This is a genomic window from Pseudoclavibacter chungangensis (assembly GCF_013410545.1).
GTDB classification, from domain to species: Bacteria; Actinomycetota; Actinomycetes; order Actinomycetales; family Microbacteriaceae; genus Pseudoclavibacter; species Pseudoclavibacter chungangensis.
Window position 1 is genome coordinate 802,997 of sequence record NZ_JACCFV010000001.1, and the last position, 55,639, is coordinate 858,635.

Here is a 55,639-nt window from a genome sequence, read left to right on the forward strand (position 1 = left end):
GTCAGGAGTGCACGCGCGACTGCAGGAGGCGCGTGACGCGGTCGACGATCTCCTCGGGGGACTCCGCCACGTCGACCACCGTGCCCGCCTCCCAGTCCGCGAGGGGTTCGAGCGTCTCGAACTGGCTGTCGAGGAGCGTCGTCGGCATGTAGTCGTGATTGCGGTGCTGGATGCGATCGGCGATGAGATCGCGATCACCGGCGAGGTGCACGAACAGCAGGTCGGGGGCACTCGACCGCAGGAGTTCGCGGTACCAGCGCTTGAGCGCCGAGCACGCCACGATCGTGATGCGTCCGGCCGTGCGGTTCTCGGCGATCGTCTCGCCGATGCGCTTGAGCCACGGCACCCGGTCCTCGTCGGTGAGCGGTTGCCCGGCGGCCATCTTGGCCTTGTTGGTGGCGGGGTGCAGATCGTCACCGTCGACGAAGACGATGTTGAGACGCGCCGCGAGGGCTGCGCCGATCGTGGATTTGCCCGTCCCCTGGACGCCCATCACGACGATCGGCGGGTAGCGCGTCTCGGACATGTTCAGGCCTCCTCGTCGAAGCGCAACAGGACCTTCGATGATACCGACGCGTCCCGTGCCACACGGAAGGCCTCGAGCGCCTCGGCGACGGGGTACTCGTGGGTGACGACCGGGTCGATCCGCAGCGAGCCGTCGGCGAGCGCGGCGATGACCTCGTCGATCTCGTCGTTGAAGCGGAACGAACCCGTGAGCGTGAGTTCGCGCGTGATCGCGAGCGACATGAGCACGGGGATCTCACCGGTGCGCTGGAGGCCGAGCATGACGACCCGACCGCCGCGACCGGCACCGCGGATCGCGCTCGCGAGGCCCGGGACCGTGCCGGACGACTCGATGACGACGTCCGCGTGCACGTTCGCGATCGCGTCCGCGTTCCGCGCGTCGATCGTCGCGGTCGCACCGAGCGTGCGGGCCGTCTCGAGCGGCAGCTCGTGCAGGTCGCTCGCGATGATCTCGGCGGCACCGTGGTGCCGGAGCACGGCGACGGCGAGCGCGCCGATCGGGCCGGCACCGATGACGAGGACACGTGCACCGCGAACGTCCCCGGCGCGGCCGACACCGTGCCACGCGACGGCGGCGGGCTCCGCGAGTGCGGCCGTCCGGAGCGGGAGCCCCTCGGGCAGCGCGCGCAGCATGCGCGTCGGCAGCGCGACGCGTCGAGCGAACGCGCCGTCCGTGTGGGGCACCCGGGCGGCGGAGCCGAGATAGGTGCCGGCGGGGGAGAGATTGGGGCGATCGGCGGGGAACGGTGCCGAGCCGTCGTCGACGGGCGTCGCCGGGTGCACCGCGACGGGCGTCCCCGCCGCGGGCCCGGAGCCGTCCGCAGCGGCCGTGACGACCCGTCCGACGACCTCGTGGCCGAGTACGAGCGGGGCGCGCAGGATCGATTCGCCCGCCGCGCCGTGCAGCCAGTAGTGCAGGTCGCTCCCGCAGACGCCGCCGTAGGCGACCTCGATGACGGCCTGGTCGGGGCCCGCTGTGGGCTCGGGCAGTTCGTCGAGCCGGAGGTCGTCCTTGGCGTGCGCGACGACGGCGAGGTTCGGTGATGACACGGTGCGTCTCCTGTGAGCGGTGTGCGGTTACGAGCAGGTGGTGACGAGCGGGATGCCGGCGACGGTGATCTCGACGTGGGCGCCCGGTTCGACGGCGAAGGCGGAGTGCGGGGCACCCGTCATGATCACGTCACCGGGACCGAGCTCGATCCACGACGCGACGTACGCGAGGCAGTCGGCGATCGACGCGGGGAGTTCGGCGCTCGAGGTGCGGGCGCGGGCCACGCCGTCGATGTCGACGTGCAGCGGCACGTCGTCGAGGTCGGCCTCGGTCTCGATCCACGGGCCGAGCGGCGTATAGGCGATGCCGCCCTTGCCCTCGAAGTTGCGCGGGTCGCTGCTCGCGCGCGCCGGGTTCGAGACGTCGTTGACGGCCGTCACCCCCAGGACGTACTCGTGTGCGTTCGCCGCGGTGAGTCCGTCGCTCGGGCGTCCGACGACGACCGCGACCTCGCCCTCGATGTCGTTGCGACCGACGCCACGGCGGAGCGGCACCGTGGTGCCGCTCGCGACGACCGTGCGCGGGCTCTTGAGCCACGCCTGCACGGGGGAGGGGGCGTCCTGGCCGTTCTGGGCGATCCCCACGACGACCGTCGGTGCGCACGGCGCGAGCGGCACGGCGTCGGTCACCGGTTCGCCGGTGGGTTCGGGGTGGCGACCCTCGGCGAACGCGAGGTACGGGTCCTCGCAGGGCACCCACGCGCCCTCGATCTCGATCGCGTGGACGGGCCCGGCGGGCCCGGCGATGCGGGTGAGTCGCACGTCAGACCACCGCCGTCATGCCACCGTCGACGAAGATCGTCTGGCCGTTCACGAAGGACGAGGCATCGCTCGAGAGGTACACGAGCGTGCCGACGAGGTCCTCGACGCGACCCCAGCGGCCCGCGGGCGTGCGGCCCTTGACCCACGCCGAGAACGCCTCGTCCTCGACGAGGGCCTGCGTGAGCTCCGTCGCGAAGTAGCCGGGTGCGAGCGCGTTGACCGTGATCCCGCTGCCCGCCAGATCGGCGCACAGGCCCTTCGTGAGCATGACGATCGCACCCTTCGTCGCGCTGTACGGCGCGATGCCCGGGCGTGCGAGCTGCGATTGCACGCTGCCGATGTTGACGATCTTCCCGCTGCCGCGTTCGACCATGCCGCGTGCGACGCGTCGGGACAGCAGGAAGGCGCTCGTGAGGTTCGTCGCGAGCAGGTCGTCCCAGTCGGCGTCGGTGAACTCGGTGATCGGGGCGCGGCGCTGGATGCCGGCGTTGTTCACGAGGACGTCGACCGTCCCGATCTTGGCGTCGAGTGCCGTGAGCCCGTCGTCGACCGCCCGTGCGTCGGTGACGTCGAACGTGCTCACGAGGGGCGTCGTGCCGGTCGTGTCGGCGATCTCGGCCGCGGTGCGCTCCGCCTTCGCCCGGTCGCGTCCGTGGACGACGACCCGGGCGCCCGCCTCGGCGAGGCCCTGTGCGAGGGTGCGGCCGATGCCCTGGCTCGAGCCGGTCACGAGGGCGGTGCGCCCGTTGAGGTCGAAGAGATTCATGGTCAGCGAGGTCCCGTTTCGTCGGTGGAGAGTCGCACCGCGTCCTCGGTGCGGAAGAGGTCGCGTCCACGTGTCTCGGGGACGAGGAAGGTGGAGGCCGTGGTGATCGCGGCGAGCGTCGCCATGTAGACGGCCATGAGGATCCAGTTGCCGCCGGAGACGGCGAGCATGTAGGCGCCGATGACACCCGCGAGTCCGCCCGCGAGCACCGCGGAGATCTCGCGTGCCATGGCGACGCCGAGGTAGCGGTGCCGGTTGCCGAACAGTTCGGGGAGCATCGCGCACTGCGGTCCGAGCATCGTGTTGACGGCGACGCCGATGCCGATCGCGACGACCGCGATCACGAGCCACGGGATGCCGAGCGACAGGGCCCACCAGGCGGGGAACGCGTAGAGCAGCATGAACACGGCACCCGCGCGGTAGACGGGCTTGCGACCGACGCGGTCGGAGAGCCACCCCGTGAGGGGGATCGAGAAGCAGCCGATGAGCGAGCCGATCGTCACACCCCAGGTCGCGAGGGAACGGTCGACCGTCACGGCGGCCGACGACGTGACGAACGCGAGCGCGACGGTCTGGAACATGTAGGACCCGCCGTTCTCCGCCATGCGGAGGCCGGCGCCGACGACGATGCCCGGCAGGCCTTTCGTGAACACGTTGCGGATCGGCCGGTCGGTGACCTGCTCGTGCTTCTCGAGCTCGACGAACGTCGGCGTCTCCTTGAGCTTCATGCGGATGAAGATCGCGACGAGGATGAGCAGGAACGACATCAGGAACGGCACACGCCACGCCCACGTGAGGAAGATCTCGTCGGGCAGCGAGGCGAGGAACGAGAAGACGAGCGCGGCGAGCAGCGTGCCGAGCTGGATCCCGATGAACGGGAGCGACGAGAAGAAGCCGCGCTTCTTGACGGGGGAGTACTCGGCCATGAGGACGGTCGCGCCGGCTTGCTCGGCGCCGGCACCGAAGCCCTGCAGCAGGCGGAGCACGGTGAGCATGATCGGTGCCCAGATGCCGATGGCCTCGTAGGTCGGGAGCGCCCCGATGAGGGTCGTCGCACCGCCCATGAGGAGGATCGTGACGACGAGCACCCACTTGCGGCCGATGCGGTCGCCGATCGTGCCGAAGAAGAGCCCACCGAGGGGCCGTGCGAGGAACCCGACACCGAACGACGCGAGCGATGCGACGATGCCGATGTTCGGGTCGAGGTCGGTGAAGAACAGGCGGTTGAAGATGAGTGCCGACGACAGCCCGTAGAGGGCGAAGTCGAAGTACTCGAGCGCCGACCCCACGGTCGAGGCGAGCGTGGCGCGGCGCAGGTTCGCTGCGTACTCCGGATCCTCGGTGTCGAGTTCCGGCTTGTCGACGGTGTCTGTCACGGTGACATCTCCCTTGATGTGCGGGTCGAGCGGCACTCGGGAGCCCCGAGGCTGGAGGTCAGCGTAACAGCACCGTGAACCCTGTTCAACCGTCTGAACAGAACTCGATCACTCCGTCGTCGCTGGGGCTCCCTGGATCGACATCGGGTTCGTCAGCTCGGCGGCCGCCGCGATGAGTGCCGCCCCGATCTCCGCGATGCGGGCCTCGTCGGCGAGCTCGGTCGGGATCGCGACACCGAGGGCGAAGGCGGGGTCGCTCGGCAGCCACGGGTCGAGCGGGACGGCGATGCCCGAGACGCCACCGACCGACTCGTTCGCGTCGACCGCGTAGCCCCGCTCGCGCGCGAGGCGCACCTTCGCGAGCAGCCCGTCGAGGTCGACGACGCTGTTCTCGGTGAGCCTCGGGAACGGCACCGAATCGCGCAGGAGCTCGGCGATCTCGTCGTCGTCGAGCCGCATGAGCAGGGCGTTCCCGCTCGCCGAGAGGGCCGCCGGCAACCTCGAGCCGAGCGGTGTGCCCAGGCGGTGTCGGAGGCGACCCTCGTGCCGCGCGAGGTACAGCGTGTCCGTGCCGTCGAGCATCGTGATCTGCACGACCTCCGTCCGCAGCACCTCGCTCGCGTCGCACACGCCGAAGAACTCTCGCACCTGATTGAACTGCACGGCGAACGCGCCACCGAGTTCGGCCGTCCGGCGACCGAGTCGGTAGCCCTGGGGCACGCGCTGGAGCATGCCACCGTCCTCGAGGACACCCACGAGGTTGAGTGTCGACGACTTCGCGATGTCGAGTGCGCGTGCGATGTCGCTCAGGGTCATCGGCGCGCCCTGCGCATCGGCCAGCAGGTTCAGGATGCGCAGGGCGCGCGTGACGGCGGGCGCCGGGTCTCGATCGGACTTCTCGGGCATCTCGCCTCCATGGTGTCGGGTCAGTAGAACTCGACCGTATCGACCCGGTTCTTCAGCGGCTCGCCATCGAGGAGGTGTCGCGCGTTCTCGGCGAACAACCGGGCGATGCGGATCTCTTCGGCACTGTTGAGCGCGGCGGTGTGCGGGCTCACGAGCACGTTCGGCTCCGACCAGAGCGGGCTGTCGGCGGGGAGCGGCTCGACCGCGAACACGTCGAGCGCGGCGAACGAGACGCGGCCGTCGCGCAGGGCGGCGAGCAGGGCGTCCTCGTCGATGACCGTGCCGCGTCCGACGTTCGAGACGATGGCGCCCGGCTTGACGTTCGCGAAGAACGACTCGCCGAGGAGGCCCTCGGTGGCGGTCGTCCCCGGCAGCGTCACGACGACGGCATCCGCCTCGGCGGCGGCCGCGTCGAGCTCCTCGATCGGCACGAGGCGGTCGACGCCCTCGACGGGCTCGCCGCTCCGCGTCGTGCCGAGCACCGTCGCGCCGAGCGCGTGGAACTTGCGCGCGGCTGCCGCGCCGATGCCGCCGAGGCCCACGACGAGCACCGTCATCTCGTCGAGCTGGCGCATCTCCCAGCGGTCGCTCCACTCGCGGCGGGACTGCTGCGCCTGGAGCCGCGGCAGGTCCTTCGCACCCGCGAGCACACCGAACAGGGCGAACTCGGCGAGCGTCTCACCGTGGACGCCCGCGCTCGTCGTGAACGCGACGCGCTCGAGCTCCTCGTTCGTGAGGCTCGCGGCCTTCACCTGGCCGCCACCGCCCGCGGCGGTCGCGTGCACCCAGCGCAGACGCGGGTTCGCGCGGACCGTCCGCGTGAGGGCGGCGGGGTCGACGTCGGGGATCCCGAACAGGGCGTCCGCGGAGTCGACGAGCTCGTCGAACGCGCGCTGCTGCTCGGCCGTGCGCGTGAACGCCGGGTCGCCCGACCAGTCGGCGGGGCCGCGCATGGGGTGGTAGAGCGTGTGGTCGCGCACGAGCTCGACGCGCGGCTCGAGCCGCTCGACGAGTTCGCAGAGCGACTCCTTCAGGTCGACGCCGACGGCGACGCGAAGTCGTGGGGTGGTCTCGGTCATGGCTCATCCTCGCTGATCAGTGGTGCCGGAACCGAACCGTCGGATGCGTGCGGTTTCCGTGGATCGGAGGCTCGCATGGGACGGACGGTCAGTCCAGTCTACTGAACTCTGTTCACGATGTTGATCAATTGCTAGACTGCATGCGTGATCAATGCAGCTCATCAGGACACGCGCATCGGCGTCATCGGCCTCGGGGCCATGGGGCGACCGATGGCCGGACACCTTCTCGACGCGCACGGCGCCCTCAGCGTCACGGGACGCACGAAACGCGACGACGACCCGTTGCTCGCCGCGGGTGCCACATGGGTCGACACGCCGCGGGACCTCGCCGCACGAAGCGACGCGGTCCTCCTCATGCTCCCCGATCTGCCGCAGGTCGAGGACGTGCTCCAGGGCGAGTCCGGACTCCTCGCCGGCGTCACGGACCCGCTCCTGTTGCTCATCGGCAGCACCTCGTCGCCGACCGGCGTGCGCGAGCTCGCCGCGAGGCTGGCAGACGAGACGGACGGTCGCGTGCACGTCGTCGACTGCCCCGTCTCGGGCGGCGAGGACGGCGCGAAGGCCGGCACGCTCTCGATCATGCTCGGTGGTGACGCGGACGACGCGGCCGAGGCGGCGCGCCTCCTCGCCCCGTGCGGTCGTCCCGTGCACCTCGGGCCGCTCGGTGCGGGCGAGGTCGCGAAGGCATGCAACCAGATGGTCGTCTCCGCCACGATCCTCGCGCTCGGCGAGGCGAGCGTGCTCGCCGATCGGAGCGGGATCGACCTCGACACGCTGTGGGGCCTGCTCTCCGGCGGCTACGCGGGCGGTGTGCTCCTCGACAGCCGACGCGAGAAGCTCGTCACGGGCGACGACTCGCCCTCGGGCGTCGCGAAGTACATGGTCAAGGACCTGCGCTTCGCGAACGACGTCGCGATCGCGACGGGAACCGATGCCGTGCTGCTGCCCACGCTCCGCGCCGCGTTCGACGAGCTCGTCGAGCGTGGCTACGGAGACCGCGACATCGCCGTGACCCGGCGATTCGTCGCCGAGCGCGGGGCCGCGGACGTCACCCCCGGCGCTTCCGACGAAGCCGGCGAACCGGGCCACCCGGACGCGACGGCGGAACGCGCATGAGCGCGACGGAGGCGACCGCGAACGTCGGCGTCGTCGGACTCGCCGTCATGGGGTCCAACCTCGCCCGCAACCTCGCGAGCCGCGACGGCAACACGGTCGCGATCTACAACCGCAGCCGTGGCCGCACCGACGCGCTCGTCGCCGAGCACCCCGAAGCCGGGTTCGTGCCCGCCACGACCGTCGCCGAGTTCGCGGCATCGCTGCAGCGACCGCGCACCGCGATCATCATGGTCAAGGCCGGTGCCCCCACCGACGCCGTCATCGACGAGCTCGTCGCGGTGTTCGAGCCGGGCGACATCATCGTCGACGGCGGGAACGCGCAGTTTGCGGACACGATCCGGCGCGAACGGGCCGTCCGCGAAACGGGCATCGACTTCGTCGGCTGCGGGATCTCGGGCAGCGAGGAGGGCGCGCTCAACGGGCCGTCGCTCATGCCCGGCGGCTCGGTGCAGTCGTACGAGACGCTCGGCCCCCTGCTCACCTCGATCGCGGCCGTCGCCGAGGGGGAGCCGTGCGTGACGCACGTCGGGACCGACGGCGCCGGGCACTTCGTCAAGATGGTGCACAACGGCATCGAGTACGCCGACATGCAGCTCATCGCCGAGGCCTACGACCTCATCCGCCACGGCACCGGCAGGACGCCCGCCGAGATCGCCGAGGTCTTCGCCGAGTGGAACCGCGGCGAACTCGAGTCGTACCTCATCGAGATCACCGCGGAGGTGCTGCGTCAGGTCGACACCGATACGGGGCTCCCGCTCGTCGACGTCGTCCTCGACCGGGCGGGTGCGAAGGGGACCGGCGCGTGGACGGTCCAGACCGCGCTCGATCTCGGCGTCCCCGTCTCGGGCATCGCCGAGGCCGTGTTCGCCCGCTCCGTCTCGTCGCGGCCGGAGCAGCGGGCCGCGGCCCGCACGCTCCCGGGCCCCGACGGCTTCACGGTCGACGACCCCGAGGCGTTCGTCGAGGACGTGCGCCGCTCGCTCTACGCGTCGAAGATCATCGCCTACTCGCAGGGCTTCGACGCGATCGTCGCCGGGGCCGAGCACTACGGCTGGGACATCCGCAAGGGCGACATCGCGGCGATCTGGCGCGGAGGCTGCATCATCCGCGCGCAGTTCCTGGGTCGCATCACGGAGGCGTACGCCGACGACCCGGCGCTCGTCTCGCTCCTCACGGCGCCGTACTTCGCGACGGCCGTCGCGGACGCGCAGGACTCCTGGCGCCGCGTCGTCGTGGCGGCGACGACGGGTGGCGTGCCCGCGCCCGCGTTCTCCTCGTCGCTCGCGTACTACGACTCGCTCCGCGCGGAGCGACTGCCGGCAGCGCTCGTGCAGGGGCAGCGCGACTTCTTCGGCGCCCACACGTACGGCCGCATCGACCGCCCGGGCACGTTCCACACGCGCTGGTCGGGCGACCGGAGCGAGGAGCGCGTCGACGGCGCCTGACGGCCGGTCGCCGCGTCACACGACGGGGCCCGGTGCGCGAGCCGTCCGCTCGAGCACCGGGCCCCGTCGTGTGATGACCGCCTACAGGTTGGGCGAGGTCATCTTGAGCACGTCGAGCTTCGCGTCGAGCTCCTCCTCGGAGATCTCGCCACGCTCGACGTAACCGAGGTCGATAACCGCCTGACGCACCGTGATCTTCTCGGCGACCGCGTGCTTCGCGATCTTCGCCGCGGCCTCGTAGCCGATGACGCGGTTGAGGGGCGTCACGATCGAGGGCGAGGACTCCGCGAGGGCACGCGCGTGCTCCTCGTTCGCGACGAGGCCGTCGACGGCCTTGTCCGCGAGCACGCGCACCGAGTTCGACAGCAGACGGATCGATTCGAGCAGGGCCGTGCCCATGACCGGGATCTGCACGTTGAGCTCGAACGAGCCCGACGCGCCCGCGATGGTGATCGCCGCGTCGTTGCCGATGACGCGCGACGCGACCATGAGCGTCGCCTCGGGGATCACGGGGTTGACCTTGCCGGGCATGATCGACGAACCGGGCTGCAGGTCGGGGATGTGGAGCTCACCGAGGCCGGCGTTCGGGCCCGAGCCCATCCAGCGCAGATCGTTGTTGATCTTGATGAGCGACACGGCGATCGTGCGGAGTGCGCCCGAGGCCTCGACGAGCGCGTCGCGCGCGCCCTGCGCCTCGAAGTGGTCCTCCGCCTCGGTGAGGGGGAGCGCCGCGTTCGACGCGAGCTCCGCGATGACCTTCTGCGAGAAGCCCGCGGGGGTGTTGATGCCCGTACCGGTTGCGGTGCCGCCGAGGGGCACCTCGGCGACGCGCGGGATCGTCGCGTTCACGCGGTCGATGCCGAGGCGGATCTGACGTGCGTAGCCCGCGAACTCCTGGCCGAGCGTGACGGGCGTCGCGTCCATGAGGTGTGTGCGGCCGGCCTTGACGGTCTGCGCCCACAGCGCCGCCTTCGCCTCGAGCGCGACCGCGAGGTGGTCGAGGCTCGGGACGAGCGAGTTGAGCAGGGCGTCGGTGACGGCGACGTGCACCGAGGTCGGGAAGACGTCGTTCGACGACTGCGACGCGTTGACGTGGTCGTTGGGGTGCACGTTCTCACCGAGCGAGGCCGTGGCGAGCGCCGCGAGCACCTCGTTCGTGTTCATGTTCGACGACGTGCCCGAGCCGGTCTGGTACACGTCGACCGGGAACTGGTCGAGGTGCGCACCGCCGATGATCTCCTCGGCCGCGGCGACGATCGCCTTCGCGCGCGCCTCGTCGATGATCCCGAGCTCGGCGTTCACGAGCGCCGCGGCACGCTTGATGCGTGCGAGGGCGATGATCTGGCCGTCCTCGAGGCGCGAGCCGGAGATCGGGAAGTTCTCGACTGCGCGCTGTGTCTGCGCGCCGTAGAGCGCGGACTTCGGAACGCGCACCTCGCCCATCGTGTCGTGTTCGATGCGGTACTCGGTCTCGTCAACCACGTGGTCACCTTTCGAAGGAGCAGACGGCCGTCGGGCCTTGCCGCCGACGGCGTTCGCGGTATGCGCGCCTCGGCGCGCGCGTGCACCGACGCATCGGTGCACGAGCCCAAGCGTACCCAGTCGGCGCGACCGCCGGGAGGCCGCTCCCGGCACCGTCCGGCGGACGAGCAGGTCAGTCCGTGAAGCCCGCCGTGATCGCCCTCGCGACCGTCTGCACCGCTTCGGCCGAGTGGCTGCCGTAGACGACGTACGTCGAGCCGTCGTGTTCGAGCACGAGCGCATAGGCGGTGTTCCCGCGTTCCTCGTCGGGCAGATCGAGGTGGTCGTATGCGGTCCAGACGTGTCCGTCGAGGTTCACCTCGCCCGTGACCGTGCGATCGGTGAGTTTCTGCGCGACCCACGTCGGGTTCGCGTCGAGGCCCTGGCTGAGGCCGACGTACTCGGCGGGCTCGCCGGACGGGCCGGGCACGAGGAAGCCGACGTACCACTCGGTGACCCCGTCGGCGCCGGTGCGGATCTCGGCACCGTTGGCGACCCAGCCGTCGGGCAGGACGGGCGCAGCGAGCGGCTGCGCGTGGTCGGGCTGGGCCTGCGCGGCCGCCGCGATGTAGTCGATCTCGGGCAGCCGCGAGGTGTCGTCGCGGGGGACGAGGACGACGAGCAGGAACATGCCGATCGCGCACACGACGAGTGACGCGACGAGGTTGCGGAACGTCTGGCGGACGCGGTGCAGGCGACTCGCCTCGGCCTTGCGGGCGGCGGTCTCCTCGGGCGTCTCGGGGCGGCCGAGTTCGGCGACGACCCGCGGCTCGGTGGTCTTCGCCATGCTCAGGCCCGGTCGTCCGACGCGTCGTCGGCGTCGGTGTCCGAGGTTCGGCGGGCCGCCTCCAGGCGCTGGCGCGCGCCGACGAGCCACTGCTCGCAGCGGTCGGCGAGCGCTTCGCCGCGCTCCCAGAGCGCGAGCGACGCCTCGAGCGTCTGCGATCCCTGTTCGAGCTCGGTCACGACGCGGACGAGCTCGTCGCGCGCGTCCTCGTAGCTCAGCTCGGCGACATCGGCGTTCGCCGCCGCGTCGGGGGAGGGGACAGGGGTACGAGCAGCCATACCCCCAGTCTAAAGCCCGCCCACCCCCACCCCTCCCACACTCCCAACCCTCTCCACTCGCCAGAGTTCCGGGCGGTTCTCGGGGTTCCGGGGCACCCGGAACCCCGAGAACCACCCGGAACTCGGCGGTCGTGTCCGTTCGTGATCGAGTCGCAGGGGGGTGGGCAGGGGGCGTGTCAGGGGGTGAGGGGGGTGGCGTCCGTGGTCGTCGCCGCGATCCGGCCGTCGGACACGCGGATGCGCAGCTTCGAGTCGACCGGCGCGTCGGCGTAGGAGCGGACGACGTGTCGCGCGTCGTCGTCGGCGGCGGGGCCGTCGACGCGTTCGACGATCGAGTAGCCGCGGTCGAGCGTCTTCTGCGGCGAGAGCGCCGAGAGATGACGCGCGAGCGATCGCACCTGCTCGTGCTCGCGCTCCACGAACCGGTCCACGAGCTCCTCACCGCGCGCCGCGAGCCGCATGACCTCGTCGCCGCGCTGCTCGACGATCCACTCCGGGCGAGCGAGCGCCGGGCGGGACCGGATCTGGTCGAGCCCCCGCGTCTCGTTCGCGATGAGATTCGCGATGCGCTGCACGAGCCGCGAGCGCCCCTGCTGCACGATCGCGAGTTCCTCCGCGACATCGGGCACGATGCGCTTCGCGGCATCGGTCGGGGTCGATGCGCGAAGATCGGCGACCTCGTCCAGGATCGGCCGATCGGCCTCGTGACCGATCGCGCTCACGACGGGCGTCGAGAGCTCGGCCACGCGCCGCACGAGTCGCTCGTCCGAGAACGGCAGCAGGTGCTGGAAGTCGCCGCCGCCACGGGCGACGACGATGACGTCGACCTCGGGATCGGCGTCGAGCTCGCGCAACGCCGCCGACACCTCGTCGACCGTCCGCTCGCCCTGCACCGAGGTGTAGATCGTGCGGAACCGGACTGCGGGCCAGCGCAACTCCGCGTTGCGCTTCACGTCCTTCTCCGCATCGGAGTCGCGCCCCGTGACGAGACCGATCGTGTTCGGCAGGAACGGCAGGCGGCGCTTGCGGTCCGCATCGAAGAGCCCCTCGGCCCGCAGCTCCCGCCGGAGTCGTTCGATGCGTTCGAGCAGATCGCCGAGGCCGACGTGGCGCAGGTCGTAGACCTGCATCGAGAGCGTGCCGCCCTTCTTCCAGAAGTCGGGCTTGACGTGTGCGACCACCCGGTCGCCCTGCTTGAACTCGCCGTCGAGGCGCTGCACGACCGAGCGCCACGCCGTGATGCTCAGGGTCGAGTCGCCCTCGAGGTCCTTGAGCTTGCCGTAGGCGTGGCCGCCGCGGATGTTCCAGCCGGTGAGTTCGCCCTCGATCCACACCGCGCCGAGTCGCGAGATCCATTCGTGCAGCAGTTCGGAGACCGTGCCGACCGACCAGGGCTCCTCGGCCGAGGACGGGGGTGGGGTCATGCTCACCATCTGCGCTCCGATTCGCTGCGGGCTCGGCGCCGGGTCGGCGGTCGGCCCTCCGAGGATACTGCGACGGTCGGGCACGGTCGCCTCGCCTCGTCGAGGTGCCGAACGCCGCCCCGGGCGTGGCGCGTCGTCGGCGACGACGAGCGGGGGCTCGGGGCGGCCCGGCCGTCGCGGATTCGGCGAACTCGCGGGCCGGTCAGGCTGCGGACACCGTGTGGATCGGTGAGTCGAACGAGGCTCCGTTGAGTTCGAGGTACACGTGCCCCTCCGTGACCGACACCGTGAGCTCGTTCCGGCGTTCGATCGCCGCGGCGGCGCGCTCCACGAAGCCGGGATCGAAGCTGTGCACGGGGATGTCCGCGCCCCGGTGCATCGGCTTGCCCGCCCACCCCGCGACGAGCTTCGCCGGGTCGCGGAACGTGTACACGGCCGTGCGCTCGGCGAGCTTGCTGCCCGTGTGGAGCCGCTTGGCGTCGGGAGCACCGATCTCGATCCACGCGAGCACCGACCCGGTCGGATCCTTCACGAGGATCGCGGGTTCGTCGGTGGCGGAGATGCCGGCGGTGAAGTCGATGCCGTTCTCGTACTCGAGGCAGTACGCGAGCACGCGCGTGAGCATGTACGTGTCGGTCTCGGACGGGTGTCGGGCGACGCGCAGCACGGGGTCGGCGTACACACCACGATCGAGGTCGGCGAGTTGCACGGTGAAGGTGTGGATCGTCGCGCCTGCGGCCATGGTGCACGAGCCTAGCCGCCTCGGGGCCGCGTCTCGCGCACCCCAAGCGGGGCGGCGAGCGGGCGCGGTGGCTGCGGAGCGACGCCCGTCCTCGCATCCGCCCGAACGGGACCGGGCACGCGGATCCACCCGGACGGGCGCGAGCTCACCGCCGAGCGACCGGCGCCGACGCGAGAGCCGGTCGGGTGGCTCAGGGCGTCGGCGTCGGCGCCGGGGTCTGCTGCGCGGCCGCGGTGAGTGCCTGCACGAGTTCCGGGTGCATCATGATGCCGAGCATGATGAGTGCGAACGAGAACAGGGTCGCGAGCACGGCGCCCAGCACGGGGATCCACGCGGCGCGTTTGCCCGCGCGCCACCGGATGAGCGTCAGGTAGAGGGCGATCGCGTAGATCGCCGGATGTCCGAGGATGCCCACGAGCGAGAGCGCCGTGAGGCCGTCGGGCCGCGTGTAGGCACCGACCCCGTACTGCTCGTAGAACGACGCGAACGTCATGGCGAGCGAGTTCTCGGTGAACATCACCATGTTCGTGATCGTCGCGAGGATCCCGACCGCGAGGAGCATGATGCCGACCATGCGGTCGCTGCGGCGCCGATTCTCCTTCAGCTTCTCCGTGTCGACGACACCCATGGGCGTCGCGGTGAAGTTGGAGAGGTTCGGATTGCGGCTGGTTCCGCTCGCGTTCTTCGGCGACTCGTTCGTCGTCGGGCCGTCAGGTTTCGCTTTGACGCCGGTGCGCGATCGCCCGATCGTCGTCGACGGTGACCCGGTCGGTCGTGTGCGGCCGGGCTCACCCGTGCGGCCGGTCTCGACCGGCGTGCTCTCGGGGTGGGCGGCGGGCCGGCCGCCGCCGGACGACGGGGCCGCGGGGGCCCCGTCGTCCGGGCGGTCGGCCTGGTCGGACGGGTGACTCACGAGCGCTGCGACTGCCCGAACGATCCGAGCTGCTTCGCGGCCTCGGCGACGCGCGCGGCGGTCGCGGTCTCGGCCTTCTTGCCCCACGAGCGCGGGTCGTAGATCTTCTTGTTGCCCACCTCGCCGTCGATCTTGAGGAAGCCGTCGTAGTTCTTGAGGACCGAGTCGGCAACGGAGCGCGAGTACGCGTACTGCGTGTCGGTGTCGATGTTCATCTTGACGACGCCGTTCGCCACGGCCGTGGCGATCTCCTCCTCCGTCGAGCCGGAACCGCCGTGGAAGACGAGGTCGAGCGGCTTCGGGCCCGTGCCGAACTTCTCCTGCAGGCCCTCCTGGATCTCGGCGAGCAGCTCGGGGCGGAGCTTCACGTTGCCGGGCTTGTAGACGCCGTGCACGTTGCCGAAGGTGAGGGCGGCCATGTAGCGGCCCTTCTCGCCGAGGCCGAGCGCCTCGACGGTCGCGACAGCGTCGTCGAGGGTCGTGTAGAGGTGCTCGTTGATCTCGTTCGCGACGCCGTCCTCCTCACCGCCGACGACACCGATCTCGACCTCGAGCACCTGGTTGTTGGCCTTGGTGCGCTTGATGATCTCCTGCGCGATCTCGAGGTTCTCGCCGAGCGGCACGGCCGAGCCGTCCCACATGTGCGACTGGAACAGGGGCGCCTCGCCGTTGCGGATGCGCTCCTCGGCGTCGTCGAGCAGGGGAAGCAGGAAGTCGTCGAGCGCGCTCTTGGGGCAGTGGTCCGTGTGGAGCGCGACGGTGATGTCGTAGCTCTTGGCGACCTCGGTCGCGAAGGTGGCCATCGCGATGGCACCGCGGGCGCGGGCCTTGACGGTCTGCCCCGCGAAGTAGTCGGCGCCACCGGTCGTCACCTGGATGATGCCGTCGGAGCCGGCTTCGGCGAACCCCTGCAGGATCGCGTTGATGGTGCTGGAGGACGAGGCGTTCACAGCGGGATACGCGAAGCCGTTCTGCTTCGCGCGATCGAGCATCTCGGCGTACTGTTCCGGCGTGGCGATGGGCATTCGGAGCTCCTTCGGCGGTTTGGTGTGGTCGCGGGACGGCGGCGGCCCCGCGACCCTCCCACTCTACTGAGCGGCGGTGGGCGTTCGCGGCGTGGCCGGGCACCCGGGCGCACACGCCTCGGCGCTACGCTGGGAGTCGACGACGCCGTCGGGCCGGTCGCGACCGCGACCCGCACCGGCTTGTGTGAAAGGGAACCACGTGAACGACAGCACCGCGCCCACCGACGAAGCCGACGAGAAGCTCTTCTACAAGCCGGACCGCAACCTCGCGATGGAGCTCGTCCGGGCGACCGAAGCGGCCGCGATCCGGGCGGCACCCTGGATCGGCCGTGGCGACAAGAACGCCGCCGACGGTGCCGCGGTCGACGCGATGCGCAAGTTCCTGCACACCGTCGAGTTCCAGGGCCGCGTCGTGATCGGCGAGGGCGAGAAGGACGAAGCCCCGATGCTGTTCAACGGTGAGGTCGTCGGCAACGGCGAGGGGCCGGAGTGCGATATCGCGGTCGACCCGATCGACGGGACCTCGCTCACCGCCGCGGGCCGTCAGAACGCGCTGAGCGTCATCGCCGTCGCGGACCGCGGCTCGATGTACGACCCGAAGGATCTGTTCTACATGGACAAGATCGTCACGGGCCCCGAGGGCATCGGCGTGATCGACCTCGCGAAGCCGATCGGTGAGAACATCCGGGCGCTCGCGAAGGCGAAGGGCAAGGCCGTCGAGGACATGGTGATCGCCGTGCTCGACCGTCCCCGGCACGAGAAGCTCATCGCCGAGATCCGCGAGGCGGGCGCGGGGACGCGCCTCATGCTCGACGGCGACGTCGCGGGCGGTATCAACGCCGCACGGAGCGCGACGCGCATCGACATGTGCACGGGCATCGGCGGGACGCCGGAGGGCATCATCACGGCGTGCGCCATCAAGGCCCTCGGTGGCGTGATGCAGGGACGCATGTACCCGCGCAACGACGAGGAGCGCGAGAAGGCCATCGCGGCGGGGCACGACCTCGACCGCGTGCTCACGCAGGACGACCTCGTCCGCACCGACAACACGTACTTCGTCGCGACGGGCGTCACCGACGGCGGCCTGTGCGCGGGCGTTCGCCGCGAGGGGAAGCGCATCGTGACGGACTCGGTCGTGCTGCGCTCGCACTCAGGAACGGTGCGTCGTGTGCAGGCCGAGCACCTCGAGGCGAAGTGGCTCTGAGCGCCGAGCGTTCGTGAGCGGTGCGGGTCGCGTCCCGTCGCCCGTCCGGTGACGGCGGGCGGCGGGCGCTGACGCGCGCCCTCCCGACGCGGTGACGGCGTCGCGCTCACGCCCGGAGGTGTGCGGGCATCGCGCTCCCGCTCGGCGTTGCGCCGTCGTCCCACCGGACGATGCAGTCCGGATGGTGCGACGACGCTGAGCGGGGACACCTCGCGGACGTCTCCCGGCAGGCGGGGCAGTGCCCGGTGCCCGGTGTCGGGTGTCGGGTGTCAGCCGAACGTCGCCCCGCTGACGAGCCGCTCGGCTCCCGAGCGGTCGGAGTGAATCGCGAGTTCGCCGATGCGGACGCCCACCGCGTTCGCGAGCGCGTCGAGGTCCGCGGCACCCGTTCGGCGGGCCGCGTCGATGACGATCGCCGCCGCGGCTTCCGCGTCGCTGCGCGGATCGTGGTGGACGAGATCGGTGAATCCCGCGGCCGCGGCGGCGAGCGGCAGCCGGTAGGACGCGAGGTCGTACACGCGTCGGGCCGTCCGCAGGCTGCAGAAGTGGCGCAGCACGGGCAGCGCCGCGTCGGTCGCGAGGCTCGCCGCGGCCATGACGCCGAGGTCGAACGGCGCGTTGTGGGCGACGAGGACGTCGCCGTCCGCGAACTCGAGGAGGCGAGGGAGCTGCGCCGTCCACGTCGGGGCCTCGCTCACGTCGGCCTCCGCGATGCCGTGCAGGCGCACGTTGAACGGCGTGAACGAGTCGTGCCCCGCGGGCGGTCGGATGAGCCACGAGTCGGATTCGACGACCGCGCCGTCGACGACCTTGACGAGGCCGACCGCACACGCCGAGGCGGGGGAGCGGTTCGCGGTCTCGAAGTCGATCGCGGTGAAGGAGACGGGCACGACTCCATGCTCCCACGGCGCCCGGACGCTCGGCGGGGACGGGCGGCGTGGTGCCGGGCGCGCTCGTGCGGCACATTCGGCCGAAAGTCTTGGCGACCGCCGCGGGGCCCGGGCCGCCCGGCCGGCGAAGCGGCCGGCGAGTCCGATTCGGGCAGCGGGTCACGACACGGCGTGTCGGTTCTCGGCGGGTTCCGTGGCTGGCGTGGCAGCATGCCCGGGCGTGTGCGACCGTGGCGGGGTCGATGGTGCTTCCGCCGGGGCGGTCGCGTGGTCGGAAAGGAACCCCCAGTGTCACGAGTCGTCCACTTCGAGATCCATGCGAGCGAGCCCGATGCGCTCATCGACTTCTACACGGCCGTGTTCGGCTGGACCTTCACGAGGTTCGGCGACATGGACTACTGGTCGATCAGTACGGCCGACGCCGACGGCGACGACGGCGTCGGGATCAACGGTGGCCTGACGAGGCGTGAGGGTTCGCCGCCCGGCCCGTCGGCACCCGTCAACGGTGCGAACATCGTGGTCGCGGTCGACGACGTCGACGCGACGTTCTCGCTCGCGATCGATCAGGGGGCGAGCAGCGCTGCCGTTCCCGAGGACCTCGCGGGTGTGGGGCGGGTCGCCAACATCCGCGACCCGGACGGGAACCTGCTCGGGCTCATCACGCCGGACCTCTCGGCGATGTCCGGCGCCTGAGTCGTTCGCGACGTCGACCGGGTGCCCGGTGATGCGCCCGTGCCCAGGCACGCCGCATCACTCGACCGTGCACGGCCCGGGCGTCGCCGATCGGACGAACGGTGCGAGCAGACCGATCAAGCGGCACCGTTCGGGCGTGGGCGCTCCTTGATGCGGTCGCGCGAGAATCGACGCCATGAATGCCGCGATTCGTGAGTCCCACGGCGCATGTCTCCCCGTCATCGCCGCCGGTCGGCGGCATTCGGTGGGCGTGCAGCCCGACGGGACGGTCGTCGCCGTCGGGGACGGCCGCGCGGGGGAGTGCGGTGTCGGAGCGTGGCGGGACATCGTGGCGGTCGCCGCGGGCAACGTGCACACCGCGCGGAACACGGGCCGCTCGCACACCGTCGGCCTCCGTCGTGACGGGCTGGCCGTGGCCACCGGGTGGAACGCGGACGGACAGTGCGACCTCGCCGGATGGCGCGACGTCGTGTCCGTCGCGGCCGGATGGCGGCGCACGCTGGGCGTCGTGGCCGATGGCTCCGTCCGTGCGGCGGGGCGGCGTGACGAGGGCGCGTGCGACGTCGACGCGTGGCGCGAGATCGTCGCGGTCGCGGCGGGCGATTGGCACTCGATCGGGTTGCGGGCGGACGGCACCGCGGTCGCCGCGGGTCTCGACCGCCGGGGGCAGTGCCGGGTCTCGGAGTGGCGCGGCCTCGTCTCTGTCGCCGCGGGATACCTGCACACCGTCGGCCTGACGCGCGACGGTGGTGCCGTCGCCACGGGCGACGCGAGCGAGGGGGCGACGGACGTCGCCGGGTGGTTCGATCTCGTCGACGTGAGCGCGGGGAGCTCCCACACCGCCGGTGTCGATGCGCGGGGTCGCGCCTGGGCGACGGGGAACAACGACCGCGGGCAGTGCGAGGTCGGGGCGTGGCGCGAGGTCGTCGCCGTCGCCGCGGGGTCCACCCACACGCTCGGGCTGCGTGCCGATGGGACGGTGCTGGCGACCGGGACGGGCATCGACGGGCGGTGCGCCACGCGAGGCTGGCGGCTCGAGGTGCCCTGAGCCGAGCCGAGCCGAGCCGACCCGACCCGCCGAACCCGCGGCGACGAGCGACGTGCGAGCCCGGAGCCGGCACGGAGGTTGGGTGCGCAGGCTGTGATGGAGGCGCGTCGACATCGGACGAGGCCATCGGCGGGAAGGCGGAATATCGGCGTCCACGCGTCGTTTACATGATTATGCAAGCTTTTGGATTTCTGAGTTTCGGGCACTACGGCCCGACCGGGGGCGCGCACGGGCCGGATGCCCGCGCGTCCCTGCACGATGCGATCGGGATCGCCGAGGCGGCCGACGAGATCGGCGTGAACGGCGCCTACTTCCGCGTGCACCACTTCGCGCGGCAGGCGGCCGCGCCCATGCCGCTGCTCAGCGCGATCGCCGCGCGCACGAAGCACATCGAAGTCGGTACCGGGGTTATCGACATGCGCTAGCGCATGTGTGCTTTGTAACACTCGTCGATAGCTGCCGCCCACGCCTCCGCCGCGGTTGCCCTCGGTGGCTGACTCGCCAGTCTGCAACCGGGTACACCGCTTCGAGGTGGCTTCTCCGTACGATAAGTGCATGGAGGTTGCACTACCGGACGAAGTCCGCCGAGCGAGCCAGTCATATCTGGACGCCGCCGATCGGCTGCTGCCTGGAGCGATCACGAGCGTCGCTGTCGGCGGTTCTGTTGCGCTGGGTGCGTATCGACCGAAGGCCAGCGACATTGACCTCATCGCTACGCTCGATGACGCATGGCGAGGGCGCTCCGGTCTGATCCCACGCTTGCGCGCTCTGCACCTCTCGCAACTCCCGCGTCTGCTCGGGCGCGCCGTTCGGGGAATGGGCATCAGCGCGTGCTGCAACACCTCGTTCGTGTGGACCTCCGAGATCTCGCGCCCTGTGACGCAGATTGAGCCGATCGCTTCTCATGTGGGCGAGCTCTTCAACCCCAGGGGCGCGTTCGATGTGAATCCCGTCATCTGGCACGAGCTTCAGCACGGCGGCATAGCGTTACGGGGAGGGGACATCTCGACCTGGGGCTTGGACCCGGAGTCTGACGAGCTCCTAGCATGGACTCTGAACAACCTGCTGGGGTACTGGAAGCCGCTAATGCTGCGCACCGAGAGGAGGCGCGGAGCGCTCGGAGCCGGAAGGGTCCAGTGGCGGCTGCTCGGGCCTGCACGGATGCACGCGACGCTCGCGACGGGTGACGTCATCAGCAAGCAAGAGGCCGGAGAGCGTGCGCTCACATTGTTCCCTCATCACGCACCGATCCTCGGCGTAGCACTCGCACACCTTCGCGGAGAGGATGCTCCAGACGCTGCACCGAGAAGTGAATGGCGACGACTGACAGTCGCCTGCATGCGCGAGATCATCTCCGAATCGGAGCAGCTTCCGCGCTGAACTATCTGCGCCAGCGCGGCCACTTCGGCATTCCGCGGCCTTTCCAGTTCTCCACGAGGCCGGCGACCCAGCGGACAGAAGCAAAGAGCCCGTAGCCGGCCCCGGCGAGGCCCACGGCGACCACGAGCCACCGCCCGATGCCGAGCCACACGCTCCCGTCCACATCGAGCGCCCACTGAGCGCCCGTGATGAGACCGGCGATGCCCATCCAGAGCCCGGCGATGACCACGGCCCCCGGCAGGAGCGCGAGGCACATCGCGGCGGCGGCCGACCAGAGCTGTCGGGCCTCCAGCTTCGCCGTGGCGGCGATGATCCGTTCGGCCCGCTCGTTCGACGCGTCGAGGTTCGCCGTCATCGTGGCCGAGGCTTCCCCGGCGACCTCCTCGACGGCCTTCTCGACCCGCTCCTCGGTGCGCTTCTCGATCCGCTGCACCGCGCCGCCGACCTGGCTCACGAGCTTCTGGTTCGCCTCGGCCTGCGCCTTGAGCCCGTCAATCGCCGAGGCCGTAGCCGCGTGATTCTTCTGCGCTTCGGCGATCAAGCTCTGCGAGGCGGCGCTCAGTCGCTTCCCGTCGAGACTTTGCACGAACTCGCTTAGCGTATGTTCGATCTCGGTCAGCCTGATCTCGACGCTCTCGATCTGCGATGACGTGCTGGCGGACGGCTGCGAGGTCGACGCCCGGTCGATGCGCTTGCTCATCCCCTCGTCCATGACCTTCACGAAGCCCGTGAGCTGCCTCTGCTGCTCGGCCAGCCGGTTGAGCCTCGCGTTCTGCGCCTCGACGGCGGCGAGGATCGAGGTCAAGGTCTCCGTCGTCTCGGGACTTTCGAGCTGCGGCGGCGATCCGCTCTGCGCGTTCTGCTGCTTCAGCCTGTCGAGCGCTGCGCTCATGGTCCTGCTCCTTCTGCTGCTGGTGGTAGTGGAAGAACGCCTGCGCGCCCTCCGGGGTGAAGTCCGCCGAGAGAGCGCTCGTGCGCTTGCGGCGCTCGGCGCGCCCTGACTCGCCGCGGCGGTCCTCGATATAGAGGGTCCACGTCTCCTTGCCGACGTTCTTGCCCCGCTTGCTCACGGCGGTGTGAAGGCGCATCCGCGGCACCGGCTCCCCGTCGTCGCCGAGCTGCTGGTTCTGCTCCGCGATCACCGCTTCGAGACCGGCCTTGTCCACCGCGCGGGGATCGGCCAGGGCGGCGGTCATCCGGTCGCCCATCTCGCGATCGAGCCCGCCCTCCGCGAAGTCCTCCCGGCGCAGCTCCCAGTCCTGCGGCTGACGCTCCAACTGCTTCACGACCGACAGCCCGTGCTCGCGCATCAGCTCATCGTTCGCCGACTGCACGCCCCGCTGGTTCCCGGCCTTGCGGTCGTGGAACGTGCGGTAGTCCGAGAGCGCCTTCCCGGTCTCGTTGTTGTGGTTGATGACCAAGATGTGGTTGTGCGGCTTACCGCCGCGACCATCGGTGTGGGTCACGACGAGGCAGTCCGAATCGGGGTGCATCTTCTTCGCGAGCTGGTAGCCCAGATCGTTCACCCGCTGCACGTCCTCCGGGTTCTCCGGGTCGAACTCCTCGTCGCTGAAGCTCTGCCGATAGTGCAGCGCCTCGACATCTCGCTTCGTGTTCTGCGTGAGCGCACGGGCGTGCGCCGAGAACGCGCCGGGGCCTCCGGGCACGTCGCACGTGACCGCGACCCCGCGCTCGTCCTCCCTGCCCCGGATGTAGCGCTCCGTGTCCGCGGCGCTGGTGCTCGGACTGTAGTGCGTGGTGCTCACGATGCCGTCCGATCCCCGAGCAGCGCCCGGACCTCGCGCAGCAGCTCGATCAGCTCGGGCACCTCCGCTGACAGCGTCACCGTCTCACCGGCCCGCGCGCGGCGGTCCAGGTCGTTGACGTTGATCGCCAGCGGGCGCACCTGCGCGGCCAGCTCCCGAGCGTCCGCCGAGGCCTGCGCGCGGGCCTCGACCCCGAGCAGGTGCGCGGCCACGGCAGCGTCCAGCTCCTCGCTCCGGGAGGCGTGCAGGGCATCGCGCACGACGCTCCGCACCCACGTGCTCGGAGCCAGCCCGAGCCGCTTCGCACGAGTGCGAAGCGCCCCGAGCGTGGCGTCATCGAAGCGAGTATCGAGCCGCCCGCCGCTGCCACGACGACGCTTCGCGCCGCCGTGACTCTGCCGCACAGCCTCCGCATCAGCCCGACCGGTGTTCACCTGGGAGTCGGTCTGCTGCTCCACCTGTACGCCAGAGTGGCAAGCAGTAGGCATGTCGGACACATCGCTGACGCTCGTGTCCTCCATGCCTGCTTGCGAGGGGCCTCCGGCCCCCTCGACCCCCTGGAAAAGCGCATACTGATCGGTGCTCATGCGGCACCTCCGATCAGCGCCAGCGGCACGTCCGGGCTCCGGACCGCTAGCCCGCTCAACAGCTCAGCGACTGCTCCGTCCGCGTCGTGCTCCGCGGAGGTCTCCGGGCCGTAGGTGAGCTTGCGCGACGGAGCCACCTGCTGGTGGTAGGCGTTGCCGTTGACACCCGGCGTGTGAGCGGTAGCCGGGAGGCTGCACTGATGCCACTCGTAGGGCTCGACCTTCCCGATGTGCTGCACGAGGTAGCGGTTGATGTCGTCGGCCCGGTAGACCTTCACGACCGACGCCAGGCGGCGGATGAACTGGTCCAGCGCCTCGTCCACGTTGCCCTTCTGTCGGGCGTAGTAGAAGAACTCGACCGGTTCGATGGTGGCCGTGATGACGATGAGGCGCGGAGCCACCTCGCCCTTGTTCTTGTAGCGGGCCTTCGCAGGCGAGGCGTTGTACGGATCGAGCAGCAGCAGCCAGTCGTTCGCGTCCATCGCTGAGGCCCGCAGGTCGTCCAGCAGCAGCACCTCCTCACCCCGCCAGTCATCGAGCGGGTTCCCCGTCGCGGCCCGGTAGACCTGCCACCGCTCGCCGTGAGCGTTCGCCGCATTGATTGCCTCGGTGATGAAGTCCGTGGCGAACCTGGTCTTGCCGATCCCGGCATCCCCGTGGACGAACACCACGTGCGTGGAGAACTCACCGGCGCGGAGCTTCGCGGCCGCCCGGTACGCGCGACGCTGCCCGTAGGCAGAGAGGGCGTCGTCGATCTCCCGCTGATGCCGCGAGTAGATGTCGAACAGGTCATCGGTGAGCATGATCTGATCGCGCGTGATCTCGCCCTGGAGCACGCGCTCGCGCATGTCCTCGAAATTCTCCGCGACGACCTTCTTCTTCACGTGGGCGCGGCCCTTCAGCCACGTCTCCCGACGCAGCGCGTCGATACCCAGGTAGTCCGGCCCGCGCACCGTAGCGACCTCCGACGGCGAATACTGGTGCTTGTCCGCGTACTTCGCATGCGTCAGATAGGCCTGCATGTTGTCGTAGGCGTACCGGCCGCGACCCGGCTTCTCGACGTACTGAGGCTCGACACCGATTGCGAACGCCAGCCGATCCAGCGGCGCGCTCTTCGCACGGCTGGCGAACTTGACGACCGCGTGCAGGTGCTCGGGCTTCGGCTCGACCACGAGGGCCTTCTCCGTGTCGCTCCAGACCTCGCCTTCGTCCTTGTCGTGCACGATGCCGTAGGCCTCGGTGACCTCGCAGCCGATGGCCTCGAGCCGCTGCACCACGTAGGCGAGGATCGTCCCGGCCCCCTGCTGGAGCAGCGCGGCACCGTTCGGATCCTCGGCGGCCCAGGTCCAGTACGACGGATCGAGGTACTGCGTGAGGCCGATGCTCGTCGGGTTGTTCTCCTGCTTAGCCACGACGACCACCCCCGCTGCAGGCGGCGCGGAGGGTCTCAGAGGGGGTGCGACGCCTAAATGACCCCCTATTGACCCCCAAATGAGACCCCAAATGAACCCGTGGAATCACAGGGGCAGTGGGATGCGGGATCCGCATGTTGGCGCGGAAGTTGGAGCAAAGCGCGGCAATCGACAAGCCCTTGCCGCGCCCGTAGGAACGAATGAGGCTCCCGAAACTCTTGGAGTACGAAACCCAGACGAAGTTGCGGGCGTCGGCGTGCATCAGCGACCACCGCCCCGGCCGTAGCGCTTGATCACGGCCTGGTGCGTGACGCCGAGTGCGTCGCCGATCTTGGCCCAGGTCACACGGTCGGCGCGGGCGTCGGCGACGGCGATCTCGACGGCTTCCTCCAGCACGGAGCGGAGCACGCCGAGGTCGTACAGGCGAGCCTCGGAGTCGGAGAGGGCGGGATCCCCCTGATGCCAGCGGAACGCCTCGACGTGATCGAAGGCGGCGGAGTTCGCAGTCATCAGCGACCACCGACCATCACGGAGGCGACGGCGGCGCGCTGGCGCGGGGTCAGCGGGGTGTGGGCCAGGCGCTCACCGGCACGGCGACCGGCGGCACGGGCGGTGGCGATGACGTCATCCAGGCCCTCGACCTGAGTAGGAACCATTCGGCCCTGATCGAGGTCAGGCGGAGGTGCGAGGTCAGCGGTGCGGGTGTCCGTGGTGGACATGAAAAACTCCCGAAGATCGTTCTTCGGGAGTTCCAGGAGCCCTCACGCCTGGCGACCTTTCGGTCGGAGCTTCGACGGTGGCCTGCCCGTCGGGGATAGCTTTCAGTTCACCGGGGGTGTCTCACCCTCGCTCGCACGAGGTTCACTCCATTTACCTGCCCGGGGACGTGCCACCTCGCTGCCCCCGCGGACCACGAAGCGCCGTCCATTCGCCTCTGCAACTGTTCTACCATGAGTCGACTCACCATTGCAATGACGAGTCGACTCATGAGTCAGTCGCGACGCGGCTCTATCCGAATGAGGTCAGGGTCGAACTTCACGTGACCGGGGGCGATCGGCTCGATGGTCACCGTCACCAGCTCGTCCACGAGCACCCGGCGGCGGTCCACGTCCAGCGCCTTCCACTTCGACTCGACGACTTCGCGGCGCTCAGCAGTCCCGACCGGTTCGTCCACGCCTGCGAGCAACTTCGCCGCCGCCGACACCGAGCGGTCGAGCAGCTCCGCGTCGATCTCGTCGATGCGGGCCTTCACGTCGTTGATCGCCGCGGTGATCTCCAGCACGGGCTGGTGGATGTCTCGCAGCAGCGGGCTCAGTTCCTTGACGCGCTCGACCAGGGCGTTCCGCTCGGTCAGCAGCTCTTCGCGGTCCGGCCCGTCGTCTTCCTGCGGCATCACCAGGTCGTGCACGTCCACCGAGGACAGTCGGGTGAGCACCGCCTCGGTGACCATCGCATCGACGGGCTCGCGCTGGCGCGTGAGGTGGAACTGCTCGCCGCAGCGGTACGTCGGCTGCTTGCGGCTGTTCGTCCCCGAGACGAGCGTCGCACCGCACTTACCGCACAGCCCGATCGTGGACAGGAGGTACTTCGGCTGGTTGCCCTGCCTCGCCGACCTCCGCACGTTGTCCTCCAGCTTCGCCACCGCGGCACGCCACGTCTGCTCGCTGACGATGGGCGGGAACGCCCCGCCCTGCACCGGGTACAGCTCGCCCGAGGCGTAGTGCTTGATGTAGCCAGCGTAAAGAGGGTTCGCCAGCAGGTACCGCACGGCATCGACGGAGAACTCCGACCCGCGCGCGGTGAGGTGACCAGCGCTGTTCAGGTCCTCACGGATGCGCCGGATCGAGAGCGACGGCTCACCGAGGAACGCATCGAACGCCCGCCGGACGGCCTCGGCCTCCTCGGGGATCAGCTCGCCATCTCGCGTCCAGCCGAACGCCTTCCAGGCCGACGTGGGGATGCCTTCTGTGCGTCGGCGCTCGTTCGATCTGATCTGGCGCTCGGCCTTGCGCCGAGCCTCGAACCGGGCGAGGGCGGCGAGCATTGTCGCTCGGAACTCCCCGTCCGCCGTCGAGAGGTCGATCTCGCCGTCAACGGTGACGACGCGGAGGCCGAGGTCGATCAGGGTGTTGAGGTCCTTCGTGCTGCGCAGGAGACGGTCCATGTCCACCGCGACGACCATCGAGAACCGGCCCGCTCGGGCGTCATCCAGCATCTCGGCCCAACGGGTGCCAGCGCGGCGCTTCTTCGTCGCCGACACCGAGTTGTCCTCGTAGACCTCGACCACGGTCCAGTCCTTGGCCTCGGCCAGCGCCCTGATCTTCCGCAGCTGGGTCTCGACGGTCCACCGATCGCCCTTGCGGTCCATCGAGGCGCGGACGTACGCCGCAACCTCGTTCGTCTTCCTCAGCGATACCAGTTCAACCATGCAGCCAAGCTTACCTGAACGAGTGTTTCAACCGCGAGATGTGCTACGAGAACCCGCTCTACCTCGCGGAGGAGGCGGCCGCGCTCGACCTCATCTCCGACGGCCGGGTGGCGCTCGGCGTCAGCCGTGGGTCACCCGAGCCCGCACTGCGCGGCTGGGAGGCATTCGGCTACGAGGAGTCGGAGGATCCCCGCGGCGCCGACATCGCGCGCGAGAAGTTCGAGTTGTTCATGCGTGCCGTGCGGGGTGAGCGCCTCGTGGACGCCGACCCGCAGCAGTTCGGCGTCGGGCAGAAGCTCGCCGTCGAACCGCACGCCGAGGGGCTCGCGGACCGCATCTGGTGGGGCGCGGGGACGCGCGCGACGGCCGAGTGGGCCGGCGAGCAGGGGGTGAACCTCATGAGCTCGACGCTCGTGACCGAGGCGACGGGTGCGTCGCTCGGCGAGTTGCAGGCCGAGCAGATCGCCCGCTACCGCGCCGCGTACGCGAAGGCCGGGCACAGCGGTGCGCCGCGTGTGTCGGTGAGCCGGAGCGTGTTCCCGGTCGTGTCCGACGAGGATCGCATCCTGTACCAGCTCCGTCAGGGGCAGGAGCACGATCAGGTGGGCGTCATCGACGGGTTCCGTTCCACGTTCGGGCGCACCTATGTGGGCGAGCCGGACCGGTTGATCGAAGAACTGCGCGCAGACGAGGCGGTCATGTCGGCCGACACGCTCATGCTGACGATCCCCTCGCAGCTCGGGGTCTCTTTTTGCACAAGACTGCTCGAATCTTTCGCCAAGTACGTCGCGCCCTCCCTCGGCTGGAAGCCCAACCAGGAGGGGCCTGTGCGGGGAGAATGACTCCATGACGACCGATGAGCCTCCCGTCCCGGGTCGCCCCGAAGAGGCTGAGCAGTTGCTCTATCTCATGCTTGGCCGTGCCATTGCTCAGTGCCAGGTGGCAGAGGCAATGGCCAACAGCATCCATGAACTCCTGCTAGGACAACCAGCCCGCGAACGCGCGACGTTGGGCAGCAAGGCGAAGGCTGTGGAGCCAGAGCTTCCCAGTGGCCTTCACTCTGAATTCATGGAGCTGGTTGAAGCCCGCAACTACCTGGTGCACAATCTGCTCTTTGACCACGGCGGCTGGACGGGAGTCCTCGGGTTGGACGGACCGGACCTCTACGGGAAGCTCTATGCGTCCATCCGCGAAGCAACGCAAACCATCGAGCGCGTCAGCAATCTGCTACGACGACACCTCGCCACGACTAGACCAGATGCCCTGTTTCTCACCATTGACGAGCATGGGGTTCATGACCTCAGGGATACATAGCGAGGGGCCCCATCGCCTGACCCTCGCGAGGCCCGAAATCGCCCCCTTCCCGGAAGCGTCTGAGCGCGTCCTGGAACGCCCCCGAATCCGCCAGGTAGAACCGCGCGTATCCGGGGGCGTTTTGGCAGTTCTTGAGAAGATTTCTCCAGAAGGGCCCATTGCGGGCAGGGACCCAGGAGGTTGCCCTAGGAGGGCTCAGAATCGCTCTCCATGCGCGCCGCCTCAGCCGGAGTTGGCAGCGGCTCCAGGGGAGGAAGTTGGGCTGGCTCCACCGGGGCAAGAAGCTCAGTCACTGTGAGCCCGAGCAAGGCGGCAAGCCTCGGCAGCCTGTCCACAGACACAGCCCGCTCTCCCACCTCCATCAGGCGCAGCATCTCCCTAGACAAGTGCGCCTGCCTAGCCATCTCGGCCTGAGCGAGCCCCTGAGCCTCCCTGAGCGCCCGAATCCTGGCCCCCAAGGCCCTGGTGAAATCTTCCATCATCGCCCTCTCCAGCTCTGGGAGGACGCGGTAGATGGCCATGCCCCCAGTTTCCCACACCTCTGGTCCCCACCCAGCCCACCAGCTACCATGACCAATACATTGGGCATGACTCGACTTTACAACACAGAGGGGTGGGCACCATGAGCATGGGAGCCTTCGGCGCAGGGCTGGTCGGTGGAATCGTGGCAGGGGAAGACCCCAGGCGAGGAGCCAGGAGGATGGCCGCCCTGGCATTCATCCTGCTCGCCCTGGTGGGCCTGGCAGCAGCCATAGGCCTTCAGCTGACCAGCCAGCACAATGAATTTCTGGTGATGTGGGTGTTTTTCGCACTCTTCTGGAGCTGGATAGTTATGGTGAGCGTGGCCAAGTGGGTGGCCTTCTTTCCATTCAGCGCCTTCCGCTCCCTCCCGCTCCTGGTGCTGGCCATCGAGCAGACCAGGGCCGGGATGGTGTGGGCCATCGCCTATGGGTGCGCTTGGGCCCTCAGCATCATCCTCGCCGCCACCATGGCACCGGCGGCGGTCATCATCGGCGTTCTCATCCTCGTGGTCGCGGCCTGGGGAGCAGGCATCCAAGTGGGCAAGGCTGAAGGCCGCGTCTGGGCCCAAATGCAGGAAGCTCGCTCCGTAGTTGCAAGAGCCCTTGGCGTCGCGCCAGCAGCACTGGCAGGCGGAAATACAGGCAATCTGCGCTTTCCCGTATTCACCTTTGAATTTCCCTTCGTGGCCAGCGATGACGGTGGTGTCATAGCGTCGAAGCAACACTCCTGTTCGGCGGGGGTCTGATCGATGGAGTGTGTGGATGTCGCGGGTGGGGTTGTCGTTCAGTGACAGGTCGGAGATCTCCACGGCGTCGAAGGCGGGTTGGGGTGTGCGGAAGATTGCCCGTCACCTGGGGCGTTGCCCGTCAGTGGTCTCCAGGGAGCTGCGTCGGAACGCGACGAAGACCCGCGGCTACCAGGCCGTGACCGCAGACGTGGCCGCGCAGCGTCGCCGGGCCCGTCCGCAGCAGCGGAAGGTCGCGGCGGATCCGGTGCTGCAGGCGCGGGTGAATGCTGACCTAGCCGCATCGTGGACGCCGAACGAGATCGCGGGCCGCTTGCGCCTGGAGGCAACAGACCCGACTGTTGGCCGTATGGCGAACTCTCCTGATGCGCAGGGCCGCACCGTCTCTGGTGAAGCGATCTACCAGTACATCTACGCGATCCCGCGCGGGGAACTGGCCCGGCGCGGGATCTTTCTGCAGTCCAAGCGCACCAAGCGCAGGCCCCGCACTACGGGCCGGTCCCGGGGCGGGCCGATCATCGGGATGGTCCCGCTCTCAGAACGGGGCGAGGACGCCGCCGAGCGCCGGGTGCCAGGCCACTGGGAGGGGGACCTGATCATCGGGAAGAACGGTGCCTCCTGCGCGGCGACACTGGTGGAGCGGATGAGTGGTTTCACCGGGCTGCTGGCTCTGCCCTCCAAGCACGCCGAGGGCACCGCGGACGCGGTCATCGAGTATTTCAACGAGCTGCCCCAGATGATGAAGGCGTCACTCGCGTGGGACCAGGGCAGCGAGATGGCCCACCACGCGAAGGTCACCTTGGCCACGAACATGCCGGTCTACTTCGCCGACCCCCACTCGCCCTGGCAGCGACCCAGCAACGAGAACACCAACCGGCTCTACCGCGAGTACCTGCCCAAAGGCACGGCGATACCCGACCACCAGCCCTACCTGACCACGATCGCCGAGGAGATCAACAACCGGCCCCGCCGCCGGCTCGGCTTCCTGACACCGACCGAAGCATTCGCTCGACTACTGGCCGGCGAGCCCCATGTTGCTTCCACGCCTTGACATCGCCGACAACTTGCTCAGTCTTAACCAAAACATCACGGGCATGGAGCACATCTTCGTGGTTACTGGACTGGCAAGGGAGGGTATTTCCCTGGCCCCACCAGCGGCAGCTAAAGTGGAGCTGAACCGCCAAAAGCGGGAGCAGGCCAAGGGAAGGCGCTAACCCGCACACACAAGCCGGCCCCTGGATACTCCTGATTGAACGGGGAGTATCCAGGGGCCGGCTGCATGCTGGGGGAAAATGGCATCACAACTTCAAAGCCTCATAGTAAGTGGTCTTCGAAATGCCTAGCGCTTCCCACCGCTCCTTGGCCGTCGGAAAAAGCGGATTCACATGGATGTCTTTCACCTTCGCAACCAATTCTGGCGTCAATTTCTTTGGCCTGCCACCCAATTTCCCCTGGGCCCGGGCCGACTCCCGGCCAATGGAACTCCGCTCCAGCGTTGTCTCCAGCTCGAACTCTGCAATCGCCGCCATAACCGCGAAAAGCAGTTTTCCCCCTAGAGATTTCGTTTCCACAACGCCATCGGCAGTGCGAAAATCGGCCCCCAATGATTTGAACCTTCCCAGCAAAATGTGGAGCTCCCTGGAATCCCTGCCCAGCCGGTCAAGTTTCGTGGAAACGACGAGGTCATCCTCCCTGAGTCTGGAAAGCAGGTCATCAAGGGCTGGCCTGCTCGCCTTTCGCCCCGAAATGACATCCACAAAAACATTCTGTTCTGGCACGCCAACCTCCAAAAGCTTGGCCTTTTGGGCCTCCAGAGAATTGCCCTCTCTGGCTTGGCGTGCTGTGGAAACCCTGACATATCCAAACAACATGATGATTCTCCTCAATCTGTCCGTTTACCCAACTTTCTGCCGGGATAAACGGAATATCAAAACGGACGGGTTTCCGAACCACTCAGACGGGGAAACGGCTCAGAATCCGAAAGAATCCTGAGCCGTTCGCAAAGTGTTGACTAAAAGAACTACCGACTAGATGCTTGGCAAGTCATCGCCATCACCCACGTAGAACCCCAAGAGAAAATCCCGGGTCGTGAGGGAATCAGACAACCCGGCCTTCTGGCAAATCAACACAATCAACTTCACAACATCATCAATGTCGAAAGACTTGGCCCTCGTTGGAACAGCCTGGCGAAAAGCCGTCATGATTTCGGCGTCATCGCCGAAGTGAGCTGGAATCTCATTCAAGGCCATGGCGAAATTGCGACCGCCATTCTTGGTCCTAATCAGCCTGCATGCCAACTCAAACCGGGCATCCGCCCTGCGCTGCCGCGTCGAGTGCTTCAAGGCCCTCGTGCTGATGAGCCAAGAAATGAGTCCACCGAACCCAGCGCCCAGCAGCGAGGGAAGAATAACCTGAAGAATCTCCATGGCCGCATCCTAGGGGCACCTGCACCGGCAGGCGTACTCACCCACCCCCCCCTGCTCGCAACCTGCAAACACTGGCGGGGGGCAGGCGGTTCCCTTGCCCCCCAGCACCCCCCCAGGAACACGGCTGCGCCGTGACGGCCCCAGGGGGGCCTTGCGGAACTGCCTCCAGACACGGCAATCCTCCTATCTCCAATGACAGAAATATCCCCAGGGAATGGCAACACATGGGCGCACACCTCCACCGGGGACACTGGGGAAGGCTGGAAGAAGACACAGGGGTATCTATGACCCCACCCTGTGGGAGAACTGATGGCCAGCCACCCGCCTACCGGCATCCCCTCTCGGGGCCTCCAAAACCATGAGATGCCTCACGCGCTAGGTAGCGTTCTTCTGTCCACCATCAGTTCAAGATGGACCTCATGAAGCTGGGCCTGGCGTCCCGCAACCTGACATGATGGCGTTCATGCCGTCGGAACTTAGTCACCCAACACTGCGTTCAATTGCAGTGCATCATTTGACTTCATGTGTCATGGGCTAGTCCGAACCATCGCCTTGGCTCACGGTGCTGCTAATTTCAGGAATGCCACGTCGGTGAAGTGTTTGTAATCCAGTGCTGCCGTCCATCTGCCCAAAGGCCCTATCACAGGATGACCCAAAACCCAACACTTTCACCCAGACGCAAAAAGCGCCGGGGGTTTAGCCCTGGCGCTCAATCAATCTCACGTGCTTCAACTCTTCTATTCCGCCAAGACTGACATGCATATCTAAACGAGAAAAGAAGACCCCCGCAGGAATCATTCTGCGGGGGTCCATGCGTCTTGGCGGAGAAGCACTGCCACCAATATCTAAATGGCTCCATCGTGGTGGGGAGAGGGCGCAGCCGGGAGGGGGGCCCGCGCAGCGGGAGGGGTAAGGCGGAGCCGCAATGCCCGCAGGGCCACCGCACGCAAGTGCTAACAGCTTTGGCCAGGTGTGAGCAGCCTGGCGGCGCGCGGGGTGAGAGTGGGGAATCCAAGGATTAATTGTTGGGTTCTGCTGAATCTTTGATTTAAGCAGAACATCTTTCGCCTGCCGCGACTCCAGAAACCCGCTTAGATAAGCGGGAAAACGGCCCACCACCATGCTCCAGGGCAGGAGTAGGCAGGTGCCGGAAGGGGATACGGAAGGGGATAGAGGAGGGGAAACGATATTAGAAACCGGGAAGACCCCCACCGCACCCCAAACTGGCTCTTCGGACATTCGGTGGGGGTCATGGGGTGAGTCCGCCGGCGGCGAGGAGCATGCGGAGCCGGTAGTTGTCGCGGTTGCGGAAGCCGCGGGCGAGGCGGCGGTGGAGCTCGATGATCCCGTTCACGGCCTCAGTGCCGCCGTTCGATGATCGTCCGGTCGTGAAGTAGGCCAGGAACGCTGCCTGCCAACGGCGGAGGGTGCGGCCGAGGCGGGCGATCTCGGGGATCGGGCAGGTGTGGAATGTGTCGACGACCTTCTCGGCGATCCGCCGCCCCTCGACGAGGTCCTTCTGGTGGTAGGCGGAACGCAGTTGCTGGGCGCACTGCCATGCGACGAACACCTCGTCGTGCGCGGGGTCGGCCTCGATCGCTGCCGCGAGCCTGGTCCGCTGCTTCTCGGTGAGGTTCTCGGCGCCGGCGCGGAGGATGGTCTGGATCCCGTAGAGCGGGTCGCCGGTCCGACCGCGATGCCCGAGGGTGTCTTGCTGGACGCGGCGGCGGACCTCGTCCACAGCGGCGGTGCCGAGCTTGACGACGTGGAACGCGTCCAGCACGGCCGTGGCGTCTTCGAGCTTGTCGTCGATCGCGGTCTTGTAGCCGGCGAACGGGTCAAGAGCTGCGACCTGCACGTTCTTCCGGAACGCTTCGCCGCGGTCTGCGAGCCAGGACGCGTAGGCCTTCCCGGAGCGGCCGGGCACGAGGTCGAGCAGCCTGGCCCGCGTCTTTCCGGTGCTGTCGCGGCTGAGATCGACCATCCCGGTCAGTTCCTTCGGGCCGCGCTTTCGGGGGTCGACGTGATGCCAGATGTGCTCATCGACGCCGAGGGTGGTGACGTTCTCGAACCGGGACTCGTCCTCAGCCAGTTTGACCAGCTCGGGCTCGACGGCCCGCCACACCGTCTTCCACGACGTTCCGAGCTGACGGGCGATACCGTGCACGGTGGCGTGCTCGCGGCGCAGCTGCCCGATCGCCCAGCCGACGGCGCGCGTGGTGATCGACCCGCGCCGGGCCACCAGACCCGGGAGCTGCTCCACGAACGTCCGTCGCACGCATCCCACCTCGTCGCACCGCCAGACCCGCTGCCGCCACACGATCCGCACCCGCGTCACGCCGGGCACATCATGAAGCACCCGTCGGCGACGTCCGCGGCCGGTCGCGACGACCCCGCACGACGGGCAGCCGGTCGGTGCCGCCGGGCTCGAGACGGTCACGATCAGCAGCCCGTCACGGCGGTCAACGTCCTCGACATGGACCCCATCGAGGCCGAGCAGCAAGTCGCAGCGGGAACACGGGCAGGCGGCGGAGCACGCGTCAGCGCACCCCGAACTATCGTGAGACACGTCGAGGTCCTCGGTTGGAGCAGCAGTTGGCGCTACTGATCCTCGGGGACCTCGACCCCTACCCGCCGACCATCACCCGGCGAGCCTCACCCCCACCGAATGTCCGAAGAGCCCCCAAACTGGAGGCAAAAATGATTGAACCAACCGACCTACTGGCAGAACTATTGGATGAATCCCCAGAGGAAATTCAGACCCCTCTCGCGCAACCTACTCCCGTAAATGTTGCAGCAAAGACCATGCCCACCAAGCGCCGCCAACCAGAAATCTCTCCTGGCAATTTGGAGCTGATGGCCTTCCTGGCGAAGTTCCCTGGAGCCACCCTGGAGGCAATGAGCATGCTCCAGGTGCGCCAGGCCAACCCCTTCCACAAGGCTGGCACCCTGAGGGCAATTGGCGGTGTGGAAGCAACATTGAAGAAGCTCCGGCGCATGGGAATTCTCACCTGGCACAGGGACCCCGCAGCCCAGGAAAACTACTACTCCATCACTTCAGAGGGCCTCGAGATTCTTGGTTCGACAGGCTACGACACAGCCCCCATAGCCACGCTGCAAGGCGTCGCCAAGACCCGGGCAGCCCATTTTTCCGCCATCGCCCAGGTGGCCGCCCAGCTCTATTCCCCAGCCGGATTCTTCAAGAATCTTCTCGGAATCGCGCCCCTCAGCCTGGATGCATTGGTTTCCGAAAAGGAAATGAGGAGTGCTTTTGAGCCTGTGAAATCTGCTCTCAGGGAAGCCAAGAAGAAGGGGCAACCCAGCGAATTTGGCCCTCTCCGCACCGCCACCATGGAGGCCAGATTTGAGCAGGTGGCCCAGGGGCAAATGGCTCTGGGCGATGTCTTGGAAGCAGAGCCCATGCTCTGGACCCTGGGTTTCAAACCCTATGAAAACTCGATTCTCAAGCCCATTCACCAGCCGGATTTGGCCGCTCGAATCCCTTCCAATGGAGATGAAATCCGCTCTGCGAATCTCCTAATCGAAGTTGAGTTGAGTAAGAAGAGCTGGCAGGAATACGAATCCATCCTGGCCACCCTGGCAGCGGAATTGCGGGAGGGATTGACCTACGGCAGGGCCATCTATTTCACCATTGGCACTCAAATCCCAACCCTCTTGAAGAAAGTGGATGCGGCCGGAAATCATGGCCTCATCAGCTCTGGGAAGCTTCTAATCCTGCCATTGAAGCATCGCGATGGCACCCCATATGCGGAAAATCGCCGCATCAATTTGGCCTGAGAAAACCATCGAAGAACAGAACGGAGGAAACATCATGTTGGACACTATTTACTCTCTTTACGACCTGTGGATTGCCCCAAATCTCTGGGCCATCGCAATCGCCTTGGCCATTGCAATCCTGGCCATCCGCATCCTATTGCCCATGGTCATCAGGGGATTTGCCCGCTGGAAGAACTACTCCGGAACCCGGAACTTCAACCCAAGTACATGGTTCGCGATGCAATCTAGACCCCTATTCAGGGCCCAGAGCATACTCCTGGCCAGCTCCGGCCTCCGGGAGCTTTTCGCCCCGGCCAGCAATTTCATCAGGGACCTCACGGACCAGGAAAAGGAGAAAGGAACCATGGGATTCGGTGCGGCCTGGCTTTCACCCTATCCCCGTGCGGTAAAGGCCAGCATCAAGGCCAATCGAGGCATGGCCAGGGGGAAAAAGCTAGATGCAACCGGGCAAATCCGGGAGCTAGCCAAGCAAATCACCCTGGCACCCCTTGACAAGCAATTTGGCGGCGGAGATGATTCGCAGCACTTCGAAATCAGCATTGACCTGCACGGACACTCAGCGGATGAGATTGCGAGGATTGAGGGCAAGATTTCATCCCAACTGGACCTGGTGGACCTCAGCCCCATCCCCGGTCATCGGGGTGGTAGGGGCATGGCCTACCAGGCACACAGGACAGCTCCAGTTGATGCCCTCATGAAGGAGAAAATTGGAGCTGACTTTCTCATGGAGAACCCAGCAAAATCCCCTTACTTGCTACCCATTTGCATCAATGCCCAAATGGAACCCCGGGGCTTACCGCTACACCACACCTTGATTCTTGGAACCACAGGCAGCGGTAAGAGTTCGCCATTGAACGACATCATCTTTCAGGAGGCCGAATTCGTGGAACAAGGTGTGGTGGAATTCTATGGCATCGACCCAAAAAGGTCAGAACTAAGGCCCTATGAGGGGAGCTGGTTGTTCAAAGATGTTGTTTACGGCATGCAGGAATCTGTGCAACTAATTGGCCACATCGAGGGCCTGCTGACGAAGCGCTCCAAGGCTAATCCGATGAACCTATCGAAAGGTCAACTCGGTCGGCAAATGAAACCATCTAAGACGCATCCCATCGTAATCCTAATGATTGATGAGATTCTTTCGCTGGTTGGCGACCTGCAAACCAACCGCCAGAGCGCCTCTATCAATCAGCTAACCAAGATTATGGCTATGGGTCGCTCCCTCAACATTTTCGTGGTTGGTGCGACTCAGAATGCCGACAAATCCATCCTTGGTTGGATGCGACCAAACATCGGAAATGCCATAGTTCTAAGGCAGCCATCCGTCTACTACAACGACCTCTTCCTAGGGGCGGGTGCGGCTGCTCAAGGGTTTGATTCAACCATCATCGCCCCCGCGAATCAGGCCAACCAGTATCGGACGGCGGGCATGGGCTACATGCTTGGGCCCACAGGGGAGCCTGAGAAAATCCGCTTTGCCTACACCAGCGATGCGGAAATCGCGGCCCTCATCCAGCGCCACCCAGGCAAGGGCATTGCCACCGCTCCCAGCTCCCCCGTGGCGCCCGTTCCTGCCCCCTACGCACCCACCCCGGCCGCTCCCTCCCTGGCCAAGGGAGTGAGCCTCCAAGAGGCCGCTGGAGGGCCCAGGCCAGTCTCTGCCGAGGAATCCCGGGCAGAGCAGATGATGGCCGCGCTCAGGCGCTCCCAGGCCCGCTGACGCCCCCACCCGGAGGAACTGCCACCAGATGGACCAAGGACCCCCACCGCAGAGGAGAGCGGTGGGGGTCCCGTGCTTGGTCAGTCAGAGACAGGGACGAAGGGACTCTCCCCCATGGCCAGGCGCGGATTTAGCCGCTCCCGAGTGCCATCCCTCCAAGCAAAGGTGAGTCTGTCCATGACAGATTGAGGGGTACTCCTCCGCCCCTTCACCCCCTTGGCCACAGTCACAGACGCCAATTCGGCCCGCAGGACCAGCGTTTTCTTCTCATAGTCTTCATCGCGGGCCGCCACCAGACCGGGCGCGGGGTCAGAGTAGCTCCCCAGCTCCTGCACGACAGAGCCTTCAATGAAAGCAAGAATCTCTTCAATGCTGGCGGAAACTGGCGAAGGCCTGATGGAATCCACCAAGAAGTTCTCCCTCTGCTGACGCAGCGAGTCGCGCTCTTTATCAAGGCGGGCGGCCTGGGCAAAGGCCATCTCCTGGCTGAGGATGCCTTCCTCCCAAGCTTTGAAAATCGCAGAAATCTGGCTATCCAGACGGGCTATTTGCTCATCACCAGGCCATGACTGTTCCTCCGGTAGGGGAGAATCGATTTGGCGGCTCCCATGCAAATACACTTCCTGGAGGTGCAGAGCCAGGGCCTGTTGAACGAAGGATTCCAAGTCCCGGGCATTCATAATTACACACGAACTTTTGCAAGCGTACGAATCCATACCCCGGCCCGGAGCGCCCAAGCTTCCATACATTTTTGCGCCACAGACTCCGCAGAGGGTCAAACCTGAGAGCATCCACTTGGCATGCCTGACTTTCTTCCTTGCTTTTTGGGAGAGCATGGCGAGTGCCTGTTCCCGCTCCTCCGGGGAGATGATTGGGTCCCACGCGCCCCTTACGTAGTGTCCCGCTTCGTCGCGCATGGGCTGCCTATGGTATGTAATTATTCCTGCGGATTTCCAGCCCAGTACTGCCCGTTTGAGAGTAGTGGTCACCCAAGTTCCTCCGGTCGCAGTCGCTATGCCCTTAGAGTTCCAATCATTCACCACACTAGTGATGGTGGCACCCTGCCTGAATCTCTCCATCGCTTCCCGAATAAGCCCGGCCTCGTGCGGGATGTGAGTGATTCCATCTTGCTCAAAACCAAAGGCCCTCTGCCGCATGAGCTTGGGCTTTCCCTGGGCGGCATTCGCCCTGAATGCGGCAATCTGGCGCTCGGAAATCCTCTCTGATTCCCCGGCATCAATGCTGGCAAGGATGCGAGCAATCACCCTGCCGTCCGAAGTTGCGAGATTGTATTTGCCTGATGCGACCGTGCTTATTTGCACACCTGTTTCTTCAACGAGCGAGATTAGGCCCTCCAACTCAGCCATGCGCCTGGTAAGCCTGGAGTTGGAATAGGCCAGGATGGCATCAAACTGTCCTGCCCTGGCTGCATCCAGCATGGCCGCATAGGCGTGGCGGACCTTGCTGGCATGAGTTCTGGTTGAGGCCCCGAGGTCGTTGTCTGAGAACACCTCCGCTACTTCGAGCCCCTGAGCCTCCGCCAAGGCCCTGCAAAGCTCCTCCTGCCTGGCCACCCCCTCCCCATCCCCGGAACTGTCCCGCGAGATGCGCGTGTAGATGGCTGCCCTGCCTGCCATGACCTACCCCCTGCCCTTGACCCTGCTCCAGGATAAGGTACACCGAGTCAACTGGGCGTCGACTTCAATGTGCGCGTCCTCGACAACTTCGCGACGCACGTCGCGCCCGCGCTCGGCTGGAAGCCGAACACGGACGGTCCCGTGCGGGGACAGGTCGCCGAGGCGGTGGGTGAGGACTCCTGACCGGGTGCCCTGATCGGGACGGACGTCTCGTCGATCGGATCGGCGGGGGCCATCGGCCCCGCCGATCCGATCGTTCCGTCGACGGTCGGGCGCGGCCTCGGCCTGCGCGGCGGCCGCCGAGAAGGAGTGGGTGTCCGCCGCTGGTCCCTCCCGCATCGCTCGGCACCGCCCGCGAGGGGGCGCGCTGTTGGGCGTGAGTGGATCGCCGTTGTCGTGGTGAGTTCCGAGCCCACCGGCCCGGCTCGGGTCGGTCGCCGCAGCGATGGGCCTTCCGCTCGTGGCGGTGGTCGTGGTCGTCACCGCGTTTCGGGCGAGCATCGCCGGGCCCGTCTTGGGCGTTCGGCGAGCGTGGGTGTGAGCTCCTCGTCGGGCGATTCGCACCCGCGCGGTGCGGGTCAGTCGTCGGACTCGTTTCCGATCAGTGCGAGAAGACCTGGGAAGCGGCGCTCGACGTCGTCTCTGCGAAGTGTCACGCCACTGCGGTTGCCCCGATCGACCTGGCGCACCAGCCCCGCTTCACGGAGCACCTTGAAGTGATGGCTGCGGGCGGATTTCGACAGGTCGAGACCGAAGCTCGTGCACGACCGCTCGTTGTCGTCCGCACCGTTCACCAGATCTCGAACGACGCGGCGGCGGTTCGGGTCCGCGAGCGCCGACAGCACCGCGCCGAGCTCGATGTCGCCCGGCTCCACGAGTCCTGCTGTGCTCGTCATCGCCACGTCCTTCGCTCGTCGCACCACCGAGGTTCTACTTGCATGGTACCTCGATGACATGTCAGCCTAGGTTCGATCAATATAGAACCTATTGCGTGTGTCGAACCTAGGAAGAGCCCATGCCCCGCCCCAGACTGTCGCTGGCCGTGATCCTGCTGGCCCAGTTCGTCATCCCGTTGTCCATCTCCGGCACCGCCATCGCGCTCCCCACGATCGCGGCCGAGCTGGGCTCCGCTCCGGCTCCCCTGCAGTGGGTGGTCAACGGCTTCAATCTCGCCTTCGCCATCTGCGCGATCGCTTGGGGTGTCTGGTCCGACAGGATCGGCTACACCCGCTCGTTCCGGATCGGGATCGCCGTCGCCGCGGCCGGGGGTGCGATCAGTGCCATCGCCCCCACGATCGGAATCCTGGACGTGGGCCGTGTCATCGCGGGCATCGGTTCGGCGGCCGTGCTGACCGGTGCGGCCCCGCTTCTCAGTCACCTGTTCCAGGGAAAGGCCAGGGCGAAGGCGTTCGTGCTGTTCGGCACGGTCAACGGCCTCGGGCTCGCCGCCGGCCCAGCGGTATCCGGCCTGCTCCTGTCGGTGTGGGGATGGCGGGGGATCTTCGCTGCACACGCGGTCGTCCTGCTGGTCGCCCTCATCGGGACGGTGAAACTGCCCGTGCTCGGCCGTGGAAGCACCTCCCTCCGGGCGATCCTGGATTTCTCCGCGCTCAGGGCGCCGGGGTTCGTTGCCATGACGCTCGTTCCGGTCGCCGGGGCCATCGGGTTCGTCACCTTCCTGACGTACCTGCCGAGCGCAATCGGCGCTGTTCACGGCCTCGAGGCCGGCGTGACCGGTGCGCTCATGCTGGTCATGACCGTCCCGGTACTCATCGCACCGATCGTCGTCCATCGACTCCTGGAGCGAACGCGGATCACCACCACCGGCGTGGTCGTCACCTCGCTCGCCTGCTTGCTGCTCGGTGGCATCGGGGTGCTCGTGTTGCTCCGGCCCGACCTGCCGGTCATGGCAGGTGTCGCGCCGATGATCCTGCTCGGCCTCGGCTTCGGACTTCCCTTGGGGTTCGTCGACGCGGAAGCACTCGCCGCCGTCCCCGCCGAACGGGCTGGGGCCGCGTCCGGAGTCGTCAACCTCGTTCGCATCGGTTCCGAAGCGGTGTTCGTCGCGCTGTACGCGGCGATCCTGGCGGCCGTCGTCACTGCTGCGCTTCCCGGCCCGGTCGGGGAGCTGATCGCGTCCGGGGGTGCGGGCGAGCCGTGGGTCTACCGCGACGGACTCGTCGCAGCAGGCGGAGCGATGGTCGTCCTCGTCGCGGCGACGGGGATCGCATTCCTCGTCTTCAGTCGGTCCGCCGACAAGCGCGCTGCTGTTCGAGTCGCTCGCGGCGACGAGGGCTTGCGCAACGGCGAACCGTCTCGTAATGTACAACCAAATGGTTGTACGAACTGAGCTCGACGAGGCCGAGGTGGACGCGATCTTCCAGGCGCTCTCCGACGCGACGCGGCGCGACATCGTGACGCGCGTCATCGTGCGCGCACAGAGCGTGTCGGAGGTCGCGGAGCACTACGAGATGAGCTTCGCCGCGGTCCAGAAGCACGTTGCGGTGCTGGAACGCGCGGCGCTCGTCGCCAAGGAGCGCCGCGGACGAGAGCAGATCGTGCACGCGCGGCCGCAGGCCATCGCGCGGGCACGGCGACTCCTCGACGACTACGAGCAACTGTGGCACGGCCGCATCGACCGGATGCAGCGCATCCTCGACGAAGGGAACGCATGATGGCGGAGATCAGCTCGACGAAGGACGTGGACGCACTCACCCTGACGGTGAATGCCGAGTTCCCGGCGGCGAGCGTGGAGCGGCTGTGGCAGCTCTGGGCCGACCGGGAGCAGTTGCAGCGCTGGTGGGGCCCTCCCGGCTACCCGGCGACGTTCACCCGGCACGATTTCGGCGTGCCGGGCACGTCCATCTACTTCATGGAGGGGCCGGAGGGTGACCGCCACTACGGCTGGTGGCACTTCCTCGAGATCGCGGAGCCCGTTCGGCTGCGCATCGAGGACGGCTTCGGTGATGCCGAGGGCAACCCGGACCCGGAGATGCCCGCGCCCGGTGAGTTCATCGTCGACTTCGAAGCGACCGCGACGGGCGCACGCTTCACGATCGTGTCGCAATTCGCCTCGCTCGAGCAGTTCGAACAGTTGCTCGCGATGGGCCAGGAGGAGGGTATGAAGCAGGCGATCGGGCAGATCGACGCGCTCCTCGCGGACGACCCGGCCACGCCCTGAGGGTCGCGCGGCCTGGACTCCCGTCCTCGACGGGTGTCCGTGTCGACGCCCCGCGATGCTGAACCGCCCTCTCCGGTGTGCGCTCGGGGTGTCGGCGCCCGGCGCTCATAAGACCGGAATGCTCGCCGAGCGCCGACGCTCGTCGCCGCTTTCCATCCTTCGCGGTTGCACGGCGGATCCCGCTCGACAGTCCACCGGCCCGTTCGAGCCGCAGCGCGGCGACGCCGATGCCGATGCACGCGACGGCCGGGAGCAGCATCGGCACGGCGCCGAGTGTCGCGGTCCAGGTGCCGCCACCCGCGAGTCGGGTGATGCCCGCGAAGAGGGCGACACCGAGCGCGCCGCCCAACTGGTTCGCGACGAACAGGATCGTGCTCCCGCTCGGGATCATCTCCTGCGGGAGTCCCCGGTACGTCGCCCCGACCGTCGGCCCGCCGATCGACCCCGTGCCGAGCCCGATGAGCAGCGAGAGCACGATGTACCACCAGACGGGAGCCGTCGTGCCGGCGAACGCGAAGGCGGTCCCCGCGGCGAACGTCACGCCCGCGCCGACGAGCACGAGGCGAGTCGCCCCGATCCGATCGCTCAGGAACCCGGTGACGGGCATCGCGGCGAGCGTGCCGAGGGCGTACGGGGCGATGAGCGCACCCGCGGCGAGCGGGGGCAGCCCCACGGCATCCCGATAGAACTGAGGCAGGCCGAACAGCAGCGGGTAGATGGCCGCGCCGACGAGCGTCATCACGACGACGCCGGGCACGAATCCTGGCGTACCGAACGTGCGTGCGTCGACGATCGCGCGTTCGCCGCGGCGGCGTAGCCATAGGACGAGTGCGACGAGCAGGGCCGCGCCCAGCGTGAGCGTGGCCACGGTGACGAGGTCGACGCCCTCCCCACCGGATGCGCGAGAGAATCCCGTCAGCAGGGTCACGGACGTTCCCGCGAGGAGGACGAGGCCCGTCAGGTCGAACGTGGTCCGGACATCCACGCCGTCGCGGGGGAGCGCGAACCAGGACGCGACGAGGACGAGAGCCGCGGCGATCGCGATGCCGACGAAGATACAGCGCCACCCGACCGAACCGATCACGAGGCCACCGATGAGCGGGCCGAGCCGCGGGCCAGTCGACATCGCCGCACCGGCGGCCCCCATGACGCGCCCCATGCGAGCCGGGCCCGCGGACCGCGCGAGCGCCGACAGCATGATCGGTTCGAGCGCACCGGCCCCGAGTCCCTGCAGGGCGCGGAACGCGATCAGCGCCGGGACGCTCGGCGCGAGCGCGACGGACAGCGACCCGACCGTGAACAGGAGGACGGCGACGAGCCAGGTGCGGCGCATGCCGAAGCGAGACGACGCCCAGCCGCTGAGCGGGATCGCGACACCCGCTGCGAGCAGCGCGGCGGTCGCGGTCCAGTGCACGCTCCCCGCGGCTGCGGAGAACTCGGCCGTGAGGTCGGGCACCGCGATGCCGATGATCGTCGCCGACACGAGCGAGAGGACGCCGCCCGGGACGACGACCGCGGCGACGGCGAGCAGGCTCGCCGAACCGGAGACTGTCTTGTCGGTTCTCTTTATTGAACTCATGAGTTCACTATACGCATGAGTTCAACGAATCGGACCGCCCGGTAGACTCGTTACATGAGGAAGTCGGGCGCCGCGGCGGGGTCGAGCAAGCGAGCGTCCATCCTCGACGCCGCGCTGACCGTGTTCGGGCGCGAGGGGTACGCCGACGCGAGCGTCGACGAGATCGCCCGTACCGCCGGTGCCGCCAAACCCACGGTCTACAACCACTTCGGCGACAAGGCGACGCTCTTCTCGGAGGCGATCGCTGCCGCATCGGCGCAGTCGAACGCGAGGGTCGGGGACGTCATCGACTCGATCGACGTCCGACCCGACGATCTGCGGGCCGAGCTCGAACGCATCGGCGGGGCTCTCGTCGGCTGTCTCCTCGACGAGGACGGCGTAGCGGTCATGCGGCTGCAACTCGCGGAGCGACAGCGCTTCCCCGAGCTGCTCGACGACATCCGCGACACGAACCGCGAGCGGACGATCGACCGCCTCGCCGGCAAGCTCGCACAGATCGCCGCCGTGGGCCTGTTGCGCATCGACGATCCCGACCGGGCAGCGCGTCACCTCATGGCGCTCGTGTCGGACGACCTGCTGATCCGCAGCGGATTCGGTGCCGTGCGGATGCGGCCCGAGGACACGGTCGAGCCGGTCCGCTCCGGCGTGACGACGTTCCTCGACGCGTTCGGCGCGGAGTGAGCCGTCGCCCGCGACCGCCGGGTGTCGCCCGGGAAACGGGGGCTTGGCGTGCGCGGTGACTCCCCGATACCGTTGCCCGGCGCAGCCGGTGCGCACGCGGTCGTCGCGACCTGCGTCCGGCGCACCATCCGGCGGGGGCCGGAGCGGGACGCGCCGATGAGTACCTGGGGACGAACGCATGAACCGACCGAGCACGCAGCAGGACCACGACGGGGTGCGCGAGCGCATCGACGCGACTCCACCGGCCCCGTCGACCCCGACGACACCGCGGGGTCGACCGCTCGTCGCCAGTTCGGTGCTGCTCGTCGTCGGTGTCGCGACCACCGTGATCGCCACGTTCATGCCGTGGAACATCGGCGGCTCGCTCGTGGGGGACGAGGTCTGGAACGGCTGACAGCAGATCGCGGTGAACATCGCCGCGGGCCGCAGCTACGGCATCACGATGACGATCGCGTTCGCCCTCGCGTTCATCGGCGGAATCCTCTGCCTCGCGGCGGCGGGAGTCGGTCTCGCCCGCGGCAGGCTCGCGTGGGCCGCGATCACCGGCGGCGTGCTGATCCTCCTCGGCACACTGGGAACCTTCCTCGGGTACGTCGCGCTCGATGCCCTCGACGAGTCCTACGTCGGCGGATGGGTGTTCTGCTTCAGTTGGATCCCGACGCTCGCGGGCGTCGCCGGTCACGTCGGACGCCGGTACTGAACGTCGTCGACGTGCACGGGGCGATGAGCACGAGGCCCGCGAGCGCCGGATGCGCAGACGAACTCCGACGACGCGAGGCGGCGGGATACTGGGCTGATGATCAACGCGCCCGTCCCGTCCGCGACCGAGCTCCGGCACCCGGTCGGTGTCTTCGACGGCGGCGTGGGGAGCTTCGACCTCGTCCGACGCATTCGCGCCCGATATCCACAGCAGGACGTGATCCATCTCGCCGACCGCGCGAGCTTCCCGTACGGCGCGAAGACCGAGAAGGAGCTGCTCGAGTCGGTCGTCCGGGCGACGCGAGGCCTCGTCGAAATGGGCGCGGAGAGCGTCGTCCTCGCGTCGAACGCCCCGAGCGTGACCGTGCTCGACGGCCTGCGAGCACGGGCCCAGGTACCCGTCCTCGGCGTGAAGCCGCCCATCGCGGCGGCGTTGGACGCGCTCCCTCCGACCGCGCTCCTCGCGGTGGCGGGCGCGGGCGTGATGATCGGCAGTCCCGCGCTGCGGGCCCATATCGATGCCGAGGCGGGTGGTCGGGCGAACCGCGTCGTCCCGGTCGTCGCCGACGAACTCATCGCGCTCGTCGAGGACGGGTCGTTCCTCCGGGACGGGGCCGTCGACGGTCAGGTCCGCGCCTTCCTGGAGCGCCTTCGCGTCCGGTTTCCCGCACTCGGCGGCATCACGCTCTCGAGCACGCACCTGCCGTGGCTCGCGGACGCGTTCGTCGCGGCCGCTCCCGAGCTGGCGTTCTTCGACCCCGCCGACGACGTCGTGGCGGCGTTCGAACCGCTCGCGCGTGCGGGGGGCGGCCGCCTCCTGAGCGTCGCGACGGCGTCCGACGCCCATCCGCTCGCGGAGTACCGCGCGATCGTCTCGCACCTCGGCCTCGACCTCGATCCGGTGCTCGTCGCGCTCCCGGACTGACCGCTCACCGGCCGGACCGCAGTCGGTGGCCGGGGACGGAGGAGGATGGTGGGACGACCCGCCTCCGACGTCCGCACGGCCGCCGGGTGGTCGCCGCTCGCCGACGACCTCAGGCGGGGGTCGAGCGCCCTGGCGCGCGCCGATCCACGCCGAGGTCGAGCGTGAAGTACGCACTGTGTGGATCGTCCGCGTACGAGCCGAAGGGGCGGCACTCGCGGAATCCGAAGCGTCGGTACAGCCTGCGGGCCGGGGCGAAGTACGCCGCGCTCCCCGTCACGAGTGAGACCCGGGCGATGCCGCGGCCACGCGCGTCGTCGAGTGCGTGCGTGAGGATGCTCGCGCCGATCCCCGCACCCCTGCGGGACGGGTCGGTGCGCATGCTCTTGAGTTCCTCGTGCCCGTCCCCCAGCGGAGCGAGTGCGACCGTCCCGACGACGTCACGCTCGTCCAGCGCCGCCCACACGCGCACGCCCGGTGCCCGGAGGGCGTCGGTACCGAGCGCGTGCTGGCTCTCGACGGGCGATTGCGGCGCGAGTTCACGCAGATGCGCCTCGATGAAGCCGACGACGATCGGGTCGTCGAGCGAGGCGGGCACGATTCGCAGCACCCCTGGAGTGTACGAGCCGCCGCCGGGGGCCGTTATCGAGCGCCACATCCCTTGTCCGGCACATCTTCCTGTGACAGCGTGTGTGCATGCGCTCGGTGCCCCACGACGGTGACGCCGGCCGTCTTGTCGCCTCGTTCGCGCACGACGATCGGCGACGAGGAGCACGGCCGATGCGGACCGGGTGCGCTCGGCCGCTCACCCCGCGGGCCTCGCAGCCCGACCGCGGACCGGCAGGCGACGGACGCGCGAGGCGCGCGGCATGATCGGGCTCGTCGCCGCGCCCAGCAACCTCGGGCTGCGGCCGCCGCGACCGCGCAGCGTCCCAGGCACCGCGAAAGCCCCCGAGGCGCTCCGTGAGGCGGGGTTGTTCCGTCGGCTCGGGCAACGCGGCGCCGTCGACGCCGGAGTCGTCCTGCCCGGCCGCTACGTCGACGACGACGGGTCACGCCCCACGGACGTCGTCCGCAATCAGGAACAGCTCGTCGTCCACTCCCGACGACTCGCGGGGCGGATCGCGAGCGTGCTCGATGCCGGGCACGCGCCGCTCGTCATCGGTGGTGATTGCAGCATCCTGCTCGCCGCGGGAATCGCGACGGCGCGGCGTGGTGGGACCGGGCTCGTGCACATCGACGGCCACACCGACTTCCGCCACCCCGGCAACAGCCGGACGATCGGGAGCGTCGCGGGCGAGGATCTCGCGGCCGCGATCGGCGCACACACCGACGCGATCGCCGACATCGACGGGCTGCGACCCTACTTCCGGGCCGCCCGCGTCTCCCACCTCGGACACCGCGGCGACGACGAGTACGCCGACGAGGTCCGCCGCAGGATCGGCCTCGTGATCCCCGCCGCCGACGTGACGCGCGAGAACGTCCGGGCCGTCGCCGACCGGATCCGCGCCACATCGGCGCCGGCGTACTGGCTGCAGCTCGACGTCGACGTGCTCGACCCGAGTGTGATGCCGGCCGTCGACAGTCCGGCCCCGGGTGGCCTCGGCGTCGATGAACTCGTCGCGCTCCTGCGCGCGCTCGCACCCGAGGCCGTCGGCGCGTCGGTGACGGTGTTCGACCCCGACCTCGACCCCGACGGGACCCTCGCACTGCGCCTCACCGACGCGCTCGTCGACGGCCTCGGCGAGCTCGGGACACGGGTCGTGACGTGAGGGACGATCTACCGTTCGACCATGCACTGCCATTCAGGCCGCAGCGCGTCGTCGTGGCCGGGGTCTCCGGGGTCGGGAAGTCGACGCTCGCGAAGCGAATCGGCGCCGAGTTGGGGCTCCTATACACCGAGATCGACGGGCTCTTCCACGGCCCCGGATGGACGCCGCGCGAGCGGTTCCTCGACGACGTCCGCGAGCTCGTCGCGCGCGCCGCATGGGTGACCGAGTGGCAGTACTCGAGCGCGCGGCCGCTGCTCGCCGAGCGCGCAGACCTGCTCGTGTGGCTCGATCTGCCGTTCTGGACCGTGACGCTGCCGCGCCTCGTCCGACGGACCGTCAGGCGGAGCGCGCGACGAGAGGTGCTCTGGAACGAGAACCGCGAGCCGTCGCTGTGGAGCATCGTCTCGAACCGCGACCACATCATCCGCTGGGGCATCGCGACGCGGGGCAAGCCCGCCGCGCTCGTGGCCGACCTCCGGCATTCGTCGCCGCGCCCCGTCATCGTTCGTCTCCGGTCGCTGCGTGAGGTCGACGCATGGGTTGACGGTGCCGTCGCGCGGGTCGCCGGGCACGATTGACCGCAAGCCACGCACGAGTGACGTGGAACAGCTCGCACCTGGCCCACCTCACACGCGTGGCTCGAGACACGAGGGTCGCTCCGCGAGGGATCGTTCGTGGGCGTGCGACGGCGTGGTGCGAAACTGGAACGGTGCAGGGAACCGGATCGCAGCTCGTCATTCGTGACGGACGAGGAGCGAGTGACGCTCCCGCGCTCGTTCGGATCAGGCGAACCGTCGTCACGAGCACACACCATTTCCTCCGGCCGGGTGATCTCGAGAAGATCGAGGCACGGATGGCGACCGACTATCTGCCGTCGGTGACCGTGCTCGTGGCGGAACGCGACACGATCCCGCTCGGCTTCGCGGGCATCGCCGACGACCGTCTCGAAATGCTGTTCGTGTCCGACACGGCCCACGGCCGCGGCGTCGGTAGCGCGCTCCTCGGCGAGGCCGTTGCCCGGTTCGGCGTGACGCATGTCGACGTCAACGAGCAGAACGAGACCGCGCGTCGGTTCTATCGGCGTCGCGGTTTCGTCGCAGTGGGGCGCAGCGCAAGCGACGCGGAGGGGCGACCGTACCCGATGCTGCACCTCGAACTCACGGTCGAGCCGCCGCGTCGATGAGCGCATCCGCTCCCGCGGCTGCTCCGCCGGTCGCGCGGATGCGGGCGCCGAGTGCCACGGCCCGCTGCCGGAGCGCGCCGTCGTGCAGCAGGCGCTCGATCGACTCGCGGATCCGCGCGGGAGACGACCGCCGTGAGCGCGAGAGCCCGACGCCCGCGCGTTCGACGATGTGGCCGATCCCCGGTTGATCGGATTGATCGTCGAGCGGGAGCACGAGCACGGGCAGACCGTGCGCGAGTGCCGCGATCGTCGTGCCGTGCCCGCCGTGGGTGACGGCCGCCGAAACGTTCGGCATGACGGCGGCGTGATCTGCCCAGCGGCGCACCTCGACGTTCGCCGGAACGGCCAGCTCGGCGGGATCGAGCGCGGGCCCCGTCGTCGCGATCGCCCGCACCGGGAGCGGCGCGACGGCGTCCAGGACCCGCTGCCATGTTCCGATGAGCGCCGGGAACCCGAACGTGCTGAGGCTCAGGAGCAGGGTGGGCTCGTCCGCGTGCGCCGCCGTGGCGGTCGTGACGGGACCGATGTGGATCGCGTCGGCACCGGCTCGCGAGTCCAACTCGGCGACCGAGGCCACGATCGTCGCCGCCGCCCCGTCGAGCGCACGGCGGACGGGCAGTGCGGCGAGCCGCAGCAGTGGTGCCGAGCCTCGCAGCCGCACGCGCAGGAGCGAATCGAACGTCGACTCGAGGAGCACGTATCGAGCACCCGCATCCTGGACCGCGCACAGGGTCGACACGAGGAGCGGATCGCCAACGACGAGGTCGACCGGCGTCGTCCGGAGCCGCTCGCGCACGTCGCTCGCGGCGTCGCGATTCCGCATGAGCGCGAGGAGATTCGCGGGGGAGGCCGTGACCGTGAAGCCGCTTGCGCGGGGATAGGCGATGAACGGCAGACCGTCGTCGGCGAACCGAGGGGCCTGCACCGTGTGACCCATGGCGGTCACGTCGTGCCCGCGCTCGCGCAGTGCACGTCCGAGCGCGACGACGGGCACGGTCGTGCCACCGCCATCCCACGTCAGGAAGAGGAATCTCGCCATGCTTCCGTCCGTTCGCTCGTGCCGGTGTCGTCCGTTCGCGGCGGAGCGGGGTGTGCTCCGAGCCGTCACGCGTCCGTTGCGCATTCTGCTTGCCGTTCCAGGGAACACACCGCCGGACCCGTCCGATGTGGTGGTCGCGCCCGAATCCGGGCGGGGGATCTCTGTCGGCCGGAGCATGACCGGCACGATCGGGCCTGGTCTAGAGTGCACGGCATGACCTTCTCCGATCCGGTGCCGCTCGAGAACGCGTTCGTGCGACTGGAGCCGCTCACGGCGTCGCATCGCGACGATCTCGCGGAGGCGGTGGTCGATGGTGAGCTGTGGCGCATGTGGTACACGCACATTCCGTCACCCGACGGCATGGCCGAGGCGATCGAACAGCGCCTCGCGAGTCATGTGGGCGGGTTGGTCGCACCGTGGGCGATCATCGACCCGGCGACGGGTCGCGCGGTCGGGATGACGAGCTATCTGCACCTCGAGCCGCAGAACCGGCGTCTGGAGATCGGTTCCACGTGGCTCGGGCGGGACGCGCAGCGCACGAAGATCAATCCGGCGGCGAAGCTGTTGCTGCTCGAACGTGCCTTCGACGAGCTCGGCTGCATGGCCGTCGAGTTCCGTACCCACTGGTACAACCGGCAGTCGCGCGCGGCGATCGAGAAGCTCGGGGCGAAGCAGGACGGCGTGCTGCGCAACCACACCCTCTTCGAGAACGGCACGGTGCGCGACACGGTCGTGTTCTCGATCATCGACGTGGAGTGGCCGACCGTTCGATACGCCCTGGAAGAGCGCCTCGCGCGCTGAGGGTGTCGCGCGGGCCCGTCCGCTCCCACCGTTCGCGTCGCGCCACCGCGGCACGGTGAGTGCGCCCTGACAGTCTCCGGGCTGTGGCTCATCGTGCCGTGGCCGATCGGGTCGTGGCCTCTCGTACGACGCGCTGGTCACGGAGGCCGGTCCCGCATCGACGCATCGACGCATGGACATGACGGCACCGACGTCCGAGGGGGCGACCACTGCGCACGCGACCGAGCGATCGCGGCCCGACGCCGAGCGGCCGGGGCGGACGGTGCTGTGGCTGAGCGCGCATCCGGAGCCGCGCTCGCTCGGCGGCACCCTGCGCGAAGCGGGCATCGCCCGGTTGCGGGCGCGAGGTGCTCGAGACGGACCTCTACGAGATGCGGTGGTGCGTGGCCGTGGCACGTCTGCGTGCCGGGTCAGGCGGCTCGGGTCGCGAGCGCACCCCGATGGCTGAGTGGAACGTTGAGCAGGCACAGCGCCGCGAGCAGCAGCAGCGGTAGCAGCCACGAGCCGGTCAAGCGCTCACCGGCCGGCAGCAGGACGGGACCGGCCGCCGCGATCACGAAGCCGCCCGCCTGCGCGAACGAGGAGAGGGCGGCGGTGTGGGATCCGTCTGTGCCGCGGTGCGCGTAGAGCACGGCGGGGAGCGCCTGCCCTCCGCCGAGCCCGAGGCCGAGCAGCGGCAGCCACAGGCCGAGTGCGAGCGTCGGGGCGAACGCGAGGCCGGTGAGTCCGATCGCGCAGAGGCCGCACATGATCCACATGATCGCGGTCTGGTGGGTGCGGGGGGATGCTGCGAGGGGAGCCCCGAGGCCGCCCAGCGCGATCCCGACGATGAGCACGGTCTGGCCCGTTCCGGCCGTCGCGCGGTCGAACCCCGCGGCGACCAGCACGGACGGGGTCCAGGCGAGCAGCGCGTAGAAGACGAGCGATTGCAGCGCGAAGAACGAGGTGAGGCTCCACGCGAGCCAGGTGCGCGCGATGTGGGGACGCGGCGTCGCGTCCGACGTGGACGGCGTCCGCCCCCCGGGTGTGCGGCCGGCCGAACGCGGCTCGGTGAGGGGGACCCCAGGGCTCGGAGTGCTGCGCATGAGCTGGCTGCCGAGTGCCGCGGCGAGGGCAGGAACGATCGCGGTGGCGATCGCCAGCCGCACGTCGCCGCTCGCTTCCGCCACCGGCACCGTGACGGCGGCCGCGAGCGCCGAGCCGAGTCCCATCGCGAGCGCGTAGGCGCCGAAGACCGCCCCGCGCCGACGGCGATCGAAGCGGTGACGGACGTAGACGGGGACGAGCACGTTGACGACGCCGATCGCGAGGGCGGCCAGCAGGGTGCCGCCGACGAGGCCGACAGTGCCGACGGGGCGGATCGCGGCTCCGGCGAGCGCCGCCGCGCTCGCCCACACGAGCAGCCGGTCGTCGGGACGGTGACGCAGCAGCATCGGCGCGAGGGGCGCGCCGAGCCCCATGCCGAGCGGCGGCAGGACCCCGAGCACGGTGACGAGCGTCGCGTCCAGTCCCGCGATCGGGGCGAGCGGGCCGAGCTGCCCGAACGGAACCCGTGAGTTGAGGCTCACGAGCACGAATCCGACGAGCAGGATCGTGGTGGCCGTACGCGAACGGCCCGGCCGCGCCGTGTCGGCGGGACGGGTGGTGTGGTCGTCGGGGTGCGATGCGTTCACGGCCAGCGACGCTATGCGCTCAAGTAGACTTGAGCGCAACCGGGTGTGGACCGGTTCGCGGTGTTCCGGGTCGGAACGCGGTCGCGTCGGCGTTCGTCCTGGTGCGGGGTGCGTCGCGCGTGCTCGTCCCTGGGAGGCCCGGGCGTCGATCGGTGGAGGACGGGGTGGTCGTGGTGGACGACGGGGAGTTGTATTCGATCTCACAGGTGTCGCGGGCGTTCGGCCTGAGCGTGCCCACGCTGCGGTTCTACGAGGAGCAGGGGCTCGTGGAGTGCACGCGCAGGGTGGGGCGGGTTCGGCACTACGACCGCGCCGCGCTGCACGCGCTCGCATACGCACTTCTGTGGCACCGCGACGGTGGACTGTCGCTGGACGACACCCGGGCCCTCATGGCGACCGAGCGCAACGAGGCCAGGCGCGCCCTGATCGAGCGACAGCTCACTCGTGTGGAGGAGCGCATGGAGCGGCTTCGTGACGTGCGTGCGACGCTCGAGCACCTGTGGGAGTGCGGGTCGGACGATCCGAGGTCGTGTCCCGTGACGGGTGCCGCGTTGCGCGCGGCGGTCGATGAGGCCTTCGCCGATGACGCCGGTGGTCGGAGCGACGCTCGGTGACGGGCGTCGTGGTGGGGCGGGCGATGCGCGCCGCTCGGCCGTGGGCCGGGCGCGGGTAGGGTAGGGGTCCGTGGCTCTTACTCTCGGTATCGTCGGTCTCCCCAACGTCGGCAAGTCGACGCTCTTCAACGCGCTCACGAAGAACCAGGTTCTCGCGGCGAACTATCCGTTCGCGACGATCGAGCCGAACGTGGGCGTCGTCGAGCTGCCCGACGCGCGCTTGAAGGTGCTCGCGGGCATCTTCGGCTCGGAGCGGATCCTCCCGGCGACCGTGTCGTTCGTCGACATCGCGGGCATCGTGAAGGGTGCGAGCGAGGGGGAGGGGCTCGGCAACAAGTTCCTCGCGAACATCCGTGAGGCCGACGCGATCGTGCAGGTCGTGCGTGGGTTCACCGACGGGGACGTCGTGCACGTCGACGGCCGGGTCGAGCCGGCGAGCGATATGGAGACGATCAACACCGAGCTGATCCTCGCCGACATGCAGACCCTCGAGAAGGCGCTGCCGCGCTACGAGAAGGAAGTGAAGGGCAAGCGGCTGGACTCGTCGGTGCTGGAGGCCGCGCAGGCGGCGAAGGCGGCGCTCGACGACGGCAAGCTGCTGTCGCAGACGAGCATCGATCTCGAGCCGATCCGCGAGCTCGGGCTGCTCACCTCGAAGCCGGTGCTGTTCGTGTTCAACGTCGACGAGGACGCGCTGGGTGACCGGGCGAAGCTCGACGAGCTCGCGGCACTCGTGGCGCCGGCGAAGGCGATCTTCCTCGACGCGAAGACGGAATCGGAGCTCATCGACCTCGACCCGGAGGAGGCGGCGGAGCTGCTCGCGTCGCTCGGGCAGGAGGAGTCGGGGCTCGACCAGCTCGCGCGCATCGGCTTCGACACGCTGGGGTTGCAGACGTACCTGACTGCTGGGCCGAAGGAGTCGCGTGCGTGGACGGTCCCGAAGGGCGCGAAGGCGCCGCAAGCGGCGGGCGTGATCCACACGGACTTCGAGAAGGGCTTCATCAAGGCCGAGGTCATCTCCTTCGAGGACCTCGTCGAGACCGGCTCGGTCGCCGAGGCACGCGCCAAGGGCAAGGCCCGCATGGAGGGCAAGGACTACGTCATGCAGGATGGGGACGTGGTGGAGTTCCGCTTTAACGTCTAGCGTTATTGACGCAATGCGTTATACGCTGCCCGTGTGATCAGATCGTTCGCCGACCGTGACACCGAGAGGGTCTGGCGTCGCGAATCGGCGCCACGGCTCGACCCGCGCGTCCACAGGGTGGCGAACAGGAAGCTTCATCTGCTGGACGCTGCAACGACCCTTGACGCACTGCGCGTGCCGCCCGGCAACCGACTGGAGGCGCTCAAGGGTGATCGCAGAGGGCAGCACAGTATCCGCGTGAACGACCAGTGGCGGATCTGCTTTCGCTGGACCGACTCGGGTGCACAGGACGTGCAGATCGTCGACTATCACTGAGGAGGAGACATGGCCGAGAAGCTCTACCCGCCGATCCACCCGGGTGAGGTCCTGATGGAGGACTTCATCGAGGCCTTCGGCATCACGCAGAACAAGCTCGCGGTGTCCATCGGGGTCCCGCCCCGACGGATCAACGAGATCGTGCACGGCAAGCGCGCGATCACGGCCGACACTGCGCTGCGGCTGGCGAAGTACTTCGGCGTGGACGCGCAGTTCTGGCTGAACCTGCAGACCCGCTATGACCTCGAATGCGCGGAAGATCGCGTGGCCGAGCAGGTCGCCGCGATCGTGCCGCTGAAGGTCGCGTGACCGGGAACAGCTGCGTCTCGTCGCATTAGGGTCTTCACGCGTTCGAGGTCGCGCCGGACGACACCTCGGTGCACGAGTGGCTGCGTGACACGGCCCGTTGGCGCTTCAAGCAGTGGAATGTGGCAGATGACGGGCGTGCTGCAACCTGTGGGATACGCATGTCGTTCAGGTGATGCTCGTGGCGCCGGCGAAGACGATCTTCCTGGACGCGAAGACGGAGTCGGGGCTCATCGACCTCGATCCGGAGGAGGCGGCGGAGTTGCTCGCGTCGCTCGGGCAGGAGGAGTCGGGGCTCGACCAGCTCGCGCGCATCGGGTTCGACACGCTGGGGCTGCAGACGTACCTGACGGCGGGGCCGAAGGAGTCGCGTGCGTGGACGGTCCCGAAGGGCGCGAAGGCGCCGCAGGCGGCGGGCGTGAACTAGACGGACTTCGAGAAGGGCTTC

At 68.3% G+C, this 55,639-nt stretch carries 57 protein-coding genes and 4 pseudogenes (1 of these 61 only partly in view); 29 read left to right on the forward strand and 32 right to left on the reverse strand.

Translation table 11 applies throughout. The features are described from left to right. Position 1: 1 nt before the first annotated feature. The 7 genes from HNR16_RS03515 to HNR16_RS03545 form a co-directional block, all read right to left on the reverse strand. The gene (locus HNR16_RS03515) at positions 2–526 is read right to left on the reverse strand and encodes a gluconokinase (protein WP_158040084.1); all 525 of its coding nucleotides are present in this window, start codon (positions 524–526) and stop codon (positions 2–4) included. Between the two features lie 2 nt (positions 527–528). Then, complete coding sequence (locus HNR16_RS03520; RefSeq protein WP_158040083.1) at positions 529–1,575, reverse strand: L-idonate 5-dehydrogenase; 1,047 nt, start codon at positions 1,573–1,575, stop codon at positions 529–531. Between the two features lie 27 nt (positions 1,576–1,602). Further along, the gene (locus tag HNR16_RS03525; RefSeq protein ID WP_158040082.1) at positions 1,603–2,337 is read right to left on the reverse strand and encodes a fumarylacetoacetate hydrolase family protein; all 735 of its coding nucleotides are present in this window, start codon (positions 2,335–2,337) and stop codon (positions 1,603–1,605) included. A 1-nt stretch (position 2,338) separates the two neighbouring features. After that, positions 2,339–3,103, reverse strand: a complete 765-nt coding sequence (locus tag HNR16_RS03530; protein WP_158040081.1) for an SDR family oxidoreductase — start codon at positions 3,101–3,103, stop codon at positions 2,339–2,341. 2 nt (positions 3,104–3,105) lie between these two features. Beyond that, complete coding sequence (locus tag HNR16_RS03535; RefSeq protein ID WP_158040080.1) at positions 3,106–4,479, reverse strand: MFS transporter; 1,374 nt, start codon at positions 4,477–4,479, stop codon at positions 3,106–3,108. 108 nt (positions 4,480–4,587) lie between these two features. Continuing rightward, a complete protein-coding gene (locus tag HNR16_RS03540; protein ID WP_158040079.1) occupies positions 4,588–5,385 on the reverse strand; it encodes an IclR family transcriptional regulator in 798 nt (265 codons plus the stop codon). Positions 5,386–5,405: 20 nt separating this feature from the next. Continuing rightward, a complete protein-coding gene (locus HNR16_RS03545; RefSeq protein ID WP_158040078.1) occupies positions 5,406–6,464 on the reverse strand; it encodes a D-2-hydroxyacid dehydrogenase in 1,059 nt (352 codons plus the stop codon). Positions 6,465–6,608: 144 nt separating this feature from the next. On the opposite strand from HNR16_RS03545, the gene HNR16_RS03550 reads away from it, so the two are divergent. Both HNR16_RS03550 and gndA read left to right on the forward strand, forming a co-directional pair. Then, the gene (locus HNR16_RS03550) at positions 6,609–7,580 is read left to right on the forward strand and encodes an NAD(P)-dependent oxidoreductase (RefSeq protein WP_225737815.1); all 972 of its coding nucleotides are present in this window, start codon (positions 6,609–6,611) and stop codon (positions 7,578–7,580) included. Beyond that, the gene (gene gndA / locus HNR16_RS03555) at positions 7,577–9,025 is read left to right on the forward strand and encodes an NADP-dependent phosphogluconate dehydrogenase (protein ID WP_158040077.1); all 1,449 of its coding nucleotides are present in this window, start codon (positions 7,577–7,579) and stop codon (positions 9,023–9,025) included. Before HNR16_RS03550 ends, gndA begins: the two co-directional genes overlap by 4 nt. A gap of 81 nt (positions 9,026–9,106) precedes the next feature. On the opposite strand, the gene HNR16_RS03560 is transcribed toward gndA, so the two are convergent. From HNR16_RS03560 to fbaA, 7 genes are all read right to left on the reverse strand, one after another. Further along, a complete protein-coding gene (locus HNR16_RS03560) occupies positions 9,107–10,507 on the reverse strand; it encodes a class II fumarate hydratase (RefSeq protein WP_158040076.1) in 1,401 nt (466 codons plus the stop codon). Positions 10,508–10,679: 172 nt separating this feature from the next. Then, a complete protein-coding gene (locus tag HNR16_RS03565; protein WP_158040075.1) occupies positions 10,680–11,333 on the reverse strand; it encodes a DUF4245 domain-containing protein in 654 nt (217 codons plus the stop codon). 2 nt (positions 11,334–11,335) lie between these two features. Continuing rightward, positions 11,336–11,611, reverse strand: a complete 276-nt coding sequence (locus HNR16_RS03570; RefSeq protein ID WP_158040074.1) for an exodeoxyribonuclease VII small subunit — start codon at positions 11,609–11,611, stop codon at positions 11,336–11,338. 176 nt (positions 11,612–11,787) lie between these two features. Beyond that, entirely contained in the window at positions 11,788–13,035 is a 1,248-nt protein-coding gene (gene xseA, locus HNR16_RS03575; protein WP_225737814.1) for an exodeoxyribonuclease VII large subunit, read from the reverse strand. Between the two features lie 202 nt (positions 13,036–13,237). Then, positions 13,238–13,777: a YaeQ family protein gene (locus HNR16_RS03580; RefSeq protein ID WP_158040072.1), complete on the reverse strand. Its 540-nt coding sequence runs from the start codon at positions 13,775–13,777 to the stop codon at positions 13,238–13,240. A 190-nt stretch (positions 13,778–13,967) separates the two neighbouring features. Then, positions 13,968–14,690 (reverse strand): DUF6264 family protein, encoded by a 723-nt coding sequence (locus HNR16_RS03585; RefSeq protein ID WP_158040071.1) that lies wholly within the window; start codon positions 14,688–14,690, stop codon positions 13,968–13,970. Continuing rightward, positions 14,687–15,715 carry a class II fructose-bisphosphate aldolase gene (gene fbaA, locus HNR16_RS03590; protein WP_158040070.1) on the reverse strand — a complete coding sequence of 343 codons (1,029 nt, stop codon included), beginning with the start codon at positions 15,713–15,715 and terminating at the stop codon, positions 14,687–14,689. Before fbaA ends, HNR16_RS03585 begins: the two co-directional genes overlap by 4 nt. A 271-nt stretch (positions 15,716–15,986) precedes the next feature. Between fbaA and glpX the strand changes: the two genes are divergently transcribed. Beyond that, complete coding sequence (gene glpX, locus HNR16_RS03595; protein ID WP_158040206.1) at positions 15,987–16,919, forward strand: class II fructose-bisphosphatase; 933 nt, start codon at positions 15,987–15,989, stop codon at positions 16,917–16,919. Between the two features lie 269 nt (positions 16,920–17,188). Here the strand turns inward: glpX and HNR16_RS03600 are convergent, their stop codons facing one another. Beyond that, positions 17,189–17,809, reverse strand: a complete 621-nt coding sequence (locus tag HNR16_RS03600) for an exonuclease domain-containing protein (protein ID WP_158040069.1) — start codon at positions 17,807–17,809, stop codon at positions 17,189–17,191. Between the two features lie 288 nt (positions 17,810–18,097). On the opposite strand from HNR16_RS03600, the gene HNR16_RS03605 reads away from it, so the two are divergent. The 4 genes and pseudogenes from HNR16_RS03605 to HNR16_RS03620 all read left to right on the forward strand — a co-directional run bounded on the left by HNR16_RS03605 (position 18,098) and on the right by HNR16_RS03620 (position 20,930). After that, positions 18,098–18,502, forward strand: a complete 405-nt coding sequence (locus HNR16_RS03605) for a VOC family protein (protein ID WP_225737813.1) — start codon at positions 18,098–18,100, stop codon at positions 18,500–18,502. Between the two features lie 175 nt (positions 18,503–18,677). After that, a complete protein-coding gene (locus HNR16_RS03610; RefSeq protein WP_158040067.1) occupies positions 18,678–19,550 on the forward strand; it encodes an RCC1 domain-containing protein in 873 nt (290 codons plus the stop codon). Between the two features lie 173 nt (positions 19,551–19,723). Further along, positions 19,724–19,972 (forward strand): annotated as a pseudogene (locus HNR16_RS03615) (LLM class flavin-dependent oxidoreductase); the annotation flags it as partial. A gap of 133 nt (positions 19,973–20,105) precedes the next feature. Further along, complete coding sequence (locus tag HNR16_RS03620; RefSeq protein WP_158040066.1) at positions 20,106–20,930, forward strand: aminoglycoside adenylyltransferase domain-containing protein; 825 nt, start codon at positions 20,106–20,108, stop codon at positions 20,928–20,930. 1 nt (position 20,931) lies between these two features. Here the strand turns inward: HNR16_RS03620 and HNR16_RS19105 are convergent, their stop codons facing one another. The 7 genes and pseudogenes from HNR16_RS19105 to HNR16_RS03655 form a co-directional block, all read right to left on the reverse strand. Further along, positions 20,932–21,822, reverse strand: a complete 891-nt coding sequence (locus HNR16_RS19105; RefSeq protein WP_377700628.1) for a FlaG family protein — start codon at positions 21,820–21,822, stop codon at positions 20,932–20,934. Positions 21,823–22,234: 412 nt separating this feature from the next. After that, positions 22,235–22,696, reverse strand: a pseudogene (locus tag HNR16_RS19110) (relaxase/mobilization nuclease domain-containing protein); the annotation flags it as partial. Next, positions 22,693–23,283, reverse strand: coding sequence for a hypothetical protein (locus HNR16_RS03635; RefSeq protein ID WP_158040064.1), 591 nt, complete (start codon positions 23,281–23,283; stop codon positions 22,693–22,695). The gene HNR16_RS03635 and the pseudogene HNR16_RS19110, both read right to left, overlap by 4 nt. Beyond that, positions 23,280–24,704 (reverse strand): Rep family protein, encoded by a 1,425-nt coding sequence (locus tag HNR16_RS03640; protein ID WP_158040063.1) that lies wholly within the window; start codon positions 24,702–24,704, stop codon positions 23,280–23,282. The genes HNR16_RS03635 and HNR16_RS03640 overlap by 4 nt, the downstream gene beginning before the upstream one ends. Before the next feature lie 252 nt (positions 24,705–24,956). Continuing rightward, a complete protein-coding gene (locus HNR16_RS03645) occupies positions 24,957–25,205 on the reverse strand; it encodes a hypothetical protein (protein ID WP_158040062.1) in 249 nt (82 codons plus the stop codon). Beyond that, on the reverse strand, positions 25,205–25,414 hold the full coding sequence (locus HNR16_RS03650) for a hypothetical protein (RefSeq protein WP_158040061.1): 210 nt from the start codon (positions 25,412–25,414) through the stop codon (positions 25,205–25,207). Before HNR16_RS03650 ends, HNR16_RS03645 begins: the two co-directional genes overlap by 1 nt. A 272-nt stretch (positions 25,415–25,686) precedes the next feature. After that, positions 25,687–27,123 (reverse strand): recombinase family protein, encoded by a 1,437-nt coding sequence (locus HNR16_RS03655; protein ID WP_158040060.1) that lies wholly within the window; start codon positions 27,121–27,123, stop codon positions 25,687–25,689. Between the two features lie 38 nt (positions 27,124–27,161). Here HNR16_RS03655 and HNR16_RS03660 point away from each other — a divergent pair, with 38 nt between their 5' ends. Continuing rightward, positions 27,162–27,965, forward strand: coding sequence for an LLM class flavin-dependent oxidoreductase (locus HNR16_RS03660; protein ID WP_158040059.1), 804 nt, complete (start codon positions 27,162–27,164; stop codon positions 27,963–27,965). A gap of 4 nt (positions 27,966–27,969) precedes the next feature. Continuing rightward, positions 27,970–28,437 (forward strand): hypothetical protein, encoded by a 468-nt coding sequence (locus HNR16_RS03665; RefSeq protein WP_158040058.1) that lies wholly within the window; start codon positions 27,970–27,972, stop codon positions 28,435–28,437. A gap of 185 nt (positions 28,438–28,622) precedes the next feature. Here HNR16_RS03665 and HNR16_RS03670 read toward each other — a convergent pair whose 3' ends face one another. Beyond that, complete coding sequence (locus tag HNR16_RS03670) at positions 28,623–28,958, reverse strand: helix-turn-helix domain-containing protein (protein WP_179558082.1); 336 nt, start codon at positions 28,956–28,958, stop codon at positions 28,623–28,625. Positions 28,959–29,137: 179 nt separating this feature from the next. Here HNR16_RS03670 and HNR16_RS03675 point away from each other — a divergent pair, with 179 nt between their 5' ends. Both HNR16_RS03675 and HNR16_RS03680 read left to right on the forward strand, forming a co-directional pair. After that, positions 29,138–29,704: a hypothetical protein gene (locus tag HNR16_RS03675; protein ID WP_158040056.1), complete on the forward strand. Its 567-nt coding sequence runs from the start codon at positions 29,138–29,140 to the stop codon at positions 29,702–29,704. Between the two features lie 16 nt (positions 29,705–29,720). Next, entirely contained in the window at positions 29,721–30,755 is a 1,035-nt protein-coding gene (locus tag HNR16_RS03680; RefSeq protein WP_179558345.1) for an IS30 family transposase, read from the forward strand. A 247-nt stretch (positions 30,756–31,002) separates the two neighbouring features. Here HNR16_RS03680 and HNR16_RS03685 read toward each other — a convergent pair whose 3' ends face one another. From HNR16_RS03685 to HNR16_RS03695, 3 genes are all read right to left on the reverse strand, one after another. Continuing rightward, positions 31,003–31,575 (reverse strand): recombinase family protein, encoded by a 573-nt coding sequence (locus tag HNR16_RS03685; RefSeq protein ID WP_158042216.1) that lies wholly within the window; start codon positions 31,573–31,575, stop codon positions 31,003–31,005. Positions 31,576–31,731: 156 nt separating this feature from the next. After that, positions 31,732–32,130 (reverse strand): hypothetical protein, encoded by a 399-nt coding sequence (locus HNR16_RS03690; RefSeq protein WP_158042215.1) that lies wholly within the window; start codon positions 32,128–32,130, stop codon positions 31,732–31,734. Positions 32,131–33,379: 1,249 nt separating this feature from the next. Then, positions 33,380–34,699, reverse strand: coding sequence for an ISL3 family transposase (locus HNR16_RS03695; protein WP_420850437.1), 1,320 nt, complete (start codon positions 34,697–34,699; stop codon positions 33,380–33,382). A gap of 131 nt (positions 34,700–34,830) precedes the next feature. Here HNR16_RS03695 and HNR16_RS03700 point away from each other — a divergent pair, with 131 nt between their 5' ends. Continuing rightward, positions 34,831–35,928, forward strand: coding sequence for a hypothetical protein (locus HNR16_RS03700; protein WP_158042150.1), 1,098 nt, complete (start codon positions 34,831–34,833; stop codon positions 35,926–35,928). Continuing rightward, positions 35,897–37,645: an FtsK/SpoIIIE domain-containing protein gene (locus tag HNR16_RS03705; protein ID WP_179558084.1), complete on the forward strand. Its 1,749-nt coding sequence runs from the start codon at positions 35,897–35,899 to the stop codon at positions 37,643–37,645. The genes HNR16_RS03700 and HNR16_RS03705 overlap by 32 nt, the downstream gene beginning before the upstream one ends. Before the next feature lie 80 nt (positions 37,646–37,725). On the opposite strand, the gene HNR16_RS03710 is transcribed toward HNR16_RS03705, so the two are convergent. Beyond that, positions 37,726–39,282, reverse strand: coding sequence for a recombinase family protein (locus HNR16_RS03710; protein WP_158042148.1), 1,557 nt, complete (start codon positions 39,280–39,282; stop codon positions 37,726–37,728). A 578-nt stretch (positions 39,283–39,860) separates the two neighbouring features. Continuing rightward, entirely contained in the window at positions 39,861–40,157 is a 297-nt protein-coding gene (locus HNR16_RS03715; protein ID WP_338109143.1) for an ArsR/SmtB family transcription factor, read from the reverse strand. A 140-nt stretch (positions 40,158–40,297) separates the two neighbouring features. Here HNR16_RS03715 and HNR16_RS03720 point away from each other — a divergent pair, with 140 nt between their 5' ends. Genes HNR16_RS03720 through HNR16_RS03730 form a run of 3 tightly spaced genes read left to right on the forward strand, consistent with a single transcriptional unit; the run spans position 40,298 to position 42,463 of the window. Beyond that, a complete protein-coding gene (locus tag HNR16_RS03720) occupies positions 40,298–41,632 on the forward strand; it encodes an MFS transporter (RefSeq protein WP_158042147.1) in 1,335 nt (444 codons plus the stop codon). Next, positions 41,616–41,957 carry an ArsR/SmtB family transcription factor gene (locus tag HNR16_RS03725; RefSeq protein ID WP_218868373.1) on the forward strand — a complete coding sequence of 114 codons (342 nt, stop codon included), beginning with the start codon at positions 41,616–41,618 and terminating at the stop codon, positions 41,955–41,957. Before HNR16_RS03720 ends, HNR16_RS03725 begins: the two co-directional genes overlap by 17 nt. Next, a complete protein-coding gene (locus tag HNR16_RS03730) occupies positions 41,957–42,463 on the forward strand; it encodes an SRPBCC family protein (RefSeq protein ID WP_158042145.1) in 507 nt (168 codons plus the stop codon). Before HNR16_RS03725 ends, HNR16_RS03730 begins: the two co-directional genes overlap by 1 nt. 325 nt (positions 42,464–42,788) lie before the next feature. Here HNR16_RS03730 and HNR16_RS18100 read toward each other — a convergent pair. Beyond that, positions 42,789–44,042 (reverse strand): annotated as a pseudogene (locus HNR16_RS18100) (DHA2 family efflux MFS transporter permease subunit); the annotation flags it as partial. A 54-nt stretch (positions 44,043–44,096) separates the two neighbouring features. On the opposite strand from HNR16_RS18100, the gene HNR16_RS03735 reads away from it, so the two are divergent. The 4 genes from HNR16_RS03735 (at position 44,097) to HNR16_RS03750 (ending at position 46,347) form a co-directional block, all read left to right on the forward strand. Next, positions 44,097–44,723, forward strand: a complete 627-nt coding sequence (locus tag HNR16_RS03735) for a TetR/AcrR family transcriptional regulator (protein ID WP_158042143.1) — start codon at positions 44,097–44,099, stop codon at positions 44,721–44,723. A gap of 178 nt (positions 44,724–44,901) precedes the next feature. Continuing rightward, on the forward strand, positions 44,902–45,117 hold the full coding sequence (locus HNR16_RS03740; protein WP_158042142.1) for a hypothetical protein: 216 nt from the start codon (positions 44,902–44,904) through the stop codon (positions 45,115–45,117). A 12-nt stretch (positions 45,118–45,129) separates the two neighbouring features. Then, positions 45,130–45,423 carry a hypothetical protein gene (locus tag HNR16_RS03745; protein ID WP_158042141.1) on the forward strand — a complete coding sequence of 98 codons (294 nt, stop codon included), beginning with the start codon at positions 45,130–45,132 and terminating at the stop codon, positions 45,421–45,423. 96 nt (positions 45,424–45,519) lie between these two features. Beyond that, on the forward strand, positions 45,520–46,347 hold the full coding sequence (locus HNR16_RS03750) for a glutamate racemase (protein ID WP_158042140.1): 828 nt from the start codon (positions 45,520–45,522) through the stop codon (positions 46,345–46,347). A gap of 109 nt (positions 46,348–46,456) precedes the next feature. On the opposite strand, the gene HNR16_RS03755 is transcribed toward HNR16_RS03750, so the two are convergent. Next, the gene (locus HNR16_RS03755; protein WP_225738007.1) at positions 46,457–46,954 is read right to left on the reverse strand and encodes a GNAT family N-acetyltransferase; all 498 of its coding nucleotides are present in this window, start codon (positions 46,952–46,954) and stop codon (positions 46,457–46,459) included. 259 nt (positions 46,955–47,213) lie between these two features. Between HNR16_RS03755 and HNR16_RS03760 the strand changes: the two genes are divergently transcribed. From HNR16_RS03760 to HNR16_RS18585, 3 genes are all read left to right on the forward strand, one after another. Further along, positions 47,214–48,116, forward strand: a complete 903-nt coding sequence (locus HNR16_RS03760) for an arginase family protein (RefSeq protein WP_158042138.1) — start codon at positions 47,214–47,216, stop codon at positions 48,114–48,116. Positions 48,117–48,169: 53 nt separating this feature from the next. Further along, complete coding sequence (locus HNR16_RS03765; RefSeq protein ID WP_158042151.1) at positions 48,170–48,694, forward strand: P-loop NTPase family protein; 525 nt, start codon at positions 48,170–48,172, stop codon at positions 48,692–48,694. Between the two features lie 131 nt (positions 48,695–48,825). Further along, entirely contained in the window at positions 48,826–49,299 is a 474-nt protein-coding gene (locus HNR16_RS18585) for a GNAT family N-acetyltransferase (RefSeq protein WP_158042137.1), read from the forward strand. Here the strand turns inward: HNR16_RS18585 and HNR16_RS03775 are convergent. Then, positions 49,274–50,338: a glycosyltransferase gene (locus HNR16_RS03775; RefSeq protein WP_179558085.1), complete on the reverse strand. Its 1,065-nt coding sequence runs from the start codon at positions 50,336–50,338 to the stop codon at positions 49,274–49,276. The two genes, HNR16_RS18585 and HNR16_RS03775, sit on opposite strands and share 26 nt — an antisense overlap. A gap of 213 nt (positions 50,339–50,551) precedes the next feature. Here HNR16_RS03775 and HNR16_RS03780 point away from each other — a divergent pair, with 213 nt between their 5' ends. After that, positions 50,552–51,139 carry a GNAT family N-acetyltransferase gene (locus tag HNR16_RS03780; RefSeq protein WP_158042135.1) on the forward strand — a complete coding sequence of 196 codons (588 nt, stop codon included), beginning with the start codon at positions 50,552–50,554 and terminating at the stop codon, positions 51,137–51,139. A 410-nt stretch (positions 51,140–51,549) separates the two neighbouring features. On the opposite strand, the gene HNR16_RS03785 is transcribed toward HNR16_RS03780, so the two are convergent. Then, positions 51,550–52,812, reverse strand: a complete 1,263-nt coding sequence (locus tag HNR16_RS03785; RefSeq protein WP_158042134.1) for an MFS transporter — start codon at positions 52,810–52,812, stop codon at positions 51,550–51,552. 164 nt (positions 52,813–52,976) lie between these two features. Between HNR16_RS03785 and HNR16_RS03790 the strand changes: the two genes are divergently transcribed. From HNR16_RS03790 to HNR16_RS03810, 5 genes and pseudogenes are all read left to right on the forward strand, one after another. Next, a complete protein-coding gene (locus tag HNR16_RS03790) occupies positions 52,977–53,426 on the forward strand; it encodes a MerR family transcriptional regulator (protein ID WP_218868374.1) in 450 nt (149 codons plus the stop codon). A gap of 70 nt (positions 53,427–53,496) precedes the next feature. Further along, positions 53,497–54,570, forward strand: a complete 1,074-nt coding sequence (ychF, locus tag HNR16_RS03795) for a redox-regulated ATPase YchF (protein WP_158042132.1) — start codon at positions 53,497–53,499, stop codon at positions 54,568–54,570. Between the two features lie 33 nt (positions 54,571–54,603). Then, positions 54,604–54,885 carry a type II toxin-antitoxin system RelE/ParE family toxin gene (locus tag HNR16_RS03800; RefSeq protein ID WP_158042131.1) on the forward strand — a complete coding sequence of 94 codons (282 nt, stop codon included), beginning with the start codon at positions 54,604–54,606 and terminating at the stop codon, positions 54,883–54,885. Between the two features lie 9 nt (positions 54,886–54,894). Continuing rightward, complete coding sequence (locus HNR16_RS03805; protein WP_158042130.1) at positions 54,895–55,194, forward strand: HigA family addiction module antitoxin; 300 nt, start codon at positions 54,895–54,897, stop codon at positions 55,192–55,194. Positions 55,195–55,369: 175 nt separating this feature from the next. Next, a pseudogene (locus HNR16_RS03810) lies at positions 55,370–55,639 on the forward strand (DUF933 domain-containing protein); its annotated part runs 156 nt beyond the window's last position; the annotation flags it as partial.

What these genes read in the sequence shown, in the direction of transcription:
- HNR16_RS03515 (WP_158040084.1), bottom strand. Translation starts at nt 526, where the DNA reads ATGTCCGAGACGCGCTACCCGCCGATCGTCGTGATGGGCGTCCAGGGG.
- HNR16_RS03530 (WP_158040081.1), bottom strand. Translation starts at nt 3,103, where the DNA reads ATGAATCTCTTCGACCTCAACGGGCGCACCGCCCTCGTGACCGGCTCG.
- HNR16_RS03540 (WP_158040079.1), bottom strand. Translation starts at nt 5,385, where the DNA reads ATGCCCGAGAAGTCCGATCGAGACCCGGCGCCCGCCGTCACGCGCGCC.
- HNR16_RS03545 (WP_158040078.1), bottom strand. Translation starts at nt 6,464, where the DNA reads ATGACCGAGACCACCCCACGACTTCGCGTCGCCGTCGGCGTCGACCTG.
- gndA (WP_158040077.1), top strand. Translation starts at nt 7,577, where the DNA reads ATGAGCGCGACGGAGGCGACCGCGAACGTCGGCGTCGTCGGACTCGCC.
- HNR16_RS03565 (WP_158040075.1), bottom strand. Translation starts at nt 11,333, where the DNA reads ATGGCGAAGACCACCGAGCCGCGGGTCGTCGCCGAACTCGGCCGCCCC.
- HNR16_RS03570 (WP_158040074.1), bottom strand. Translation starts at nt 11,611, where the DNA reads ATGGCTGCTCGTACCCCTGTCCCCTCCCCCGACGCGGCGGCGAACGCC.
- xseA (WP_225737814.1), bottom strand. Translation starts at nt 13,035, where the DNA reads ATGACCCCACCCCCGTCCTCGGCCGAGGAGCCCTGGTCGGTCGGCACG.
- HNR16_RS03580 (WP_158040072.1), bottom strand. Translation starts at nt 13,777, where the DNA reads ATGGCCGCAGGCGCGACGATCCACACCTTCACCGTGCAACTCGCCGAC.
- fbaA (WP_158040070.1), bottom strand. Translation starts at nt 15,715, where the DNA reads ATGCCCATCGCCACGCCGGAACAGTACGCCGAGATGCTCGATCGCGCG.
- glpX (WP_158040206.1), top strand. Translation starts at nt 15,987, where the DNA reads ATGGAGCTCGTCCGGGCGACCGAAGCGGCCGCGATCCGGGCGGCACCC.
- HNR16_RS03610 (WP_158040067.1), top strand. Translation starts at nt 18,678, where the DNA reads ATGAATGCCGCGATTCGTGAGTCCCACGGCGCATGTCTCCCCGTCATC.
- HNR16_RS03620 (WP_158040066.1), top strand. Translation starts at nt 20,106, where the DNA reads ATGGAGGTTGCACTACCGGACGAAGTCCGCCGAGCGAGCCAGTCATAT.
- HNR16_RS19105 (WP_377700628.1), bottom strand. Translation starts at nt 21,822, where the DNA reads ATGAGCGCAGCGCTCGACAGGCTGAAGCAGCAGAACGCGCAGAGCGGA.
- HNR16_RS03635 (WP_158040064.1), bottom strand. Translation starts at nt 23,283, where the DNA reads ATGAGCACCGATCAGTATGCGCTTTTCCAGGGGGTCGAGGGGGCCGGA.
- HNR16_RS03645 (WP_158040062.1), bottom strand. Translation starts at nt 25,205, where the DNA reads ATGACTGCGAACTCCGCCGCCTTCGATCACGTCGAGGCGTTCCGCTGG.
- HNR16_RS03650 (WP_158040061.1), bottom strand. Translation starts at nt 25,414, where the DNA reads ATGTCCACCACGGACACCCGCACCGCTGACCTCGCACCTCCGCCTGAC.
- HNR16_RS03655 (WP_158040060.1), bottom strand. Translation starts at nt 27,123, where the DNA reads ATGGTTGAACTGGTATCGCTGAGGAAGACGAACGAGGTTGCGGCGTAC.
- HNR16_RS03660 (WP_158040059.1), top strand. Translation starts at nt 27,162, where the DNA reads ATGTGCTACGAGAACCCGCTCTACCTCGCGGAGGAGGCGGCCGCGCTC.
- HNR16_RS03665 (WP_158040058.1), top strand. Translation starts at nt 27,970, where the DNA reads ATGACGACCGATGAGCCTCCCGTCCCGGGTCGCCCCGAAGAGGCTGAG.
- HNR16_RS03670 (WP_179558082.1), bottom strand. Translation starts at nt 28,958, where the DNA reads ATGGCCATCTACCGCGTCCTCCCAGAGCTGGAGAGGGCGATGATGGAA.
- HNR16_RS03675 (WP_158040056.1), top strand. Translation starts at nt 29,138, where the DNA reads ATGGCCGCCCTGGCATTCATCCTGCTCGCCCTGGTGGGCCTGGCAGCA.
- HNR16_RS03680 (WP_179558345.1), top strand. Translation starts at nt 29,721, where the DNA reads ATGTCGCGGGTGGGGTTGTCGTTCAGTGACAGGTCGGAGATCTCCACG.
- HNR16_RS03685 (WP_158042216.1), bottom strand. Translation starts at nt 31,575, where the DNA reads ATGTTGTTTGGATATGTCAGGGTTTCCACAGCACGCCAAGCCAGAGAG.
- HNR16_RS03690 (WP_158042215.1), bottom strand. Translation starts at nt 32,130, where the DNA reads ATGGAGATTCTTCAGGTTATTCTTCCCTCGCTGCTGGGCGCTGGGTTC.
- HNR16_RS03700 (WP_158042150.1), top strand. Translation starts at nt 34,831, where the DNA reads ATGATTGAACCAACCGACCTACTGGCAGAACTATTGGATGAATCCCCA.
- HNR16_RS03705 (WP_179558084.1), top strand. Translation starts at nt 35,897, where the DNA reads ATGCGGAAAATCGCCGCATCAATTTGGCCTGAGAAAACCATCGAAGAA.
- HNR16_RS03710 (WP_158042148.1), bottom strand. Translation starts at nt 39,282, where the DNA reads ATGGCAGGCAGGGCAGCCATCTACACGCGCATCTCGCGGGACAGTTCC.
- HNR16_RS03720 (WP_158042147.1), top strand. Translation starts at nt 40,298, where the DNA reads ATGCCCCGCCCCAGACTGTCGCTGGCCGTGATCCTGCTGGCCCAGTTC.
- HNR16_RS03725 (WP_218868373.1), top strand. Translation starts at nt 41,616, where the DNA reads ATGGTTGTACGAACTGAGCTCGACGAGGCCGAGGTGGACGCGATCTTC.
- HNR16_RS03730 (WP_158042145.1), top strand. Translation starts at nt 41,957, where the DNA reads ATGGCGGAGATCAGCTCGACGAAGGACGTGGACGCACTCACCCTGACG.
- HNR16_RS03735 (WP_158042143.1), top strand. Translation starts at nt 44,097, where the DNA reads ATGAGGAAGTCGGGCGCCGCGGCGGGGTCGAGCAAGCGAGCGTCCATC.
- HNR16_RS03740 (WP_158042142.1), top strand. Translation starts at nt 44,902, where the DNA reads ATGAACCGACCGAGCACGCAGCAGGACCACGACGGGGTGCGCGAGCGC.
- HNR16_RS03750 (WP_158042140.1), top strand. Translation starts at nt 45,520, where the DNA reads ATGATCAACGCGCCCGTCCCGTCCGCGACCGAGCTCCGGCACCCGGTC.
- HNR16_RS03760 (WP_158042138.1), top strand. Translation starts at nt 47,214, where the DNA reads ATGATCGGGCTCGTCGCCGCGCCCAGCAACCTCGGGCTGCGGCCGCCG.
- HNR16_RS03775 (WP_179558085.1), bottom strand. Translation starts at nt 50,338, where the DNA reads ATGGCGAGATTCCTCTTCCTGACGTGGGATGGCGGTGGCACGACCGTG.
- HNR16_RS03780 (WP_158042135.1), top strand. Translation starts at nt 50,552, where the DNA reads ATGACCTTCTCCGATCCGGTGCCGCTCGAGAACGCGTTCGTGCGACTG.
- HNR16_RS03805 (WP_158042130.1), top strand. Translation starts at nt 54,895, where the DNA reads ATGGCCGAGAAGCTCTACCCGCCGATCCACCCGGGTGAGGTCCTGATG.